We start from the raw sequence: 49,927 nt of genomic DNA, 5'->3' as shown, positions 1-49,927 counted from the left end.
AGCTACCGGCTCAAAGACCGCGACCTCGGCCGCGTCCCCGCGGCCAAGACCGACAACTAAAGATCAACAATCGGGTGGGTCACGGTTCACCCGGAACAACCGGGTCACGATTGGGCCGGGATTGACAAACGCCGCACTCCGCCAGCTCAGCAACCGCCTGATCGGCATCCTGCACGGCTGCCTGAAAACCCGCACCCTCTACGACGAGGCAACCGCCTGGTCACACCACCAACAACCCCACGCCGCTTGACACCAAAACACCTGGGGTGTCTGGCGGCTCGTCGCTTGTCGCTTACGCGGCGATCGCTGCATCGCTCCGACTCGCCTAGGGGCTCGCTGCGCGATCAGATTCTTGCTTCGCTCGAATCTGCCTTCGGTCGCGATCGCAACGCTTGAGCGACCGTTCGTGGCTGGGGAGACGGGCTGGGGTTGTTGCGGTGTGTTTTATTGCGTCCGCGAGCTGCGCTTCTCGCCTGGCGGCTCGTCGCTTGTCGCTTACGCGGCGATCGCTGCATCGCTCCGACTCGCCTAGGGGCTCGCTGCGCGATCAGATTCTTGCTTCGCTCGAATCTGCCTTCGGTCGCGATCGCGGCGGTGGGCGCCGTTCGGGGCTGGGGTGAGGGGCTGGGGTGGGTGCGAGGTGTTTATTGCAGGCGCGAGTTGCGCTCGTTGCTTGTTGCCCTGCGGTGATTGCTGGCGTTGCGCGGCGCCTGAGTGCTGTTCGGGGGGTGGGGTCGACCCCACCCCCCGGGCCTGTCAGTCTGGGGAGCTTGACGGGGTGGGGGATGGGGAGCCTGACGGGCGTGGGCTCGGGGACGCGGTGGGAGCGCTTGCCGCGCGCTGAGCGGCCGCCAGAGCGTCCCGGGCCTTCTTGATCCGGTCCCAAGCCTTGCCCATCTCGGCGTAGTTCAGCTCCTTCTGCGCCTTCTCGTACGCCGCGATCGCCGCCTCCAGCTCGTCGATCGCCTGCTGGGCCTGGCCGCTGAGCTGCGCGCCGCCCTGGCCCTGCTGCCCCTGCTGGGGCGGCGGCTGGTTGTTCTGGGGCGGTGTCGAGGACGTCTGGCCCAGCAACGCGGCCATGGCCTGGTCGAGGTTGTCACCGGAGGCGATCCGGTCGCCGAAGCGGACCAGGACCTTGCCCAGTACCGGATAGGGCTGCTGCTCCGCCCCGGCCGCCGCCATGGCGTACATCGGCTCCACGTACAGGACGCTGCCGCCGAACGGGATCGTCAGCATGTTCCCCGCCACGGTCCGGGTCTCGCCGAGCCGCAGCCGGTTCAGCTCTTCCTTGACCTTCGGATCGGTCTGGAACGAGTTCTGCACCTGGCCCGGCCCCTGCGCGGTGGAGTTCCGCGGCAGTTGCAGGATCTGGATCTGGCCGTAGTTACGGCCCGGCGTGGACCCGATCGCCATGAACGCCGCGAGGTTCGGGTTGCCCCGCGGGTTGTAGACGGTGGTCAGCGAGAAATCCTTGGTGGTGCTGCCCGGCATCTGGATGCTCTGGTAGTACGGCGGCTGCCGCCGTCCCTTGGCGCCCGGGTCCTCCGGGACCTCCCAGAAGCCCTCGCCGTTGTAGAAGGCCGCGGCGTCGGTCACGTGGTAGCGGGTGAGGATCTGCCGCTGCACCTTGAACAGGTCCTGCGGGTAGCGGAAGTGCTGCTCCAGCTCCGGCGGGATGCTGCTGCGCGGCTGCACGGTGCCCTTGAAAACCTTCATCCAGGTCTTGGCCACCGGGTCGTTCTCGTCCCACTGGTAGAGCCGGACCGCGCCGGTGTAGGCGTCCACCGTGGCCTTCACCGAGTTGCGGATGTAGTTGATCCGGTCGTTGGTCTGCCGGGCCACCGCCGAACGGGTGTCGGTGATGGTGTCGCGGGTGGCGTCCCCCAGGCTCGTCCGCTCGGAGTACGGGTAGGCGTTGGAGGTGGTGTAGCCGTCCAGGATCCACAGGATGCGGCCGTTGACCACCGCGGGGTACGGGTCGCCGTCCAGCGTGAGCCAAGGGGCGGCGCGCTGCACCCTCTCCCGCGGCTGCCGGTCGTAAAGAATCTTGGCGCCCTCGTTGATCGCGCCCGACAGCAGCAGGTTCCTGTCCTGGAACTTGGTCGCGAACAGCAGCCGGTTGAAGAACGAGTCGATCGGGACCCCGCCGTCGCCGTCGTAGGTGGTGTTCTTCTGGCCGGTCTGGCTGTTGTCGGGGTAGTCCAGCTCCTGCTGGCCCCGGCCGCCCACCACCGAGTAGGACGGGGAGCGCTCGCCGAAGTAGATCTGCGGCCGGTCCACCTTGATCTGCGAGTTCGGCGCCTGCGGCATGTCCTTGGTCACGAACTGGGGGACGTTGCCGGCGAAACGGTCGCCGTAGGCCGACACGAAGCCGTAGCCGTGGGTGTAGACCATTCGGTCCCTGATCCAGCTACGCTGCCCCGCCGGGGCGCCCGACAGCTCGCGCAGCGCCACGATCGTGTCCACGTTCTGGTCGCCGACCCGGTAGCGGTCCACGTCCAGAATGTCGGGGAAGCGGTAGAACGGGCGGATCCGCTGCAACTGCTGGAAGGTCTCGCCCACCACGTTCGGGTCCAGCAGCCGGACGCCGCCGAGCCGGTCGACCTCGGCCTGGAGCTTGGCCGGATCCGTCTCCGGACGGGCGCCGTACTCGGCGGTGACCTTCGTGTTCTGCACCCCGTAGGCGGCGCGGGTCGCATCGATGTTGCGCTGAATGAACTGACGCTCCTTGGCCAGCTCGTCCGGCTTCACCTGGAACTGCTGGATCAGCAGCGGATACACGCCACCGACCAGGATCGCCGACAGCACCAGCAGCGTGAAGCCGACACCCGGCAGCATCATGCCCCGCCGCACGATGTTGCCGAAGAACAGCGCGGCGCAGATGACCGCGATCACGGCGAGGATCGTCTTGGCGGGCAGCAGGGCGTTGATGTCGGTGTAGGACGCGCCCGTCGCCACACCCCGTTCCGAATGCACCAGGCCGTACCGGTCGAACCAGTACGCCACCGCCTTCATCAGGATGAACAGCCCCACCAGCACCGACAGGTGCGCCCGCGCCGGAGGGCTCGCCTTGTCGCCCGGCCCCTGGAGGCGCAGCCCGCCGTACAGGTAATGCACCATCAGCGCCGCCAGGATCGACAAGATCACCGTGGCGAACAGCACACCCAGAAGCAGCCGGATGAACGGGTAGGTGAAGACGTAGAACGACACGTCCTTGTGGAACTGCGGATCCTCCACGCCGAACGACGTGCGGTTCAACCAGGCCAGGAACACCGGCCACTGCCCGGCCACCGACGAACCCGTCAGCAGCCCCAGCAGGCCCAGCGCCGCGCCCGCGATCCACTTGCGGCGCGGATCGACCACAGCCCGATAGCGCTCCAGGCCCTGCTGCTCCACCGACAGCGGCCGGTACGCCGGACGCAGCCGGTAGGCGATCACCATGTTCGCCCCCACCAGCAGCGCCATCAGCGCCCCGGCCCCGAAGAACAGCAGCACCTTCGACCACAGTTCCGTGGTGTAGACAGAGGAAAAGCCGACCGAGCGATACCAGAGGAGGTTCGTCCACACCGACGTGAACAGCATGAACGCGACCAGCAGCACTGCCAGTACCACCACTACCGGTAGTACGAGACGGCTCCGTCCGGTCCCGAGCCGGCGCCCGAATGCGGGAGTCCGGAAGGTCAAGGTCCCCTCCGTTCGACAGGATCGTGCTCACCGGCCACGCCGGTGCTGTCTATGCAACTTATCTAGTTGGCCGGGGGTTCCCGCATTTCCTCTGAGGGATTGAGGGAAAGATGGTCGCGTGAGCCTTCTGGAAGAAGTCGTACAGGACCTGGAACGCCACTCCGCCCGAGAGGGCTGGGACGCCGCCCCCCGCCTGTACGCCCTGGTGCAGAGCGAAGAACTGCGCAAGGCCGAACCCGAACTGGCCGACCAGCTCGGCCTGCGGCCCGACGTTCACACCCTCGCCGCACTCGAACAACCCGCCCTCCCCGAACAGGCCGCCGTCGAAGACGCGCTGGCCGCCATCGCCTGGCCGGACACCGTCGCCGGCTGCGCCCTGGTCCTGGAACGGGTCGTCCTGCCACCCGAAGCCGAGGAGGACATCCCCGAAGACGCGGCCGAGGCCGCCGAATGGGCCGCACGCCACCCCAAACGCGAAGACGTCCGCATGGTCGTCGGCGTCCTCCGCGACGGCACCCGGCACTCCGCCCTCCGGCTCCGCCGCCACGACCTCGACGACGAAGTCCTGACCGGCCCCGACCTCGTCCCCGGCCTCGCCGACGCCCTGGCCGCCACCTTCGAACCGGATGTGCCTGCTTAGCAACCGCAAGCTGCGCTCCTCGCCTTGACGGCTCGTCGCTTGTCGTGCTTGCGGCGATCGCTGCATCGCTCCGACTCGCCTGGGGGCTCGCTGCGCGATCAGGTTCCTCGCAGGCTCGGAACCTGCCTTCGGTCGCGATCGCAACGCGTGTTTATTGGCGGTGCCTGCGGCGTCGGGCGCTGGGCGCCCTCCTTCTCCGGCACCGCGTGCGATCGCTGCATCGCTCCGACTCGCCTGGGGGCTCGCTGCGCGATCAGGTTCCTCGCAGGCTCGGAACCTGCCTTCGGTCGCGATCGCAACGCCTGGGCGCCGTTCGGGGCTGGGGTTGGGGGCTGGGGTGGGTGCGAGGGTGGTCATTTGCAGGTGCGGGCTGCGCTTCTCGCCTGGGGGCTTGTCGCTTGTTGCGGTTGCGATGATCGCTGCATCGCTTCGACTCCCCTTGGGGCTCGCTGCGCGATCAGGGATCTCGCTGGCGCTCGTCCCTGCCTTTGGGTGCGATCGCGGCGCTTGGCCGCCGTTCGGGGTTGGGGTGTTGGCTGAGGTATGGGAGAGGGGTTATCGCGGATGCGAGCTGCTTCGCTTCGACCTTGTTCTCGGGCTTGATCGTGGCGGGTGGGGTCGCGTTGGGTTGAGCCGGATGATCGGGGTAGTTGATCGGCTGCGCCCGTCCGGTCCTGTGACCGGGCGGGTAACCTTCCGGGTGAGCGAGCTGGAGGCACGCGGTGACTGACGTGATCAAGCTGGTCGGGGTGCGGGACACGCCGTTGTCGGTCGACGAGGTGTTCGCGGCGGTCGGCGACCCCGGGGCCGGGGGCATCGCGCTGTTCGCCGGGACGGTACGCGACCACGACCATGCCAGGAGCGTCAGCGCCCTGTCCTACAGTGCGCACCCCACCGTCGAACGGGAGCTGCGCGCCGTCATGGAGAAGGTCGCCGCCGACTTCCCCGTCAAGGCGCTGGCCGCCGTGCACCGGGTCGGCGACCTGGAGATCGGCGACATCGCCGTCGTCGTCGCCGCGTCCTGCCCGCACCGCGCCGAGGCGTTCGCCGCCTGCCGCCGCCTCATCGACGACCTCAAGGCCCAGGTCCCCATCTGGAAGCACCAGCGGTTCGCCGACGGCGGAGACGAATGGGTCGGCGCGTGCTGAGCCCGCGCGCCGCATAGGGTTTCCGCATGTCCCGTCGTGCCGCGACCCTCGCCGTAGCGAACGCCCTCGTCCTGGTGCTGGCCCTCGCCGGCTCCCTGATGCCGGTGCCGTACGTCGCCCTCATGCCCGGACCCACCAGCAACACGCTGGGTACCAACGACAAGGGCGAGCCGTTCATCAAGATCGAGGGGCGGCGCACCTACCAGGACGGCGGCCACCTCAACTTCACCACAGTCACCTACCGGGGCGGCCCCGGCAGCCGCATCGACCTGTTCAGCGCCCTGCAGGGCTGGCTGGACGGCGACGTCGCCATCGTCCCCGAAGAGACGATCTTCCCGAGGAACGAGACGCAGCGGCAGGTCGACGAGGAGAACACGCGGCAGATGCGCGACTCCCAGCAGAGCGCCGAGGCCGCGGCCCTGAACGAACTCGGCATCAAGGTGCCCGTCCAGGTCGTCGTCGACAGCGTCCAGAAGGGCCGGCCCGCCGACGGGCGGCTCCGCCCCGGCGACCAGATCACCGCCGTGGACGGGCAGCGCGTCAGCGACGTCACCTCCATCACCGAGCCCATGGCCCGGCGGAAGATCGGCGTCCCCGTCACCTTCACCTACAACCGGGGCGGCAAAGAGGGGAAGACCACCCTCACCACCGTCGCCGGACCCGACGGCAAGCGCCCCGTTGTCGGCATTGTCCTCACCGAGCGGTACCGATTCCCCTTCAAAATCGACATCAGCGTGGGCGACATCGGCGGCCCCAGCGCCGGCCTCATGTTCTCCCTCGCCATCGTCGACAAGCTCACCCCCGGCCCCCTCACCGGCGGCGCGTTCATCGCCGGCACCGGCACCATCACCCCCGAAGGCGAGGTCGGCCCCATCGGCGGCATCCAGCAGAAGATGATCGCCGCCCGCCGCGCCGGCGCCACCGTGTTCCTCACCCCCAAGGACAACTGTGAGGACGCCACGGAAGCCCGCCCCGACGGCCTGCGCCTCGTCCGCGCCGACAGCCTGCACAGCACCATCCAGGCCATCAACGCCCTCAAGGCCGGCAAGGGCGACGTGCCCACGTGCGACTGAAACGATTTGGCGCGCCGCCCCCGCTGCCCTTAAGGTTGACCCCATCACCGCGGGGTGGAGCAGTTCGGTAGCTCGCTGGGCTCATAACCCAGAGGTCGCAGGTTCAAATCCTGCCCCCGCTACGGGACCTGGGGTCCGTGTGGTCGGAGGCTTTGGCCTCCTTCCCCGCGGGCCCCTTTGCCGTGTTTGTCCAGGGGGGCGACCCCCTGGAACCCCCGGGGGTCCTGGGGTCTGTGTGGTCGGAGGCTTTGGCCTCCTTCCCCGCGGGCCCCTTTGCCGTGTTTGTCCAGGGGGGCGACCCCCTGGAACCCCCGGCGCGGGGGCTTCGCCCCCTTTGCGGACGCTGCGCGTCCTTTTTTGGGGGCTTCGCCCCCTTGCCCCCTCTTTGGGGGCTTCGCCCCTTGCTTCTCCGGGGGCTCTAGGTGGGGGTGGAGGGTCAGGGCCAGGTGGAGGGTCAGGCGGTCCTGGCCGTTGGTGAGGGTCAGGTTGGTCAGCTCCTCTATGCGGGCCAGGCGGTGGTAGAGGGTCTGGCGGTGGATGTTGAGGGCTTGGGCCGTCTTCTGGACGGCGCCTGCGTTGTCCAGGTACGTGCGGGCGGTACGGGTCAGGTCGGGGTTGTTGAGGAGCGCGTGGAGCTCGGGTGGGACGGCGGACCTGGCCAAGGTCTCGTCGTCCGCGCAGCGGAGCAGGCGGAGGGCGCCCAGGGACGACCAGGTGCGGGTCTCGCCGGGGGCGGCCGTGCGGGCGGCCACACGGGCTCGTAGCCAGCCCTCGCGTGTCTCCTGAAGGCTGCCGCAGGGGGCGTAGACGCCCGCTCTGGTCGCCTGCTTGCGTTCCAGGAGTAGCTGCCTGGCCCGCTCGACGACGTGCTCGACGTTGGCGGGGGACGTCACCAGGATGTGGTCGCCCTCCCAGATCGTCGTCAGGACGCTGCGGGGCAGCAGCCAGGGGTTCAGCGGCGCGCGGTCGGCGCCGCGCAGGACGGCCACGGCGAACGGTGGCGTGAGGATCTCCGACAGCTCGCTGGTCGCCTGGGCCTGGACGTCGGGCCGCGTGGTGAGGAGATCGGCGAGCTTCCAGCCGAGATCGTCCCTGTCCCGGGTCTGGCGGGCCATGAGCAGCGCGGCGCGTTCGGCGAGGGGCATGGCCTGGACGGCGAGCGCGGCGTCGATGTGGTCGTCGCCGTCCAGGAGCCACAGGTAGCCGTAGGTGACGCCGTTCCAGCGGACGGGCAGGCAGAGACGGGCCAGCAGGCCGGCGTCCGGATCGGCCGGGATGCGGACGGGGCCCGTGGCGCGGGCGATGCCGTGCCGCTCGAAGCGGACGCGGACCTCGTCGGTCGAACGGCGGTGCAGGATCGACTCGGTGCGCACCGGGTCGATGGTGCCGCCGTGCGGGGCGTGGGCGACCAGGTGGAAGTCGCGGTCCTCCAGGGTCGCCGGGGCCTTCAGCAGGTCGGCGGCGGTCTCCACCAGATCCTGCAGATCGTCGCGTTCAGACATATGTATGGCCGTTACCTGGTTGGAATGTGACGTTCGACTGTACCCGGGGTGGCGGGTGCTGTTTAGCGTGGGTTGCCGTGATCAGTCCACTGCTGCTGGCCGCCCGCAGCGAGCGGGTGCGGCGACTGGTGACCGGCCGGCCCGTGACGCGGCGGGTCGTGGACCGGTTCGTGGCCGGTGAGACCGTCGAGTCCGCGGTACGGGCCACCCGGGCACTGACCGGTGCGGGACTCGCGGTCACGCTCGACCACCTTGGCGAGGACGTGCGGGACCCGGGGCAGGCCGAGGCGACGCGCGATGCGTATCTGAGGCTCTGCGCGGAGCTGGAAAGGGCCGGTCTGAGCCAGGGCGCCGAGGCTTCGGTGAAGCTTTCGGCCCTTGGACTGCGGGTCGAGGATCGCCTGGCCCTCGACAATGCCCGGCGGATCTGTGAAGGCGCCGAACGAGCTGGAATGGCCGTCACGGTCGATATGGAAGACCACACGACGGTCGATTCGACTTTGGACATCGTCCGGGAACTGCGAACCGGCTTTCCGGGCGTGGGCGTCGCCGTCCAGGCGATGCTGCGGCGGAGCGAGGGCGACCTCCGGGACCTCGCCGGGACGCGGGTCCGGCTGGTCAAAGGGGCCTACGCGGAACCGGCGTCCGTCGCGTACCCGACGAAGGCCGAGGTCGACCGGGCATATGTGCGGGGGCTCCGGTTGTTGCTGAGAGAGCCCGGCGGATATCCGATGGTGGCCTCCCACGACCCCCGGATGATCGAGCTGGCGCTCTGGATGGCGCGGGACGCCGGACGCGAACCCGGAACCTACGAGTTCCAGATGCTCTACGGAATTCGGGGCGCCGAACAGAAGCGCCTCGCCGGGCTGGGAGAACGCATGCGCGTTTACGTGCCCTACGGCTCCGATTGGTACGGGTACTTCATGCGGCGCCTCGCCGAACGTCCCGCCAATCTCGCCTTCTTTCTTCGTTCGTTCGTTTCCCGCTGAGGAGGACCCATGGACGCCGTGAGCCGAGTGCCCGAGCCCGTCAACGAGCCGGTACGGGGATACGCGCCGGGCAGCCCCGAGCGGGCACGGCTGGAGGCCGAACTCGCCGAATTGCAGTCCACGCCGATCGAGCTGCCGATGACGATCGGCGGCGTACGGCGCATGGGCGCGGGTGAGAGGGTCGACGTGGTGCAGCCGCACCGGCGCGCGGCCGTTCTCGGCACGTTCGGGACCGCGACACAGGACGACGCGCGCGACGCGATCGACGCGGCGCTCGCCGCCGCCCCCGGATGGCGGGCCCTGCCGTTCGACGAACGCGCCGCGATCTTCCTGAGGGCCGCCGACCTGCTGGCCGGCCCCTGGCGGGAGACGCTGCTGGCCGCCACCATGCTCGGCCAGAGCAAGACCGTCCAGCAGGCCGAGATCGACAGCCCCTGCGAGCTCGTCGACTTCTGGCGGTTCAACGTCCACTACGCCCGGCGGATCCTCGCCGAACAGCCGATCAGCGGCCCCGGCGTGTGGAACCGCGCCGACTACCGGCCGCTGGAAGGGTTCGTCTACGCGATCACCCCGTTCAACTTCACCGCCATCGCCGGGAACCTGCCGACCGCGCCCGCCCTGATGGGCAACGTGGTCGTGTGGAAGCCGTCCCCCACCCAGACCTACTCCGCCGTCCTGCTCATGCGGCTGCTGGAGGAGGCCGGGCTGCCGCCCGGCGTCATCAATCTGGTGACGGGTGACGGCATCGCCGTCTCAGAGGTCGCCCTGCCCCATCGCGACCTCGCCGGGATCCACTTCACCGGCAGCACCGCGACCTTCCAGAAGCTGTGGCGGGCCGTGGGCGAGAACATCGCCGGATACCGCTCCTACCCCCGGCTGGTCGGCGAGACCGGCGGCAAGGACTTCGTGCTCGCACACCCGTCCGCCGACACCGCGGTGCTCAAGACCGCCCTGATACGAGGCGCCTTCGAGTACCAGGGACAGAAGTGCTCGGCCGCGTCCCGCGCCTACATCCCGCGTTCCCTGTGGTACGGCGGGTTCCGGGACGGGTTCATCGCCGAAGTCGAGGCGCTGACCATGGGAGACGTCACCGACCTCGGCAACTTCATGGGCGCCGTCATTGACGCCCGCGCCTTCGCCAAGAACCGCGACGCGATCCTCCGCGCCCAGAACGACCCCGCCGTGGAGATCGCCGCCGGAGGCACGTACGACGACACCGTCGGCTACTTCGTCCGCCCCACCGTGCTCGTGTCCGGCGACCCCGAGAACGACATCTTCAAGACCGAGTACTTCGGGCCCATCCTCGCCGTCCACGTCTACGACGACGACCGCTACGACGACGTCGTCGCCCAGCTCGAATCGGTGTCCGCCTACGCCCTCACCGGGGCCGTCATCGCACGGGACCGTGAGGCCATCGACCGTACGGCCGAAGCCCTCCGCTTCGCCGCCGGCAACTTCTACATCAACGACAAGCCCACCGGCGCCGTCGTCGGACAGCAGCCCTTCGGAGGCGCCCGCGCGTCCGGCACCAACGACAAGGCGGGATCCATCTTCAACCTGCTGCGCTGGACGTCGCCCCGCTCCATCAAGGAGACCTTCGTCCCGCCGACCGACCACCGCTACCCCCACATGGGCTGACCCCAACTGGTTTGCCTAACACCCCGCAGCCCCATAGAGTTGAGGCATCACCGCGGGGTGGAGCAGTTCGGTAGCTCGCTGGGCTCATAACCCAGAGGTCGCAGGTTCAAATCCTGCCCCCGCTACGGGACCTGGGGTCCGTGTGGTCGGAGGCTTCGCCTCCTTCCCCGCGGGCCCCTTCGCCGTGTTTGTCCAGGGGGGCGACCCCCTGGAACCCCCGGCGCGGGGGCTTCGCCCCCTTTGCGGACGCTGCGCGTCCTTTTTGGGGGCTTCGCCCCTTGCCCCCTTGGGGCTTCGCCCCTTGCCCCCTTTTAGGCTTGGGGTTATGAGGGGTTGGGGTGCTGGGGTTTTGGACGTTGTCGGCGTGCTTGTTTTTGTGGGGATTGGGCGGGCCTCGCATGAGGAGGCGCTGAGTTTGGCGGGGTTCGCCGGGACGGCTTGGCCGTTTCTTGTGGGGCTCGGGGTCGGGTGGGGTGTGACCCGGGCTTGGCGGGAGCCGGAAAGGGTTTGGCCCGTCGGCGTCGGGGTGTGGGTTCTGACGGTGGCTTGCGGGATGGTGCTGCGGGCGGTCTCGGGGCAGGGGACGGCGGTTGCGTTCGTGGTGGTGGCGACGGTCTTCCTTGGGGTTCTGCTCGTGGGGTGGCGTGCCCTGAACAAGCGGTTGACGTGGGTACGCGGGCACTGATGTCGTTGCGACACACTTCGGGCTTCGTGTGGAGGGACGACGATGGGACGTGCGCTACGGGACTGGCTCGACAAGCCGAAGGCCGGACGTGGCGTTCATCTGGCGGCGGACGACGGCTCCTGGGAGTTCCGTGAGTACGGGGAGCTGGCGGCGGGGGCGAGGCGTCGTGCCGCGGCGCTGATCGAGGAGGGGGTGCGGCCCGGAGACGTGGTGTGCCTCGTCCTGCCCACGGACTACACGTGCATGGAGACGTACTACGCGGTCTGGGCGGCGGGGGCGACCGTCTGCCTGATCACACCGCCGTTGTTCCAGGACGGGGACGACTATGTCGCGCACGTGGCGGCGATCCTGAGGCAGGCGCGGCCCGTGCTCGTCGTGGCTTCGGACGAGCTGGCCCCGCTGGCCGGCCGGGCGATGGAGGCGGCGGGGCTTCCCGGGGAGCCGGTGCGGCCCCGGGAGGGGGCGGTCGAGGCCGAGGTGCGGGAGGCCGGGGACCTGGCCCTGTTGCAGTTCACGTCGGGGTCGAGCGGGTCGCCGCGGGGGGTGATGGTGACCTGGGCCAATCTGGAGGCCAACATCGAGCTCATCGCTCGCACGGCCGGGTTCCAGGACGACCACTCGGTGTCGTCGTGGCTGCCGTTGTACCACGACATGGGGCTCATCGGATGCTTCATCGCGCCCATCGCGTGGCAGCTCAACCTGTGGTTGATGCGGCCCGACGCGTTCATCCGCGACCCGGCGCGGTGGGTGCGGACGTTCGAGCACGCGGTGCACACGGCGGCGCCGCCCTTCGCTTACGCGTATGTGGCGCGAAGGGTGAAGCCCGAGCAACTGGAGGGCGTCGACCTGTCCGGGTGGGAGACCGCGATCATCGGGGCGGAGCCGATCGATCCGCACGCGCTGGAGGTGTTCGCGCGGCTGACCGAGCCGTTCGGGTTCCGGCGCGAGTCGCTCAAGCCCGCGTACGGGATGGCCGAGGCCACGCTGCTGATCACGATGGACGCGGAACGGCGGAGGCCGCTGGCGGTGCGGCCCGATGCCTCGTCCCTGGGCTTCGGTGAGCCGGTACGGATCCTGTCCGAGCATGAGCTGGGGGAGGAGTCCGTGGGCGCCAAGGCGGGATGGGTCGTGGGGTGCGGGACGCCCGAGGAGGACGTCCCCCTGCTGATCGTGGACGACGAGGGGCGGGAGCTGGGAGAGGGCTTCCTCGGCGAGATCGTGGTCGGCGGGAGGTCGGCGTGCTCGGGGTATTACGCGGGGGCGGAGGGAAAGTCCACGCGGTTTGAGGGTGGCTTGGTTTACACGGGGGACGCGGGGTTCTTCTATCGGGGGCAGTTGTTCGTGCTGGGGCGGATGGGCGAGAGCATCAAGGTGCGCGGCCGGTCCGTCTACGTGGAGGACCTGGAGGCCAAGGTCGCCGAGGTGTCGGGCTTGGGCAAGGGCCGGATCGTGGTCGTGGGGGTGCCCGGTGCCGGGACGAAGGGACTGGCGCTGTTCGCGGAGACGCAGGACGCGGGGTGGGCCGGTGACGTGCGGGAGATGCTGCGGCGGCGGCTGGGGGATGACGTCGAGGTGACCATCGTCATCGGAACGGGGCTGATCCAGCGGACGTCCAGCGGCAAGCCGCGGCGCCGGTACATGTGGGAGCGGCTGCGGGCGGGCCGGATGGACGGGGCCCGGATCCTATGATCGGGTCGGTGCTGTCCCGGTTGGGCGCCACGGCCCAGAACGCGCTGGAGGTCGTGCGGTTCGGCGGCCTCGACACCGAGGACGACGCGTCTCCGTTCGAGGTCGTGGCGGAGCGGCGGAACCATCGGCTGCGGCACTACTTCCCGGGTGGGAGCGGGCCCGTGGTCGTGCTGGTGCCGCCGTTGATGGTCAGCACCGAGGTGTACGACATCTCGTCCAGGGTGAGCGCCGTCGGGGTGCTGCGCGACCTGGGCGTGGATCCCTGGGTCGTGGACTTCGGGGCGCCCGAGAGGGAGCCGGGCGGGTTGGAACGTACCCTCACCGACCATGTCCTGGCGGTCAGCGAGGCCGTCGACACCGTGCGGGAGATCACGGGACGGGACGTCCATCTCGGTGGCTACTCACAGGGCGGGATGTTCTGCTACCAGGCCGCGGCCTACCGCGGGAGCGAGGGGATCGCCTCGCTGGTGACCTTCGGCAGCCCGGCCGACACGAGTGTGGGCCTGCCGTTCGGGCTGCCCGCGTGGGTGGCCGGTGAGACGGGGCGCATCCCCGACCGGCTGCTCGGAAGCTTCGCCGTGCCCGGCTGGGTGACCCGGACGGGCTTCCAGTTGCTGAGCCCCGTGAAGTCGGTGCGGAGCCGGGTGGACTTCATCCTGCGCCTGCACGACAGGGAGCGGCTCGCGCCCCGCGAGCGGCAGCGGCGGTTCCTGGAGCGTGAGGGGTGGGTCGCCTGGCCCGGCCCGGCGCTGGCGGAGTTCGTCCGGCAGTTCGTGGCGCACAACCGGATGCTGACCGGCGGGTTCGTCATCGGCGACCGGCTGGTCACGCTGGCCGACATCACCTGCCCGGTGCTGACGTTCGTGGGCGAGGTCGACGAGATCGCCTCCCCGGACATGGTGCGCGGGATCCGTCGGGCGGCGCCCCGCGCCGAGGTGTACGAGGCGTCGCTGCGCGCCGGGCATTTCGGGCTGGTGGTCGGGACGCAGGCGGTCACCCGGACGTGGCCCATGGTGGCCGGGTGGGTGAAATTCCAGGAAGGCCAGGAGGAACTGCCCGAGGGCGTGGCTCTCGGGCAGGCGTCCGCTCCCCCTGAGGGGACGGCGCAGGTCGGGTGGCAATTGGTGGCCGGGATCGGGGCCGGCGCGGTGCGGTCGGCCGCGCGGGTGGTACGGGGATCGCGGCAACTGACCTTGGAGGCCGTCCAGAACCTGCCGCGCCTCGCCCGGCTGGAAAGGATCCAAGCCGACACGCGGATGTCGCTGGGGCTGCTTCTGGACGAGCAGGCGCGGCGCGCGCCCAGCGATGTCTTCTTCCTGTATCGGGGGCGTCCCTATACGCAGGAGGCGGCCAAGAGGCGGATCGACGCCATTGTCCGTGGGCTCATCCAGGTGGGTGTGCGGCAGGGCGACGCGGTCGGGGTGCTGATGGAGACGCGGCCGACGGCGCTGGCGCTGGTGGCGGCGCTGAGCCGGCTGGGGGCCGTGGCGGTGCTGCTGCGTCCGGACGGGGAGCCGGGCAGGGAGGCGGCCCTGGGCGAGGCCGGCCGGGTGATCGCCGACCCGGGGAACGTCGGGCGCGCCCTGGAGATCGGTGGCGTGGAGGTGCTGGCGCTCGGCGGTGCGGAGGAGGGACGTGACCTGCCCGTCTTCGACATGGAGACGATCGACCCCGACGAGGTGCCGGTGCCGGGCTGGTACGAGCCCAATCCCGGGCGTGCCGGCGACACCGCGTTTGTCCTGTTCACAGGGAGCGGAGAGCATCTGCGGGCGAACCGGGTCACCAACCGCAGGTGGGCGCTGTCGGCGTTCGGGACGGCGTCGTCGGCGTCGCTGTCCCCGTCCGACACCGTCTACAGCCTGACCCCGTTGCAGCACCCGTCCGCCCTGCTGATGAGCCTGGGCGGGGCGGTCGCGGGCGGCGCGCGGCTGGCGCTGGCCAGCGCCTACGACCCCGGGACGTTCTGGGACGAGGCGCGGCGCTACGGGATCACCGTCGCCTCCTACACCTGGACGCTGCTGCGCGACCTGGTGAACGCGCCGCCGCACCCGGGTGAGCGGCACCATCCCGTCCGGCTGTTCATCGGGTCGGGTATGCCGCGCGGCCTGTGGCGGCGGGTGGAGGAGCGGTTCGCGCCCGCGCGGGTGCTGGAGTTCTACGCCTCCACCGAGGGGGAGGCGATCTTGGTCAATGTGAGCGACCGCAAGCGCGGGTCGCTGGGCCGCCCGCTGCCGGGGAGCGCCGAGGTGCGGCTGGCCCGGTACGACCTTGAGCGCGGCCGCCTGGAGGAGGGGCCGGACGGGTTCGCGGTGGAGTGCGGCCCCGACGAGATCGGGATGCTGGTCGCGCGGGTCCGGGAGGGGGAGCGGTCCGGCAGGCCGGTGCGCGGTCTGTTCGCCCCCTCCGACGCCTGGCGGGTCACCGGCGACCTGTTCCGCCGCGACGCCGACGGCGACTTCTGGCCGGTCGGGCGGGAGGCCGAGCTGATCCGCACTGCCGAGGGGATCGTGCCGCCCGGACCGGTCCGGGACGCGCTCGGCGATCTGCCGTACGTCGACGCGGTCGCGGTCTACGGCGTCCCGTCCGGGGACGCCGAGGTGGCCGTGGCGGCGGTCAGCCTGCGCGAGGGCGGCCGGCTGAAGCCGGTCGACCTGTCGGAGGCGCTGCTGCGCGTCCGCCCGGAGCTGCGGCCCGCGCTGGTCAGGGTGGTGGACGAGATCCCCGTGACGGCCGCGGGACGGGTGCGCACCGAGCCTCTGCGGGACGAGGGCGTGCCGAAGGCGTCCGACGGCCGGGCGTACTACCGGGACCGTTCGGGCGCGTACCGGCCGCTGACGGACGGCGCGCGGCGCGGGCTCGCGGCGCCGTAGCCCCTTCATGACGCCCGGGTCACCTTACGGTGCCGCACCATTCCGATGTGTCCGGTGTGTCGTTACTCTCAGAGCGGTCGAGTGTTCAATGTCGTTCTAGGTGGGAGCACGGCATGGATACGGTCGTTCACACTGCGTACGGGAAGGTGCGCGGTTCAGTCAAAGACGGGATCCGCAGCTATCTTGGGATCCCCTACGCCGCTCCGCCTTTCGGAGCCCGCCGGTTCGCGCCGCCGGGCCCTCCCGACCCCTGGGACGGGGTGCGGGACGCCACATCGTTCGGGCCGACCGCGCCCAAGCCCGGTTACCCCTCGCCCTACAACGTGCTCCTGCCCGACCCCGAGATCCCGGGCGAGGACTGCCTCAACCTGAACATCTGGGCGCCCGAGGGAGACGGGCTCCCGGTGATGGTGTGGATCCACGGCGGCGCGTTCCGTAACGGCTCGGGTTCCGTCGCCGTCTACAACGGGGCGAACTTCGCCCGCGACGGCGTGATCTGCGTGACCATCAACTACCGGCTCGGCGTGGAGGGCTTCGCGTACCTGCCGGGCGCCGCCGCGCCCGCCAACCGCGGGCTGCGCGACCAGATCGCGGCGCTGACCTGGGTCCGCGACAACATCGCGGCGTTCGGCGGCGACCCCGGCAACGTCACCGTGTTCGGCGAGTCGGCGGGCGGGATGAGCGTCAGCGCGCTGCTGTCCCTGGACCTCGGCCTGTTCCGGCGGGCGATCGCGCAGAGCGGCGCCGGCAACGTCGCCCAGACCCCCGACGACGCGCTGCTGGTCACCAAGGAGATCGCGGCCAGGCTCGGGGTGGAGCCGACCGCCGAGGGCTTCGCCGCGCTGGACCCCGACACGATCATGCCCGTGCAGACCGCGGTGTCGCAGGAGGTGGCGGCGCTGCCCGACCCCGGCCGCTGGGGCGCGTCCACCGCCTCGACCGGGATGGCGCTGATCCCCGTGGTGGACGACGACCTGCTCGCCCGCCGTCCCGAGGAGGCCGTGGCGGACGGCGCGGGACGGGACGTGGACCTGCTGGTCGGCTACACCGCCGAGGAGTTCAGGCTGTTCCTGTTCCCGACCGGGCTGGCCGGGGCGATCACGCCGGAGCTGGTCGGGGTGTCGGCGGCCGGGCTCGGCGCGCCGCCGTCCGTGGTCGCCGCCTACCGGGCGGCGCACCCGGAGCTGACCGCCGGGGAACTGCTGGCCACGCTGATCACCGACGCGCTGTTCCGCGTCCCGGCGAACCGGCTCGCCGAGGGGCACGCCGGCCGGACCTGGATGTACGAGTTCGGCTGGCGGTCGCCGATCGACGGCCTGGGCGCCTGCCACGCGCTGGAGCTGGGTTTCGTCTTCGACAACCTGGGCGCGCCGGACACCATCGAGCTCGCGGGCGAGAACCCGCCGCAGGCACTGGCCGACGTCATGCACAAGGCGTGGGTCGACTTCGCGACCCATGGCGACCCGGGCTGGCGGGCCTTCGACCCGGACGAGCGCCCGGTCAAGGTCTTCGACGGCGGGCGGAACCCGGTCGTCTTCGACCCGCGCGGCGAGGACCGCCGCCGCTGGTGAAGCGGGCGGCCCGGCCCGCGGGGGCCGGGCCGCCCGGCGGGTCAGCTTCCCAGCCGCTTGCGTCCCTGCGCGCGCAGGCGCCGCCGCTGGCTCGGGTCGAGCGCGAAGTAGGCCAGGACGGGCAGCGCGAGCGCCCCGAGCACGATCAGGGCGGCGGTCCACCAGCCCAGGATCGAGAGCAGCAGGAACAGCGCCACTCCGCCGATGAGAACCTTGATTGGGGTCGCCATCCGTTACCTCCGTACGGCCGCTCACCCTGAGAACGATCGCGCGCGGCCGGTCGTTCCACGATATATCGCGTTCCTGGCCACGGCCAGTTCAGGATGTCCCCAAAGCGGTCAAGATTGCCAGCTAGATCCGGAGGGAGAGCTGGCCGCCGCCCAGCACCCGCAGCACCTCGGCGTGCAGCCTGCCGTTCGTGCACACGACGCTGCCGCCGTCCGGTCCGGGCACGCCCGACAGATCGGTGAACATCCCGCCGGCCTCCTCCACGATCACCTGGAGCGCGGCCAGGTCCCACAGGGACACCTCCGGCTCGGTGGAGATGTCGACGGCGCCCTCGGCCACCATCATGTGCGACCAGAAGTCGCCGAACGCCCGCGTCCGCCACACCGAGCGGGTCAGGTCCAGGAACCGGTCGAGGCGCTGCTGCTCCTCCCAGCCGCTGAGGCTGGAGAACGACAGCGAGGCGTCCGACAGCTCGGTGACCTGCGACACCTGGAGCCGGGTGGCCCGCGACAGGCTGCGGCCCGTCCAGGAGCCGCCGCCGCGCGCCGCCCACCAGCGGCGGTTCAGCGCCGGGGCCGACACCAGGCCGACCACGACCTCGTCCTCCTCCATCAGCGCGATCAGCGTGGCCCACACCGGGACGCCGCGGACGAAGTTCTTGGTGGCGTCGATCGGGTCGATGATCCAGCAGCGCTGGCTGAACCCGGTGCGGCCGTACTCCTCGCCCAGCACCGCGTCCCGCGGCCTCGCCCGCTTGAGCGTGCCGCGGATCTGCTCCTCGACGCTGCGGTCGGCATCGCTGACCGGGGTCAGGTCCGGCTTGGTCTCGATGTCGAGATCGAGCGCGCGGAAACGCCTGGTCGTGATGTCGTCGGCCCCGTCCGCCAGCACATGCGCGAGACGCAGGTCATCCGAATAGCCCGCCACGACGTGCCACGCTACCGTGATCACGCCCCGCACCGACACACTTACCGGCGCCCCACGGGGTGAGGTGTGACTTTCCCGGAAACCCCGGGCGGTCGCCCGGCGACGCCGGGTGAATGGGACCATGGTCACATGGAGCACGATCTTCCCGCGTGGGTGGCCGAGCTCACCGACCCGCGCCGGGCGCGGACCGTGGACGAGCTGGCCGACCGGCTCGTCCCCCTCGCCGAGCACGCCGTCGACGTGTCCCGCCGGATGCAGGCCCTGCTCAACGAGCTGAACGACCCGTTCAGGCAGGACGCGATGCACGGGCGGGTGGAACGGCTGAAGGAGCGGTCGGGCGAGGCGCTGGACGAGATCACCGAGGAGATCGCCGCGTCCGGCCGGGAGCGGGTCGACCGGATCTGGTCGGGCTGGCGTGAACGCGTCGCCGCCGGAGGCGCGGACGGCCCGGACGAGGACGTGCTGCGCCGGCGGCTGGACGCCGACATCGTCCCGCTGGTGACGCTTCAGGCGCAGGAGGCCGCGCGGTGCGTCGCCGCCGCCACGTCCGAGGGGCTGGGCGAGGCGGCGCGCACGCTGCTCACCAGGATCGATGAGCTGGCCAAGGTCGTCACCGAGCTGATCCACGACGTGCTGCCGCTCGCGCGGGAGGGGCTGACGCTGGCCGGGCGCATCTCGGCGCTGTCGACCCGGGCGCGGCAGGCCCCGCGCGGACCCGTCCCCGACGACCTGCGGGACGAGGGTGAGGAGACGGCGCGGGCGTTCGACGAGGCGGTGGCGCGGCTGGAGCTGGAGTGGGCCGCGCTGGGCTCCCGCGCGGCCGGTGTGCGGGCGGCGCTGCGCGGCGCGGAGGAGACGGCGTTCAGCCAGGTGACCGGCACGATGACGCGGTGTGTGGAGGAACTGGCGCCCGAGCACGTGCGGGCGCTGGACGAGGCCGAGGCGCGGGCGCGGGCCTTACTTGAGGAGATCGTCGGCGGGTGATCCCCGGGATCACGCTTTGCCGACCGACTGCGGGAACCGGAAGAGTGACCGCGGGTCGTAGGCCGCCTTGACCTTGGTGAGCCGGTCGAGGTTGGCGCCGTAGTAGGCGCGGCTCCAGCCTCGCAGGTCCGGGTCCATGTAGTTGACGTAGGCGGCGCCGCCCAGATGCGGCTCCATCGCGCTGTGCGTGGCGCGCAGCCAGCCGAGGTCGTTTCCGCCCGCGTTGTACTGGACGGAGAACAGCGCGCGCCGATGCGGGAACGCGGTGTCGCCAGGGCCGACGCGCGCGATCGCGCCGCCCATCGCGTCCATGAGCACCGCCCGTCCGGGCACGCCGTTGCCCCGCGTGAACCGCGCGACCAGCGCGGCGATCGCGGTGCCGGACAACGGCCGGTACGCCATGTGCGACTTGCCCGCGTAGTCGGTGCGGGGGAACCGGCCCTCGGGACGCTGCCCGGGAAGGTCTCCCCGGGCATGGCATGCGGCGGTGGACTGCCCGGCGCAGCCTCCCGCCGCCTTCATCGCGTCCAGGTACGGGCGGCTCCGCGCGTCCCGTGCGAACGGCTCGGAGCCGACGGCCGCGACCAGGGCGCTCAGGTCCGGGTCGGCGGGCGCCACGCCGATGACCTCCACCGTGGGCGTGCCGGCCCCGGGTGCGGTGCTGAGCTGGAGACTGGTCCACACCTCGTCCGGCGCGGACGGTGCCCAGCGCTGCCAGCCGCCGATCACCGCGGCCGCCCGTGCCCACGGCCACCGCAGCGAGAACGAGGTCAGGTCGGTGGCGCGGTGGGTGCGGAAGGCGAACTCCACGGCCACGCCGAAGTTGCCGCCCCCGCCGCCCCGGCACGCCCAGAACAGGTCGGGGTCGCGGTCGGCGTCGCACGTCCGCGCCTTGCCGTCGACCGTGACGACCGTGACCGACTGCAAGACATCGCAGGTCAGGCCGTGAAGCCGGGAGAGCGGGCCCAGACCGCCGCCCAGCGTCAGCCCGGCCACGCCCACGGTCGGGCACGTGCCCGCGGGGACGCCGCCGCCCTGGAGCGCCAGCCGGTCGTACAGGTCGATGAGCCGGGCGCCCGCACCGACCACCGCGCGTCCCCCGTCCGCCCGGACGGCGTTCATCGGCGACACGTCGATGACCAGGCCGGTGCCGGTGGACCAGCCCGCGTAGTTGTGGCCGCCGCACCGCACCGCCACCGGCAGCCGCATCCGCGTCGCGAACCCGAGACATTCGGCCACGTCGTCCGGCCCGTCGCAGTAGGCGACGCCCGCCGGGCGGACGCCGTCGAAACGGGGGATGTACAACCGCCTGGCCTGGTCGTACGCGGCGTCACCCGGCCTGATCAGCCGCCCCTCCAGGCCCCGGGCCAGGGCGTTCCAGTCGGCCGGCCCGGTGGCCGCGGGCAGAGCGGAGACCGGGCCGCCGCGCCCCGCGGACGAGGGACGGGACGTGTCCGAGCACCCGGCCGTTCCGCCCGCCGCCATCGCCGCGCCCGCCGTACCGAGGGCCTTCTTCAGGAACGCGCGTCGATGCACCCGGACATTCTTACTCCATCTCCCCGCCTTCGAGGCTGGAAAGCAGACGCCGCAGGGAGTCGAGCCTGGCCCTGTCGGCGTGCCCCTCGGCCACCCACTCGTCCAGGCCGCATCCCTCCTGGAGGTGGTCGCAGTGCGGCGGGCACCGCTCGGCGGCGCCCCGCGCCAGGTCGTCGAACGCCTCGACCACCCGCGCGGGCTCGACATGGGCGAGGCCGAAGCTGCGCACGCCCGGGGTGTCGATGATCCAGCCGTCCCCGCCGGGCAGCTCCAGCGCGATCGCCGACGAGGAGGTGTGCCTGCCGCGGCCGGTGACCGCGTTGACCTGGCTCACCGCGCGCTCGGCCTCCGGTACGAGGGCGTTCACCAGGGTCGACTTGCCCACGCCCGAGTGCCCGACCATGACGCTCGTGCGTCCGGCCAGATGCCCGCGCAGCTCCTGGAGGTCGCCGCCGCGCCGCGTCACCACGTACGGGACGCCCAGCGGCGCGTACACCGCGAGCAGCTCGTCGGGACGGGCGAGGTCGGCCTTGGTGAGGCACAGCAGCGGGTCCATGCCCGTGTCGTACGCCGCGACCAGCGTGCGGTCGATCAGCCGCGGTCTCGGCTCGGGGTCGGCCAGCGCCGTCACGATCACGAGCTGGTCGGCGTTGGCCACGATCACCCGTTCGAACGGGTCGGTGTCGTCGGCGGTGCGGCGCAGCGCGGAGGCGCGCGGCTCCACCCGTACGATCCTGGCCAGCGTGTCGGGATCGCCGGAGGTGTCCCCGACCAGCGCGACCCGGTCGCCCACCACCACGCCCTTGCGGCCCAGCTCGCGGGCCCGCATCGCGGTCACCGTGCGCGTCCCGCCCTCCGCCTCCTCGACCAGGACGCGGTAACGGCCCCGGTCCACGGCGGTCACGAACCCGCCGACCGCGTCCTCGTGCGCGGGACGGCGGCGGGTGCGCGGGCGCGACCCGCGGCGCCCGGGCCGTACCCGGACGTCGTCCTCGTCGTAGTCCCTTACGCGGCGCGGCGGCAGCGTCAGCCCCTTCCCCCAGGCCCCGGCGGCTCCGGTGACGCCGTCGAGAGCATGCCGCTCCACAGGCCGGTGAAACCCGGGAGCGTCTTGCCGACGGTGGCGACATTCTCGACCTCCACGCCGGGAACGGCCAGCCCCAGCACGGCGGCGGCCATCACCATGCGGTGGTCGTCGTAGGTCCGGACCAGGCCGCCGCTCAGCGGGCGCGGCCGGATCTCCAGCCCGTCCGGCAGCTCCGTGACATCCCCGCCCAGCCCGTTGATTTCCCGGGCCAGCGCCGCCAGCCGGTCGGTCTCGTGCCCGCGCAGGTGCGCGATCCCGGTCAGCCGGGACGGGGTCTCCGCCAGCGCCGCCAGCGCCGCCAGCACGGGGGTCAGCTCCCCGACCTCGTGCAGGTCGGCCTCCAGCCCGCGTACCGTCCCGGTGCCGCGGACGGTCAGGCCGTCAGGGCCGAGGCTCACCTGCGCGCCCATCGCGGCCAGCAGCCCGCGCAGCGCGTCGCCCGGCTGCGTGGTGTCCTCGGGCCAGCCGGGGACCGTGACCCGCCCGCCGGTCACCAGCGCGGCCCCCAGGAACTGCGCCGCGTTGGACAGGTCCGGCTCGATGACCAGGTCGCGCGCCCGGATCGGTCCGGGCGCCACCTGCCACACGTTCTCCCCGGTCTCGACGGTCACGCCGCACTCGCGCAGCATCGCGACCGTCATGGCCAGATGCGGCGCCGACGGCACCGGCGGGCCCTCGTGCCGCACCTCCACGCCCTTGGCGAAGCGGGGCGCGGCCAGCAGCAGCCCCGACACGAGCTGCGAGGACCCGGACGCGTCGATCGTCACCGTGCCGCCCGCCACCGCGCCCGTGCCGCGCACCGTGAACGGCAGCGCGTCCCGTCCCTGGTCGTCGATGACCACGCCCAGATCCCGCAGCGCGCCGATGATCGGGCCCATCGGGCGTTCCCTGGCCCGGGGGTCGCCGTCGATGTCGACCGGGCCTTTGGCCAGCGCCGCCACCGGGGGGAAGAACCGCATCACCGTGCCGGCCAGGCCCACGTCCACCTGCGCGGGGCCGGTGAGCGGGCGCGGCATCACCCGCCAGTCACCGGAGGGCTCCTCGACGATCCCGACCCCGATGCCGCGCAGCGCGTCGGCCATCAGCAGCGTGTCGCGGCTGCGCAGCGGGCGGACGACCGTCCCCGGGCCGGTGGCCAGCGCCGCCAGGACCAGCGCGCGGTTGGTCATCGACTTGGAGCCGGGCAGCTCGACGGTGGCGTCCACCGGGGCGTCCGCGACCGGAGCGGACCAGTGAGTCGAGGGCATGCCGCCAGGCTATCGGGCGGACGGGGGCGGAACGCGGATCACAAGGGGCATCAGAGGGGAATGGTGAGCAGCCTGTTGCCGGTTCCCTCGATCACGACCTCGAACCTGTCGATCCGGTCGCGCGGGATCGCCGTCCCGCCATGGGTGATCAGCGGCGCCTGGGAGCCGGGCACGCCGTACCCCTTGGGCGGCACGGCCCAGCCGGTGACCACCGACCGCTCCCCGGTGGTGGACACCGCCTCCAGGCGGCACCGCAGCGGCCCGCGCACCCCGCGCAGCTCCAGGCCGACATGGGTGCCCCAGCCCTTGCTCTCCAGCCCCACGACGCCGGACGCGCCGGTCACGCCGTCGGACGCCGAATGCCGCTCACCCCAGATGACCAGGGCCTGGGCGGGTCCGTGCTGGTCGTGGCCGGGCTCGGGCGTCTCCGAGCCGCCGATCGCCGAGCCGAGGGTGACCCCGGCCGCCAGCAGCACGGTCGCGGCGGCGGCACCGATCACGTACGTGCCGCGGCGGGCGCGGCGCGCGGCCTGCCTGCGCCGCCGCATCAGCTCGATGACCTGGCCGGGCGGCTCGTCCTCCCGCCCGCCCGGCCCTGGGGCGGCCGGTGCCGCGAGAGGCCCTGGGACCGGTGCGCGGGGCGTTGCCGCCTGCGGGTCCTCGACGGCGTCGGTGAAGTCCTTGATGCCCGCCAGCGCGTGGGCCGTCCCGGTCATCTCGCGCAGCTCCGCGGCGCACGACGCGCACCCGCGCAGATGGTCCTCGAAGGCCCTGCGGTCGTCCTCTTCGAGCAGGCCAAGGGCGTAGGCGCCGACATCGGTGTGCTCGACCTGCGACGTCATGCCGTCACCCCTCTCTCCTCCAACGCGACCCGCAAGGCGCGCAACGCGTAGTAGACCCGGGACTTCACCGTACCGACCGGGATGCCCAGGACCTCGGCGGCCTGGTTGACCGTCCGGTCGCGCAGCACCGTCTCGGTCAGCACCTCCCGGTGCGGGGCCGACAGGGCGCGCAGCGCGTCGGCGACCACCACCTTGCGCAGCAGCCCGTCCATCTCGTCCGCCATGGGAAGGTTCTCCAGCGCCGCGTCGCCCACTTCCGGCGGCCGGACCTCGCGGGACCGCCGATGGTCGATGACGATACGGCGGGAGACGGTCGCGAGCCAGGGCATCAGCGAGGCCGACGTGGCGTCCAGCCGGTCGGCGCTGCGCCAGGCACGGATCATGGTCTCCTGGACGACGTCCTCGGCCCACTGCCGGTCCCCGGCCGTCAGCCGCAGCACGAAGGCGAGCAGGGGACGGTGGTACTCGCGGTACAGCTCGCCGATGAGCCGTTCGTCGTCGGTCTCGGACGCCGGCCGGGGGCGGCGGATCAGGCTCCGCAGCCCGCCGGCCGCGCGCCCGGCCGTTCCTGGTGCTGCCATGGCCGGGCGTCTCCATGGGTCGGGGGGTTCCCGGATGGCCGGGTAAGCCCTGGGGATGACGGGGCGGTCAGCAGGCAGTACGGACCCGATCCGGGCCCGGTTCAATCCTCTTGAGGCTTTGTTAAGGCTCTCTTTGGAAACCCTGCGGCGGGTGCGTCCCGTGCGACGGGTGATCCCAGGACGGCCGGATCAGTGGGTGAGCGCCTTGGCCGCCTGGCGGCCGCGTTCCCTGGCCATGGACGCGGCCTTCATCCCGGTGGCGGACGCCTTCGTCCCCGCCGGGCCGGCGACCTTGGCGATCCGGGCGACCGAGGCCATGCCGGACATCCGCCCGCGGCGCTTCCCGCGTCCGGACAAGGCCATCGTGTTCATGCCGCCCTTCATGCGGGGGAGCCCCCCACCCTTGCTCCGGCCGCCGGCCTTTCTCATGGCGGCCCGCCGGCCGATGCCGGCGGCCTTCGCCATGATGAGGACCTTGCCGACCTTCACGGCCCCGCCCATCCCGGCGGTCCTGCCCTTGCCCGCCGCCTTGGCCGCCTTGACGGCGGCGCGCGAGGCGATCGCGGAGCCCGGCGTGCCATGGCGGCGGGCCTTCCGGAAACGGCGGGCGGCCTCGCGGCGGACGTTCCTGAGCTCGGCGGCCCGCTCCCGGCGCATGGCCCGGGTCTCGGCGGCGGCCCTGGTCCGCGCCTCCTTGACGGCCCGCCGCATGTCGGCGGTGCGGGCCGCGCGGCGCGGCTCGGTCGCGACCATCAGCAGAGCGCCCAGCAGGCTCGCGTTCTTCAGCAGGTGCGAGCGCTCGTTGTCCCGCCGCTCGGGGTCGTCCTCGGTCCAGAAGCGGTGCTCGGTGGCCACCGCCGGCACGAGCTGCGCCGCGAGCATCAGGGAGGTCAACCGGCCGAACCGGCCGGTCAGCAGCAGCATCCCGGTGCCCAGGCTGATCGCGCCCTCGATGCGCACCAGGGTCTCGGGGTCCTTGGGCAGCCACTCCACCCGGTCGGCGACCGGCTTGACGGCGGGCCCCACCCGCTCGGCGCGGCGGCCCGGGTCGCGGAGGGTTTCCAGCCCGGTGATGATGTACGGCGCCGCCACGAGGGGGCGGGCCAGGGTCGTGATGGGTCGCATGCGGGCTACATGCCCATCGCTTTTCATGTCAAGCACCGCAGGGCGCGGCCTGGAACCGCGCGATCCGCCGTGGGGCGGCGGCTTCGGCGGCGAAGGGGCAGGATGGAGGCATGTGCGGTCGATACGCCACGGCCAGGGCGCGCCAGGAACTGCTCGACGAGTTCCAGGTGCAGCTCGACGCCGTCGAGAATGATCTGCAGCCCGACTACAACGTCGCCCCGACCAAGCAGGTGCCCGCGGTCCTCACCCGCGTCCCGAAGGACGCCAAGGACCAGGCGGGCGAGTCGGCTGGGGAGGAGGAGGCGGTCCGCCAGTTGCGGACGCTGCGCTGGGGACTGGTGCCGTCCTGGGCCAAGGACCTCTCTATCGGCAGCCGGATGATCAATGCCCGGATGGAGACGGTGCACGAGAAGGCGTCGTTCCGCCGCGCCTTCGCCAAGCGCCGCTGCCTGCTGCCCGCCGACGGCTACTTCGAGTGGTACACGGTCCAGGACCAGGGGGACGGGCCGGCCGCCGATCCGGACCAGAAGGGCGGCAAGGGCGGCAAGGGCAGGAAGAAGCCGCAGAAGCAGCCCTTCTTCATCCGTCCCAAGGACGGCGGGGTGATGGCCATGGCCGGGCTGTACGAGCTGTGGAAGGACCCCGAGACCGGCGAGTGGGTCTGGACCTGCACCGTGATCACCACCGACGCCCCGGACGACCTGGGCAGGATCCATGACCGGATGCCGATGATCGTGGAACGGGAGCGCTGGGACGCCTGGCTGGACCCTGCCCTCACCGACACCGAGACGGTGCGCGGCCTGCTGGTGCCCGCGATGGCCGGGACGATGGACGCCTATCCGGTATCCAAGGCGGTCAACAACGTGAGAAACAACGGGCCAGAACTCATAAAACCCTCGACAAACGGGGATAGTTCCGGCAACCATTCCGACACCCTGTTCTGACCGCCGGTCCTTCCGGTGGCCGGACGGCGAGGCCCCCTTGCCCGGGGCGTACCGGAAGGAGTTCCGGCACCGTGGACACCGCCACCGCCCGCGTCAGGCTTGAGGCCATGCTCGCCGACCTGGACCGTTCGATCGCGATCCTCAAGGGCGAGCATCCCGGGCGCGAGCACTCCGCGGCGGACGCCGGGGCCGGCCTCACCGAGGGCGACCGTGTGGAGGCGGCGCTGAGCTCCCTCCAGCGCCACAGGGCGGCGGTGGACGCGGCGCTGGCCAGGATCGCCGCGGGCACCTACGGCCGGTGCCTGGGCTGCGGCAAGCCGGTGCCCGAAGGCCGCCTGGAGGCCCGCCCCGACGCCGCGCGCTGCGTGACCTGCCAGGCCAAGTACGACAGGGCCATGAGGTGAGCGGCTCAGGCCGGGCGGCGGGCGCTGGCCAGCAGATGGACCCCCAGTGAGTCGTCGTTCATCGGCGCGCTCAGCTCGGTCCGCACGAGTCTCGGCAGGGCGCGGGGAGAGGCCGTCAGGACATGCTCCACGGTGGACGGTGACAGGACGGTGCGGGGGCGGATCCACTCGACCTCCAGACCGGCCTCCGTCAGCAGCTCGCGGAGCTGGTCGGCCCAGAAGCAGCGGGTGATGGTGCCGTCCGGCCAGGGGACGAGGAGCACCTCGGCGCTCGGCACGTCCGACAGGTGCGCCCAGTAGTTCTGCTCGGCCAGCAGCGCCATGCCGAGGGTCAGCGAGTCCACCGACAGCAGCACCCGGCCTCCCGGCCGCAGCACCCGGGCGATCTCGGCGACCGCGGCCTCGGTCACCAGGTGCCGGGACAGCACCCGGTTCTCGGCGATGACCGCGTCGATCGAGGCGTCGGTCAGGAAGCGCAGGGACCCCGAATCGGCGATCACGCGGCGGCGGTTCGTCCCACGGGTCTCGGCGGCATCGGCCGCCCCGCCCCCAGCAGCGGGCCGCGCGGGGGGCGGTCCGTAGCCTGCGGGAAGGACCTTGCCGATGGCGGCCGGGCTTGTGCCGTTGGCCTGGGCTCCGTTCCCGGCCTTCCCGTCGGGGGCGAGGGCGGTGGGGCGATGGCGGCCCAAATGAGGGTCCACGACCTCGATCACGCGGTGCCCGGCCGCCGCGGCCTGGGCGCCGCTGCGGACCGTCCCGCCCGCCAGGTCGAGGACGCGCGAGGGACGCCGCGGCAGCCAGCGGGCGAGCTGTGCCGCGGCGACCGCCCAGTAGAACCTCCAGTAGAGCGCAAGGGAGCCGTCGTCGCCCGGGGTGTCCCGCAGGCTGGCGACGGAGGGCTCGGGAGGTCGCGCCGGCACGAGCAACGGTTGCTCCTGTTCTCGCCGTGTATCTCACTTCTTCCCCCTTGGAGGCTGGACATCACCCTCCGTGCAGTTCGGGATGAGATGACCTTCGTTCCGGCGCCGGGAATCGAACGGACCCCGCCGGTGTTGCACCGTCTCGTATAGCCCGCGCGGCGCGCACCTGAACACCCTGACCGCTCCGAACCACGAACCACCCCGAACCGACAAGGGGGGACGGGGTTCGCGGCCACGAAGGTGATGGCCGGGCCGGCGCGCGGCACGAGAACACTCGCTCCAGCGGAGGTGCGACCACATGACCTCGTCCGTCGCCTTGCCCGATCAGCGGGGGCTCGCGTCGCCGTCGCGCGGCGATGGCGCGCGGCCCGGCGGCGTGATGAGGAGCCGCGGCCCGATATCGTCTGTGAGGTACGGCGCCGACGGCGCCGCCACAGCCGAGGAGGTGGGTCAGGTACCGAGCACCACGGAGACCGTGGAGCAGCGCCAGGAGCGCTTCCAGCGCGACGTGCTCCCGTTCTTGGACCAGCTGTACTCGGCCGCGTTGCGGATGACCCGCAACCCGGCGGACGCGGAGGATCTCGTCCAGGAGACCTTCGCCAAGGCGTTCGCGTCCTTCCACCAGTTCAAGGAGGGCACGAACCTGAAGGCGTGGCTCTACCGGATCCTGACCAACACCTTCATCAACTCCTACCGCAAGCGCCAGCGGCAGCCGCAGCAGGCGGCCACCGAGGAGATCGAGGACTGGCAGCTCGCGCGCGCGGAGTCGCACACCTCCAGCGGCCTGAAGTCGGCCGAGGCCGAGGCGCTGGAGCACCTGCCCGACACCGATGTGAAGCGCGCCCTGCAGGACCTGCCCGAGGAGTTCCGGATCGCGGTGTACCTCGCCGACGTCGAGGGCTTCGCCTACAAGGAGATCGCCGAGATCATGGGGACGCCGATCGGGACAGTGATGTCGCGTTTGCACCGCGGGCGGCGGCAGCTTCGCGGCATGCTTGAGGACTACGCCCGGGAGCGCGGCCTGTCCCGGGCGACCGGGAAGGGTGAGTGAGCCATGAGCTGTGGCGACCACCACGAGACGCCGTGTGAGGAAGTCCTGGCCCGCGTCTACACGTATCTGGACGGCGAGCTGGACCAGGGCGGTTGCGGCGAGGTGCGGCAGCACCTGGAGGAGTGCGGCCCCTGCCTGCGCGAGTACGACCTCGAAGAGGCCGTGAAGAAGCTGGTGGGCAAGAGCTGCGGCTCCGAACCGGTACCCGAGGACCTGCGCGCCAAGGTACTGGGGAAGATCGAGCAGATCTGCGGCGAGATCAAGTCGGCCGAGGCGGCGGGCCGGTCCTCCGGCCAGCTCTGACGGCCGCGCGTCCGGCCCCGGCCGGGTCCGGTCCCTCGGCGCGCCCGCGTGCCCGCGGGGCGTCGGTATCGTGCTGTGCGTGCGCGTTCTCGTGACCGGCGCGGCCGGCTTCATCGGATCCCATCTCGCCGACCGGCTGATCGCCGACGGTCACGAGGTGATCGGGCTGGACGACCTGTCCTCGGGCGCCAACCTCCGTCCCGGCGTGGAGCTCTGGCGGATGGACGTGGCCGACCCCGCGCTGAGGGAGCGGGTCGCCGCGCGTCCGCCCGAGGTGATCTGCCATCTGGCGGCCCAGGTCAGCGTGCGCGCCAGCGTCGCGGACCCGCTGGGCGACGCCCGCACCAATGTGATCGGCACCGTGAACGTCCTGGAGGCGGCGCGCGCCGCGGGCACCCGCAAGGTCGTCTTCACCTCCAGTTGCGCCGTCTATGGCGTCCCCGACGCGCTGCCCGTCCCGGCCGAGGCCGAGCTGCGCCCCGCCTCGCCGTACGCGGCGTCCAAGGTCACCGGCGAGGTCTACACCCGCGCCTACCACGCGCTGCACGGCCTGGACTTCACCATCCTGACGCTGGCCAACGTGTACGGGCCGCGGCAGACCCCGGACGGCGAGGCGGGCGTCATCTCGATCTTCACCGACGCGCTGCTGGCCGGGCGCCCCACCCGCGTCTTCGGGGACGGCAAGCAGACCCGCGACTACGTCTACGTCCTGGACGTGGTGGACGCCTTCGCCCGCGCCACCGGCGAGCGCGGCGGGGGCGGCCGGTACAACGTCGGCACCGGGCTCCAGACCACCGACCGCGACCTGCACACCCTGGTCGCCGCGGCCGCCGGGGCACCGGACGAGCCCGACTTCGCCCCGCCCCGCCTCGGCGACCTGCCCGCGATGGCGGTCGACCCGTCCACCACGGCCGCCGACCTCGGCTGGACGCCCCGCACGGCGCTGCCCGAGGGACTGGCCGAGACCGTGGCCTGGGCACGCGAGCGCGCGGCGCGCTCCTGAGCCGGGCGTCCGGGCCGTTCCGCCACGTTCACCCCTGGTGGTGATCGGTTCACGCTTTGCTCACGATTCTCCGCATGCCTGTGTGGCCTGTGCAGCTCGCGTTAGTCTTGTGCCGATTCGACGACGGGAACAGCAGGCGTGCCCGGATCCGGCGGCGGTCCGGCGGCCGGTGTTGAGACCCCCGGCGACGGCAATGGGGACGTCGACTCCCGGAGGGGGCGGCATGCGCGGACTACCTCTCGCTGCCTGGGCGTACATCTGCGGCGTGGTCGCACTGGCGGCCGGGCTCATCGCGACGGCGTCCTACGAGGGGCTGGAATGGCGCACCCTCGCCGTCCTGGCCGTGCTCTTCCTCATCTGCGACTCGGCGCCCGCCCTCCTCAGCGTCGAGCGCGCCCGGGTCTCGCTGAGCTTCGCCGCCAGCCTGGCCACGGTGGTGCTGCTCGGCCCGGCCGGCGCCGCGCTGCTCGGGGTCTGCGCCATCGTCACGGGGCAGCGGCTGTTCGCGCCGGTCAAGCGGCTGTTCAACGGCGCGCAGTTCGCGCTGTGCGGGTACGCGTCCGGCGTGGTCTTCCAGGCGCTCGGCGGGCAGCGGTTCGAGCCGGGGCAGGCCCGCTGGGTCGAGCACGTGATCGGCCCGTTCCTCGGCGCCCTGGTCACCTTCGTCCTGGTCAACCTGCTGCTGGTGGCCGGGGTGCTGCTGCTGAGCCGGCAGGCGTCGGTGCGCGAGCTGCTGACCGCCAGCGGGCAGCTCGCCTTCGGATGCCTGGGGTACGGCATGTTCGGCCTGCTGATCGCCGGCCTGTGGTCCCGGGTCGGGATCGGCCCGTTCGCGGCGGTGCTGGTGTTGCTGCCGTTGTTCATCGCGCGGTGGGCGTTCGAGCAGACGCGGGCGCAGCGGCAGGCGCACGCGGCGACGCTGGCGGCGTTGTGCCAGGCGGTGGAGACCAAGGACTACTACACGCGTGGTCATTCGGAGCGGGTGTCGCGCGGGTCGGTGATGATCGCGCAGGAGATCGGGATGCGGTCGGACCGGGTGGAGGCGATCCGGTACGCGGGGATGCTGCACGATGTGGGCAAGCTCGGCGTCCCGACCAAGGTCCTGCAGAAGACCGGGGCGCTCACCGAGGAGGAGTTCGCCGCGATCCAGCTGCACCCGATGCGGGGCCTGGACATCGTGCGGGACATCGGCTTCCTGGACGAGGCGCTGGCCGGGATCATGCACCACCACGAGAAGATGAACGGCCGCGGCTACCCGATGGGGCTGGCCGGTGACGAGATCCCCGAGTTCGCCCGCGTCATCTCGGTGGCGGACGCGTTCGACTCGATGACCTCGACCCGTTCGTACCGGGCGGCCCGCACCGTGGAGGAGGCCGTCCAGGAGCTGCGCCGCGGCGCGGGCGACCACTTCGACCCCGCCATCGTGGACGCGTTCCTGCGCGCGCTCGAACGCGACGGCTGGGATCCGCCCCAGCCCGTCGTGCTGCCCGAGGACGACATCGTGGAGACCACCCAGCAGGACCACGACGACTTCAGCGCGCCGCTCCGCGTCGCCGGGAGCGGCGGCGCCAGTGGGAACGCCGGTGGGAACGGAAACGGCGGCGGCGCCGGAACGAAGGTCGCCAGCAGCCACCCGGCGGGCACCGACCCGGCGGGTGCGGCAGGGGATGTCGCCGGTGGCGGCGCCCGCCGCTAGCCGCCGCCGTCCAGGAAGATGGAGCCGATGAGCACCCAGATGCGCACCCAGGAGCGCGCCGCCTGGCGGACCATCGACTCCGGCCAGCTCATGCTGATCGCCACCGCCGGGCTCGTGGTGATCGTCGCGATCACGCAGGTGGCGGCGGTGGGCCTTGAGCAGGCCGAGGTCGCCGTGGTGTTCGGCGTGCTGATCGCGCTGGGCGAGCTGTTCCGGATGGTGATGCCCGGCAACCGGGAGGTCGCGCCGATCGCCAGCGCGGGCGGGATCGGCTACGCGCTGCTGGTCGGGATCGGGCCGGAGGGGGCGCCGCCCGACGCGCCGCTCGGCGTCGCCCCGGCCGTGCATTCCCCGTTGCAGGTGGTGGCGGTGACCGCCGTCGGCACGCTGGTCGGCTCGCTGCCCCATGTCGCGGTGGGCCGCACCCCCCGGCTGGACGCCATGGCCCGCCGGCTGTTCACGGTCACCGCCGTGGCGCTGTGCTTCCGGCCGCTGCTGTCGCTGCGGCTGCACTGGCAGGTGCTGCTCGCGATGATGGGCGTCGTGGTGATCATCGCCTGTGCCTGCGAGGTGATGATCGCCGCGCTGATCCGGGCGGAGGCGGTACGGGCGCGGTTCGGTATCGCGATGCGGGACGAGATCAAGGCCAAGGCGGCGCTGTGCGCGGCCACCAGCGCGACCGCCATGCTGATCGCGGTGGCGACCACGGTGATGGGCCCGGCCGCGCTGCTGGTGTTCACGGCGCCGATCCTGGTCACCCAGTTCGCGTTCCGCCGCTATGCCGGGGTGCGCGCGACCTATCTGCAGACCGTGCGGGCGCTGTCGCGGGTCACCGAGGTCGGCGGGTACGTGGAGACCGGGCATTCCCGGCGTGTCTCCCGGCTGTCGGTGGCGATGGGCCGGGAGCTGGGCATGTCCGAGGAGGAGCTGCTGCATCTGGAGTACGCGGCGCTCATGCACGACATCGGGCAGTTGTCGCTGGGCGATCCCATCCCCGGCGGCGCCACCGTGCTGGCCTCGCCCGCCGAGCAGCGCCGCATCGCCGAGCTGGGCGCCGAGGTCATCAGGCAGACCGGCGTGCTCGACCATGTCGCCCGGATCGTGGAGCGGTCCTCGCATCCGTACCGGGTCGAGCAGTCCACGCAGCCGCAGGCCGCGCCCGGCGACGGCGTCGGCGACGCGTCCGGCTCCCTCCATCCCGCCGACGCGCCGGAGCGGCGCCCCCAGGCGCCGCCGCTGGCCAGCAGGATCATCAAGGTGGCCAACGCCTACGACGACCTGGTCGGCGACTCCGGTGACCGCGACCGGGGCGCCGCCGTCCTGGAACGGCTGCGGCTCGACTCGGCCGCCGAGTACGACCCCGCCGTGGTCGAGGCGCTCAGCCGCGTCGTCGACCGCCGTCCCCGGCTGTAGGGGCCGGTGGCCCCGCGACCGCCGGGGGGCTAGTCTCTGCCCGAGTGCGCGGGCGCGGGCCCGCCAGGGGACGAAGGAGTGTGCGGTCGTTGCACGAATCCGTGCTCGTGGCCAACCGCGGTGAGATCGCCAGCCGGATCATTCGTACCGTCCGCGGCCTGGGGCTGAAGGCCATCGCGGTGTACTCGGAGGCCGACGCGGGGCTGCCGTTCGTCGCCGAGGCCGACGAGGCGATCCTGATCGGCCCCGCCCGGGCCGCCTCCAGCTACCTCGACATCCCCCGGATCATGGAGGCGGCGCGGCGCACCAACGCCCGCGCCGTCCACCCCGGGTACGGGTTCCTGGCGGAGAACGCCGGGTTCGCGCGCCGGGTGATGGAGGCGGGGCTGGCCTGGATCGGGCCGCCGCCGGACGCGATCGAGCGGATGGGCGACAAGATCAACGCCCGTAACCTGATGGCGGAGGCGGGTGTCCCGGTCGCGCCCGGCGTCACCGACCCCGTCCCGGACGCCGACGCCGCCGTGGCCGAGGCCGCGCGCATCGGCTACCCGATCATGGTGAAGGCCGCCGGAGGCGGGGGCGGCATCGGCATGGCCGTCGCCCGCGATGAACCCGCCCTCCGCCAGGCGTACGAGACCGCGCGGACCACCTCGGCGCGCTTCTTCGGGGGTTCGGGGAAGCGGGCCGACATCCTGCTGGAACGGTTCGTGGAGGGCGCGCGGCACGTCGAGGTGCAGATCCTCGGCCTGGCCGACGGCACGGTGCTCGCGCTGGGCGAGCGCGACTGCTCGGTGCAGCGCCGCCACCAGAAGGTCGTGGAGGAGACCCCGTCCCCGGGCATCACGCCGGAGCTGCGCGCCCGGATGATGGAGGCGGCGGTGCGCGCGGGGGAGGCGGTCGGCTACCGCGGCGCCGGGACGGTCGAGTGCCTGGTCGACCCGGCCGCGCAGGACTTCTTCTTCCTGGAGATGAACACCCGGCTGCAGGTGGAGCATCCGGTCACCGAGCTGGTCACCGGGATCGACCTGGTGGAGCAGCAGCTACGGATCGCCGCCGGCGAGCCGCCCTCGTTCGGCGAGCCGCCCGGCGGCGCGGTGGCCGTCCGTGGGCACGCGATCGAGCTGCGGGTGTACGCCGAGGACCCCGTGACCTTCATGCCGTCCCCGGGCGAGATCAAGGTCTGGGAGGAGCCGGTCGGCGACGGCATCCGCATCGACGCGGGCTACGCCGAGGGCACCACCGTCACGCCGTACTACGACCCGATGCTGGCGAAGCTGTGCGTGCACGCCGGCGACCGTCCCGCCGCGCTGGAGCGGGCGCGGGTGGCCGTGGCCGCGTTCCGGATCGAGGGGATCAACACCAACCTGCCGTTCCTCGCCGAACTGCTTGAGCACCCCGAGTTCGTGGACGGCTCGTACGACACCGGCATCGTCGGCCGCATGCGCCCGTGAACCGGGCCGCTCCAAGGGCGGCTGGTAAGCAGGGGTAGTCTGCCCGCCGTGGAGAGGTACTGTGACCGCTGCGGGAAGCCCGCAGAGGAAGGCGAACACGAGAAGTGCCGCGAGGCGCGGCTGATGGAACCGCCGCGCTACTGCGCGCGCTGCCGCCGCCGGATGGTGGTGCAGGTGACCCCGATGGGCTGGACGGCGCGCTGCTCCGAGCACGGCGTGCTCAGCTCGGCCTGACGCCGTCCCCCGCGGGCCTCAGGTCCAGGACGTAGGTGAGCAGGTTCACACCCTCGACCGGGCTCCAGTCGAGCTCCGGGGTCCGCGTGAACCCCATCCGCTCGTACAGCCGCTGGGCGACGCGCATGTTCGGCTGCGTCGACAGCCGCAGCGCGACCAGCCCCGCCCGCCGCGCCCGGTCGGCGCACTCCTGGACGAGCGCCCGCCCGACACCGTTCCCGCGGCTGGACTCCTGGACGACCAGCATGCGGAACTCGCCCTCGTCCGGTGCCGCCAGCTCGGCGTACGGGCTGTCCGGCGGCGCGTACGCGACGGCCCCCGCGATCTCCCCGTCCACCTCGGCGACCAGCAGCTCCGCCTTGGCCGCGCGGTCGGCGGCGTCGGCCAGCGTGTGCAGGTAGGCGGACCCGGGCGGGATCAGACCGCCCCGCGTGTACACCTCGACCGTCAGCTCGCCGATCCGCGCGTACTCGTCGGGGCGTGCCAGGCGGACGGTGACGTGCCGCTCAGACACCGGTGGTGCTGCGCGGGTAGGCGACATCGGGATCGGTCACCACGTTGACCAGGTACGGGACGCCGGAGTCGAAGGCGCGGCGCAGCGCCGGGCCGATCCGGTCCGGCTCGGTGACCAGTTCACCGGCCCCGCCCAGCGCCCGCACGACCTCGTCGTAGCGGCAGCCGGGTCGCAGGTCGGCCGCGACGTCGTATCCGTAGAGCATCCGCATCGGATGTTTCTCCAACCCCCAGGCTCCGTTGTTGCCCACGACCATCACCACGGGTAGGCCGTGCCGTACCAGGGTATCCGCATCCATCAGGGAGAATCCGGCGGCTCCGTCCCCGAGCAGCAGCACGACCTGCGAGGACGGGCGGGCCAGCCGGGCCGCCGCCGCGTACCCGGGACCGGTGCCCAGGCACCCGTACGGGCCGGGGTCCAGCCAGCCGCCGGGGCGCCGCGGCTCGACGTACTTGCCCGCGTACGAGACGAAGTCGCCGCCGTCCCCGATGACCACGGCGTCGTCGTCCAGCACCTTGGCCAGTTCCCCGTACACGCGCATCGGATGGATGGGGTCGGCGTCGGAGGCCAGCAGGGCGGCGTCGTCCGCGATCGCCGTCCTGGCCACGTCGTGGAGCCCGGCCGCCCAGTCGGCGTGGGACCTGGGGGCGACCCCGGCCTTGTACGCCGCCGTCACAAGCCCGGTGAACACCTCGGAGAGGTCACCCGATGCCGACCCGGCGAGCGGCACGTGGGCGGCGATCTGAGACGGGGCGTCGGCGAGGTGCACCACCTTGGCCTGCTCGCCCGTCCCGCTCCCGAACGTTCCGTACCCGAGCCGGAAGTCCAGCGGGGTGCCCGCGACGATCACCAGGTCGGCACGGGCGAACGCGCGCCCCCGGGCGCGGGTCACCAGCAGTTCGTGACCGGCGGGCAGGATGCCCCGGCCCTGCCCGTTGGCCACCACGGGCAGGGCGAACTCCTCGGCGAACGCGCGGGCGGCCTCGTCGGCGCGGTCCATCCAGACGTCCGACCCGAGGACCAGCACGGGACGCCGCGCCCCGGCCAGCAGCGCCGCGATCCCGTCGAGCGCGTCCGGGTCGGGCGACTCCCGCGTCGGCGGCCTCGGTTCCGGTACGGCGCCGGCGGGCGGGCCGAACAGGTCCTCCATGTGAGCGTCCAGGAAGACCGGGCCCCGGTGCGGCGTCGTGGCGACGGCGAAGGCCCGCTCCACGTCCGACGCCAGCGTCTCCGGCCCGGACGCGGTCAGCGCGGCCTTGGTGATCGGCGCGACCAGCGGGGGATGGTCCAGTTCCTGGAGCGCGCCCGACCCCCACCGCCCGCGCGGCGCGCGCCCGCCGAGCACCACGACGGGCGATCCGTTGAAATGCGCCGTCGCGATGCCGCTCACCCCGTTGGTGACGCCGGGCCCGGCCGTCAGCACCGCCAGTCCCGGTCCCCGCGTCAGCCGCGCGGTCGCCTCCGCCGCGAACACCGCCGTCTGCTCGTGCCGCACGTCGAGGATCCTGGGCCGGGGCGCGGCGCCGCCGTCCCCGTCGAGCGCCGCGTCGTAGATCGGGAAGACATGCCCGCCGGAGAGGGTGAACATCGTGTCCACGCCGTGGCGGCGGACCACCGAGATGACCGTGTCGCCGCCGTGCCGAGGCTCCATGTGCGAAAGGTAACAACCAGGTCAGGTCTTGGCGACGTCCTGGCATGTCCTTTCTTCGGGGAGCAGGGGCCGCAGCCGTACCGAGTACACCCTGCCACCGCTGCGCCAGCGATGGTCCGCACTCGCCGTCGCGATGTGCTTGACGACGGTGTCCCTGTCCTCGCCGGTGACCACCGTGCAGAGGCCGCCCGCCGCCCGTTCGCCCCGCCCGAGCGGCCGGTCCAGCGGCCAGTCGGAGACGGGCTGGCCGGGTCGTGCCGGGCTGTCCCCGGCGATGACGGCCATGCGCGGCGCCCGGTACGGCCGCGCCGGCGCGGCCTGGTCGGTGGGTGGCCACGCCTCCGGGTCCAGCCGCTTCCAGAACCGCACCGCCGGGGCGGCCGGCAGGCTTTCCGGCTCGACGACCCGCGTACGGGCCTGCCCGAAGGTGATCTGCAGGATCATCGCGTCCGCGACCTGGTCGGACCCGATGGTCCGCGGCCGGTCCAGGCCCGCCGCTCGCGCCTCCTGGAGGAGGCGGCGCATCGCCGCGGGTGTCAGCCGGTATTCGCGGGCGGCCCACTCGGCGGCGCGCCGCGGCTTCGCGATGGCGCGTCCGTCCCGGTACAGCGAGAACTCCGGCAGGCTGCCCGGCGGGCCGAGACCCGCGAAACCGGCGGTCATCCGCCAGCGCAGCACCGGCCCCCTGCCGCCTCCGGAAGCCTGATCCGCGGGAGCGGTCGTTCGGGCGCCTCCCGGCTCCTCGTCCCGCGCCCGCTCCTGTCCCTGGCCGCTGCACGCGACCAGAAGACAGGCCCCGGCGAGCGCGGCGACGACCCCCCGATCGATCACACCTCTGAAGGGTACGGATGGACCGGCCATGGGACTTGGACGCCACGCACCCCGCCCCGGTTCCGTCCAAAATGGCACGGTCAAAGCTGTGGGATCCTGCTGGGCCACGGCGCAAGGGCCCGCGCTAGGGTTTGCGCTCGTGAGCGTGCTCGTGGTGACCGGGACCTGCACCGGCGTCGGGAAGACGATCGTCACCGCGGCGCTGGCCGCGCTCGCGGCGGCGCGCGGAACCGGCGTCGCGGTCGTCAAACCCGGCCAGACCGGGGTGGGCCCGGACGAGCCCGGCGACCTCGACGAGGTGCGGCGGCTGGCCGGAATCGACGACCTGCACGAGTTCGCCCGCTTCCCCGACCCGCTGTCGCCCGCGGCGGCGGCACGCCGGGCGGGGCTCCCGCCGCCGCGGCTCGCGGACGCGGCCGACCGCATCCGGGACCTGAGCCGCACCCGGGGGCTCGTCCTGGTGGAGGGAGCCGGGGGCCTGCTGGTCCGGTACGACGACGAGGGCACGACCCTCGCCGACCTGGCCCGCTGGATCGGCGCCCCGGCGGTCGTGGTGGCCCGTCCCGACCTGGGCACCCTGAACCACACGGCGCTCACCCTGGAGGCGATGGCGCACCGGGGCGTCCAGCTCGCCGGTGTGGTGCTGGGGGAGTGGCCGGAAGAGCCTGGCCTGGCGATGCGCAGCAACATCCGCGACCTGGAGACGATCGCCGCCCGTCCCCTGGCCGGCGCGATGCCCGCGGGCGCGGGCGCCCTTGACCCCGCCGAGTTCCTGCTGGCCGCGCACCGCGCGCTGGCACCCCCGTTCGGCGGCTCGTTCGACCCCGCCGCGTTCCGCGACGCGCACGGTGTCCTACCGTGAGGCATCACCGCAGAGAAGGAGGACCAGTGAGCGACATCCTCGACGTGGCCAGGCAGCAGGTGCTCGAGGGCGGGAAGGGCCTGTCCGAGGCACAGGTGCTGGAGTGCCTGACGCTGCCGGACGACAGGCTTGAGGATCTGCTCGCGCTCGCCCACGAGGTCCGCATGCGCTGGTGCGGCCCGGAGGTCGAGGTGGAGGGCATCGTCTCCCTCAAGACGGGCGGCTGCCCCGAGGACTGCCACTTCTGCTCGCAGTCGGGCCAGTTCACCTCTCCCGTGCGCGCGGTCTGGCTGAACATCCCCGAACTGGTCGAGGCCGCAAAGGAGACCGCCAAGACCGGCGCCACCGAGTTCTGCATCGTCGCCGCCGTCCGCGGCCCCGACGAACGCCTGATGTCCCAGGTCCGCGAGGGCGTCGCGGCCATCAACGCCGCCGTCGAGATCAACATCGCCTGCTCCCTCGGCATGCTCACCCAGGACCAGGTGGACGAGCTGGCCGCCCTCGGCGTGCACCGCTACAACCACAACCTGGAGACGGCCCGCTCCCACTTCCCCAATGTGGTCACCACCCACACCTGGGAGGAGCGCTGGGACACCCTCCGCATGGTCAAGGACGCCGGGATGGAGGTGTGCTGCGGCGGCATCATCGGCATGGGCGAGACCGTCGAGCAGCGCGCCGAGTTCGCCGCCCAGTTGGCCGCCCTCGACCCCGACGAGGTCCCGCTGAACTTCCTGGCGCCCCGCCCCGGAACCCCGTTCGCCGACCGCCCCCTGGTCGAGGGCACCGAGGCCCTCAAGACCATCGCCGCGTTCCGCCTGGCCCTGCCCCGCACCATCCTCCGCTACGCCGGAGGCCGCGAACTCACCCTCGGCGACCTCGGCACCCGCGACGGCATGCTGGGCGGCATCAACGCCATCATCGTCGGCAACTACCTGACCACCCTGGGCCGCCCCGCCGAACAGGACCTGGCCCTCCTGACCGACCTCCACATGCCCATCAAGGCCCTCTCCAAGACCCTGTAGGGCGCTGGACCGCCCCTGCGCTCGGCGGCCGGACCGGCGGGATCGGCCGCGAGAGCACCGATGATCACGCGACGGGAGCCATCCGCTCGGCGATGATCCGTTTGGTGAGGCGGATGATGAGCTTGGGGTCGGCGTCCTCGGGCCAGGACACGTCGATGACGCTCTCTCCGGGTTCCTCGTCTTCGGGAACGTCGATCTCGATCTCGGCCTCGCCGGGGAGGAACAGATGCTCGCGGATCTCCTCGATCGTCATCGTCTCGGGGGGCTTGGGGAACAGCACGCCTCTGATAATGATCCAGTCCTGCTCGACCGTTGCCAGCAGGGAGGCCGAAGGTTCCTGTGGAGTCGTCACAGCCACCAGGGCTCCCACTCAGTCGTCTCGATCTCGATGTCGAACGGCTCGGGGAGGTGCAGCGTCTCGCCGAACTCCCACGACTCCTTGTGCAGGTAGGCCCCCGCTCCCCGGTCGGGGATGGAGTAGAGCGTCGTTTTCGCGGCCTTGGGCGATCGGTCGACAAGGAGGTAGTAGGGAATCTCTATGGCGGCGTACCCGTTCCACTTGGTACGACGTTGCTTCCTCGCCCGCCGGTGGGCTGTGGTCGGCGGCCGGTCGCGTCCTGCCCCGCCGGGCGAGGTGACCTCGACCGCCATCTCGATCTCGTCAGGCATGAGTCCGCGAACAGCGGCCTTCCTGGCGGCCGTCCGCATCTCCTTGAGGAGCACGACGAGATCGGGAATGTACTGGTCTTCGACCGACTCCTGGCGCAGGCTGACGACCTGCAGACAGGTCCAGGCGAATTGGGGATCCCCCACGGAGGCCCGTGCGAACGCGTCGGAGATGTCCTGCAGGATGCACGCATGTGGAACGGTCGGTGTTGGTGACACGACGTATTTGCCCCCGATGATCTCGTTGTTCACTCCGTCCGGGATCTCGAGGAGGTCCACCAGCGCGCCGCTCTTCCAGAGGTCGTACAGTGACCCGTCCGTGCCGTGGCTTGCTTCTATGAGTTCTGAAGTGACTGCTTGTGTCACGTTCCGTGACCTTTCCCTCACGATCGGCTCCCATCATCGTAGGGAACGCCCGCACCCAGCGTAGGCAGATCATTCGAACTTGTGGTCGAAGACCGTCCCGTCGCAGGTCAGTTGCGGCGGAGGCGGGTGATGAACTTGTAGCGGTCGCCGCGGTAGAGGGACTGGGCCCATTCGACGGGCTGGCCCGTGGTGTCGAAGGCGTGCCTGGACAGCAGGAGAAGCGGGAGGCCGACGTCCACGGAGAGCAACTGGGCGTCGTGGGGAGTGGCCAGGACCGTCTCGATCGTCTCCTCGGCCTCGGTGAGGTGGACGTCGTAGGCCGTGGCGAGGGTCTCGTAGAGGGAGCGGTGGCGGGGGAGCTCGCGGCGCAGGCCGGGGAAGCGGCGGGCGGGGAGGTGGGAGGTGTCGATCGACATGGCCTCGCCGTCGGCGAGGCGGAGCCGGTGGATGCGCAGGACGCGTCCGCCGGGACGGATGCGGAGCAGGGTCGCCAGGCGCTCGTCCGCGCTGACGTAGCCGATCTCCAGGATGCGGGTCTCGGGACGCAGGCCGTGGTGGCGCATGTCCTCGGTGTAGGAGACGAGCTGGAGTTCCTGGGCGACCTTGGGTTTGGCGACGAAGGTGCCCTTGCCCTGGATGCGCTGGAGGCGTCCCTCGACCACCAGTTCGGCCAGTGCCTGCCGCACGGTGGTGCGGGAGGTCTCGTACTTCTCGGCCAGTGCGCGTTCAGGGGGCAGCGGGCTGCCGGGCGGAAGCTGCTGGATCAGCTCGACCAGCAGTTCCTTGAGTTTGTAGTACTTCGGAATGCGTGGTGCCTGGGCCGAGTGGTGCTTGCCGATGTCGCTCAATGGCGCGCGCTCGTACCCACCCCCGTGGCGGGGCCCGCCCCTGACCTCCGTCACGGTCTCTCCTCACGTTCACTATCAGTTGTTCCCCGATGTTAACCGTGCAGACTACGGGCGGTAGAGCCCGGCCACCTCGGTCAGGGCGGCCCGGAGGGTCGTGAGGTCCGCCTCGCCGAGGGTGGCGCGGGCGGTGAGGCGCAGGCAGGCGCGGCCTTCGGGGACGGAGGGCGGGCGGAAGCAGCCGACGCGGACGCCGTGCTCGGCGCAGACCTCGGCGGCCTTGACGGCGGCGTCGGGCTCGCCGAGGACGACGGGGACGACCGCGGCGGCGGGGGCCGCGGTGGTCTCCAGGCCGAGCCCGGCGGCGATGGCGGCCATCCGGCGCGCGCGGTCGCGGGCGCGGGCGGGCAGGCCCGGCTCGGCGTCCAGGACGTCGAGGGCGGCGAGCGCCGCGGCGGCGGCGGGCGGGTTCAGCCCGGTGTCGAAGATGAACGGGCGGCCGGTGTCGACCAGCGTCTCGATCACCTCGGGGGCGCCCAGCACCGCGCCGCCCTGCGCGCCCAGCGACTTGGACAGGGTGAGGGTCAGGACGACGTCCGGCTCCCCGGCGAGCCCGGCGGCGTGCGCCGAGCCCTGGCCGCGGTCGCCGACGACGCCGAGCGCGTGCGCCTCGTCCACGACCAGCATCGCGCCGTGCGCGCGGACGACGCGGTGCAGGTCCGCGAGAGGCGCCTCGTCGCCGTCCACGGAGAACACCGCGTCGGTGACGACGAGGGCGTGCTCCTCGTCCCGGTCGGCGAGGGCCCGCTCGACGGCGGCGACGTCCCGGTGCGGGACGATCACGACCCGGGCCCGGGACAGCCGGCAGGCGTCCACGATCGAGGCGTGGTTGGTCCGGTCGGAGATCACCAGATGGCCGGGCCCGGCCAGGCCCGTCACCGCGCCGAGGTTGGCCAGGTACCCGGACGAGAACACCAGCCCGGCGGCCGATCCGGTGAAGGCGGCCAGCCGGCGGTCCAGTTCGGCGTGGAGGTGGGTGGTGCCGGTGACCAGCCGCGATCCGGTGGAGCCCGTCCCGTACTCACGGGCGGCCCGGGCCGCGGCCTCGGCCGGCCTGGGGTCGCGGGACAGGCCGAGGTAGTCGTTGGACGCCAGGTCGATCAGCCCGTCGTGGTCGCCGGAACGGGGACGCAGCCGGCGCCGCAGCCCGGCCCGTTCGCGCCGTTCGGCCGCCGACCGGAGGCGCGCCAGGGGATCCGTGGACGGCACAGGATCGGTCATGCGGGCATCCTGCCAGGTGGGGTGGGCGGGTGTGCCGGGCGGGTCCGGGTCTCGGCGACAATGGACGTGTGCCCACGCTGAGCGATCTGGTAGGCGACCGCACCGATCTGACCGACGCGGATCTGGAGTGGCTGCACGCCCTGGTGTCGGACTGGCAGTTGCTGGCCGACCTGTCGTTCGCCGATCTGCTGCTGTGGGTGCCGCTGCGGTCGCCGGGCGAGGCCGATGGGCAGGGCGCCGCGGGCGGCTGGGTGGCGATCGCGCAGATGCGGCCCACGACCGGCCCGACCGCCTACCCGGAGGACCTGGTGGGCAAGGTCGTCCCCAAGGGCCGCCGGGGGCTGATCGACGTGGCGTGGCGGGAACGGCGGATCGTCCGGGAGGGCGACCCCGAGTGGGGCAGCGGCATCCCCGTCCGGGAGGAGTCGATCCCGGTACGGCGCGGAGCGAAGCTGCTCGGGGTGATCCAGCGCAGCACCAACCTCAGCTCGGCCAGGACGCCGAGCCGACTGGAGCTCACCTATTTGCAGAGCGCCAGCGACCTGGCCCAGATGATCGCCGAGGGCCGGTTCCCGTTCGCCGGTCAGGAGCCGAACCTGGTCCGCTCGCCGCGGGTCGGGGACGGCCTGATCCGGCTGGACCGGGCGGGCCGGGTCACCTACGCCAGCCCGAACGCGCAGTCCGCATACCGGCGCCTGGGGTTCCCCGCCGACCTGGTGGGGGAGTCGCTGGGCGCGGTGACCACCGAGCTGTGCGACACCGGGGAGCCGATGGAGGAGGCGCTGACCGCCGTCCTGAGCGGCAAGGCGCCCCGCGAGGTCGAGGTGGAGGCGCGCGGGTCGGTGATGCAGCTCCGCACGATCCCGCTGGTGGTCGGCGCCACCCGGATCGGCGCGATCGTGCTGTGCCGGGACGTCACCGAGCTGCGGTGGCGCGACCGGGAGCTGATGACCAAGGACGCCACCATCCGGGAGATCCATCACCGGGTGAAGAACAACCTCCAGACGGTGGCCGCGCTGCTGCGGTTGCAGGCCAGGCGGCTCCAGATCCCGGAGGGCCGGATGGCGCTGGACGAGGCGGTGCGCAGGGTCGGGTCGATCGCGATCGTGCACGAGACGCTGTCGCACACCCCGGACGAGCTGATCGACTTCGATGACATCGCGGACCGTGTGATCACCATGGCGGGCGAGGTGTCCACGCCGGAGACCAGGGTGACGCCCAAGCGCACCGGCAACTTCGGCGTGCTGCCCGCGGAGGTCGCCACGCCGCTGGCGATGGCGCTGACCGAGCTGCTGCAGAACGCCCTGGAGCACGGGCTGGCCAACCGGTTCGGGACGCTGGAGGTGCTGGCCGACCGGTACGAGGCGGAGGGCGGGTCCCAGGACGGCTCTGAGGAAGGCACCGAGAACGGCGGCCGGGCGAAGGCGAAGGGCGAGGCGTCGCGGCTGGAGGTGGTGGTGGCCGACGACGGGGTGGGGCTGCCGCCCGACTTCGACGTCGAGAGCACCGACAGCCTGGGACTTCAGATCGTGCGCACGCTGATCGTGGGGGAGCTGGGCGGGCGGCTGGACTTCCGGCGGCGGCCCTCGGGCGGCACCGAGGTCATCGTGGACGTCCCGCTCGACCTTGGCCGGCGCCGTCCTGGTCCGCCTCGTCCCTGATCGCCAGTGGACGGGCGGGCGCGGCCGGGGCCGGCCGGGGTCGGTCGGGGTCGGTCGGGAAGACGGCCGGGGGCTGACGGTCAGGAGGGGGTGGCGGTTCCGAGGTTGGCGGCGCGGGCGCGGTTGCGGGACGCGCGGCGCCTGAGGGCACGGCGCTCGTCCTCGCCCATGCCGCCCCAGACGCCCGAGTCCTGGCCGGACTCCAGCGCCCACATCAGGCAGGCGTCGGTCACGTCGCAGCGGCGGCAGACCTGCTTGGCCTCCTCGATCTGCAGGAGCGCGGGGCCGGTGTTCCCGATCGGGAAGAACAGTTCGGGATCCACGTCACGGCAGGCTGCGCGGTGGCGCCAGTCCATGCGGTCCACTCCTTCGTCAGCGTGGAGGTGGTCGGCTCCACTTGTGAACTGGTTCACATGTCTCCGCCACCCCGGGGGCCCGTGGGTTCAGGGGCTGTGGGGTGGACGTCGGCGCGGCGCGGCGATCAGGAGGCGGATCGTCGGAGCTTCCTGTCAGCGCACGCGTTTTGAGCGTGTCAAAACGGCGCGGGCCGACGCAAGACCTGCGAGAAACGTTTCTCAAAGGATGAGTGTCGTATGTGTCACATCAGCGGGTCGGCGGTGTTGCTTTCCCGTTAAACCAGGCGCCGTTCGGACTCATATGACGATCCGTATCGCCTCGGGCACCGATCGGAACGTGATCGCGCGCTGCTCGCCCAGATAGTCGCCGTCCAGTTGGAACGCCATCGGCCGGTCCGACCGGATGGTGACCTCCGTCGCGTCGTGCACGTTCAGGACCTTGGACCCGCGGACGGGGCGATGCCGCGCGGTGAGCATCCCGGCCAGCGCGCCCAGCACGGGCGGCAGCCGCAGCGACCGTATCGCGAACGCGTCCAGGCCGGCGCCGAACCGCGCCCGCGGGTTCGGATTCACCGGCAAGGGGCCGAGGAAAGTCCATGGCGCGGTATTGCTGACGAAGGCGAGAAAGAGCCCGGAAATCGGGGGCCTTCCCGGCAGTTCCAGGGTGAGGGCGGGATGCCGCCTGTCGGTTCCCGAGAAGAAATGCCGGAGCGCCGTCCGCACGTACAGGGAAGGGCGCGCGGCGGCCCCGGCCCGCCGGCGCCGTTCCACCTCCCGCACGACCTCGGCGTCCAGCCCGACCCCCGCGTTGAACGTGAAGTACCGGGGGGTGCCGCCGTCATGGGTCGCCGTGCCGAGGCCGATCGTGCGGCCACGGCCCGCGCGCAGCGCCTCCAGGACCGCGCGGGTGGCGCGGACCGGGTCGTTGGGCAGGCCCAGGGCGCGGGCGAAGACGTTGGCGCTGCCGCACGGCAGGACCGCCAGCGCGGGCAGGTCGGGCGACGGGCCCTTGGCCAGCAGCCCGTTCACGACCTCGTTGACCGTGCCGTCGCCGCCGATCGCCATCACGACGTCGTAGTTCTCCGCCACCGCCCGGCTCGCCAGTTCGGTGGCATGGTCGCGGTGGGCCGTCTCGGCCACGTCCGCTTCGAGGTCGCCCGAGACGGCCCGGACGAGGAGGTCGCGGGCCCGCCGGGAGGTGGAGGTCGCCTTGGGGTTGGCGATGAGCATGGCGCGCACGGCGCCAGGGTATCCATCACCCTCCGTGCCCTGCGTTTTCGGTGTCCGGGCCGCGTGCCGGGACCGGACGGCGGCGAGTAGTGTTCTGGACGTGCCCAAGCGTCCCTTTACCGTGAACGCCGCCGCCGCGCTCGAGGCCCTGGAAGGCGCCGCCGCGATCGTGATCGGCCTCATCGTGGCCTGGGAAGTGATCAGAGGCGAGGCGGTGGACGCGGCCAGCGCGGTCGGCGTGACGGTGCTCGCGCTGGCCGGTGGCGCGGGGATGCTCGCCTGCGCGCGGGGCCTGCTGCGCGCCGACTCCTGGAGCCGCGCGCCGACGGTGATCACCCAGTTGTTCGCGTTGCCGATCGCCTGGACGCTGTGGCAGAGCGAGCAGTACGGGTACGGGATCCCGCTGGGCCTGGTCGCCGCGTCGGCCCTGATCCTGGTGCTCAGCCCGCCCAGTACGGCCTGGCTCGTCCAGCGCGCCCGGGACGAGGACGGGCAGGACGATAACGGGCAGGACGGGGACGACGAGGATGGCCGGACCGAGGACAGGTCCTCGCAGGGCGGGGACAGGCAGGGCTCCGAACCCCGCTCGTGATCACCCGTTGATCATTCGTCCGCGGTCAGGCCGTCGCGGAGCTGCGCGAGCGTCCGCGCCAGCAGGCGGGACACGTGCATCTGGGAGATCCCCAGCTCCGCCGCGATCTGGGATTGCGTCATGTTGCCGAAGAACCGCAGCAGCAGGATCTTCTTCTCCCGCGCCGGCAGCTTCTCCAGCAGCGGCTTGAGGGACTCGCGGTACTCCACGCCCTCCAGCGACTCGTCCACCATGCCCAGCGAGTCCGCCACGGCGGGGGCGTCCTCGTCGCCGGAGTCGGGGGCGTCCAGCGAGACCGTGGAGTAGGCGTTGGCCGACTCCAGGCCCTCCAGCACCTCCTCCTCGCTCATCTGGAGGTGCGCGGCCAGCTCGCTGACCGTGGGCGCGCGGCCCTCCCGCTGCGCGAGGTCGCTGATCGCCTTGGTCAGGGAGAGCTTGAGCTCCTGGAGCCGGCGCGGCACGCGCACCGCCCAGCCCTTGTCACGGAAATGCCGTTTGATCTCGCCGACGATCGTGGGCGTGGCGTAGGTGGAGAACTCCACGCCGCGGTCCAGGTCGAACCGGTCGATCGACTTGATGAGCCCGATGGTGGCGACCTGGATCAGGTCGTCCAGCCACTCGCCCCGGTTACGGAACCGGCGTGCCAGGTACTCCACCAGCGGCAGGTGCAGCTCCACGAGCTGGTCGCGGATGCGCTGGCGCTCCGGGTCGCCCTCCGGCAGCGTGGCCAGGCGCTCGAACAGGGCGCGGGCGCGGGCCCTGTCGGGCACCGCGGCCTCGGGACGCTCGCTCCCGGTCTCGCCCTCTACCGTCGTCTTCTCCGTCACGAGGCCCCCGCTGTGGTGCCGCGGCGCTTCTGCAACGTCACGGTGACCCTGTCGTCCGGGCCGACCTGTGCGTCCACCTCGCCGGCCAGCGACGAGAGCACCGTCCAGGCGAAGGTGTCGCGGCTGGGCACGGCGCCGTTGACGGTCAGGACCGACACGGCGATCCGCATCGCCTCGCCGGTCAGCTCGAATTCGCAGGTGAGATCGGTACCGGGCACCGCCTGGGCGAGCAGCATCGCGCACGCCTCGTCGACCGCGATGCGCAGATCCTCGATCTCGTCCAGCGTGAAGTCCAGCCGGGCGGCGAGCCCCGCCGTCGCGGTTCTCAGCACCGACAGGTAGGCGCCTGCGGCGGGCAGCTTCACCGTCACCACATCGCGCACGGACAACTTCGTACCGGCCGGGATGGCCGCGGTCTCCTCGGTCACGTCACTCCCTCGCAGGATTGGTCCCGCTGCCTTTGAAACTACCGCCTGGGGAGCCGTCCCGGAGACTCCGGCGCGCTGTGTTTATTCGGGTCGCCTGCGGCGTCGGGCGTTGACCGCCCTCCTTCTTCGGCGACCCGTGCGATCGCCGGCATCGCTTCGAACTCGCCTTGACGGCTCGCTCCGCGATCAGTTCCTCGCAGGCTCGGACCTGCCTTCGGACTGGGCCAGCTTGGTTAGGGCTTGGGTGGTTAGGCGGTAGGTGGTCCACTCACTCTGGGGGTGGGCGCCTAGGGACTCGTAGAAGTCGATGGAGGGCTTGTTCCAGTTGAGGACGGCCCATTCGACCCGGCCGTAGCCTCGGTCGACGGCGATCCTGGCCAGTTCCGTGAGGAGTGCCTTGCCGTAGCCGTTGCCGCGTACGGCGGGGTCCACGTAGAGGTCTTCGAGGTAGATGCCGTGGCGGCCCAGCCAGGTGGAGTACGACAGGAACCAGAGCGCGAAGCCCACGACCTTCCCCTCGTGCTCGGCCACGTGCGCGAAGACTCTGGGTGAGGGCCCGAAGAGGCTGGCGCGGAGGTCGTCCTCGGTGGCCTGCACCTCGTGCAGGGCCCGCTCGTAGTCGGCCAGGTCGCGGATCAGGCGCAGGAGGGAGGGAACGTCGTCGATGGTGGCAGGGCGGATCATGCCGCCAGGCTAGCCGCGGGCCGGGACCCGGTGAGACGGCGAAGGGCCCGCCGTTCGGGCGGGCCCGTGTCCGATGAGGCGTGTGAGGCGTGTTCAGCCCTGCTTGGTCTCCCAGAAGATCCGGTCGATCTCGGCGATCTGGGCGAGCAGCTCCTCCGCCACCTTCACGTCCATGCTGGACTTGGTGCCGCCACCGCCGCCGGCCAGCTTGGTGGCCTTGTTGAACAGCTCGTGGAGCTGCGGGTACTTCTCGAAGTGCGGCGGCTTGAAGTAGTCGGTCCACAGCACCCACAGGTGCTCCTTGACCAGCTCCGAGCGCTGCTCCTTGATCAGGATGGCCCGCGTGCGGAACACCGGGTCCTCGTTGGCGGCGTACTTCTCGCAGATCGCCTTGACCGACTCCGCCTCGATGCGCGCCTGAGCCGGGTCGTAGACGCCGCATGGCAGGTCGCAGTGGGCGGAAACGGTGGTCTTCGGGCGCAGAAGGTTGACGAGCACCTGCGTTCCCCTTCCCTTGTTTCGGATCATGCTCAAGTCCATGACATTACTCTTGTGGCCCCGGGGCCGCGTGGTGGGGCGCTCGGTAATCGGGCCTAGGACCACCCCCCCTGCACTACTTCACCGATCGGGGACGAGGTATGCCGCT

General features: G+C 72.0%; 48 protein-coding genes, 2 tRNA genes and 1 pseudogene (1 of these 51 only partly in view). 27 read left to right on the top strand and 24 right to left on the bottom strand.

Going from position 1 to position 49,927, the window contains the following annotated elements; translation table 11 throughout:
• Positions 1 to 250, top strand: a pseudogene (locus QSK21_RS14705) (hypothetical protein); the annotation flags it as partial.
• 506 nt (positions 251 to 756) lie between these two features.
• On the opposite strand, the gene QSK21_RS14700 reads toward QSK21_RS14705, so the two are convergent.
• A complete protein-coding gene (locus tag QSK21_RS14700) occupies positions 757 to 3,615 on the bottom strand; it encodes a UPF0182 family membrane protein (RefSeq protein ID WP_352231282.1) in 2,859 nt (952 codons plus the stop codon).
• A gap of 187 nt (positions 3,616 to 3,802) precedes the next feature.
• Between QSK21_RS14700 and QSK21_RS14695 the strand changes: the two genes are divergently transcribed.
• From QSK21_RS14695 to QSK21_RS14680, 4 genes are all read left to right on the top strand, one after another.
• Complete coding sequence (locus QSK21_RS14695) at positions 3,803 to 4,324, top strand: PPA1309 family protein (protein WP_285696257.1); 522 nt, start codon at positions 3,803 to 3,805, stop codon at positions 4,322 to 4,324.
• A gap of 731 nt (positions 4,325 to 5,055) precedes the next feature.
• A complete protein-coding gene (locus QSK21_RS14690) occupies positions 5,056 to 5,472 on the top strand; it encodes a molybdenum cofactor biosynthesis protein MoaE (RefSeq protein ID WP_285696278.1) in 417 nt (138 codons plus the stop codon).
• A 26-nt stretch (positions 5,473 to 5,498) separates the two neighbouring features.
• Complete coding sequence (locus QSK21_RS14685) at positions 5,499 to 6,545, top strand: YlbL family protein (protein WP_285696256.1); 1,047 nt, start codon at positions 5,499 to 5,501, stop codon at positions 6,543 to 6,545.
• A 48-nt stretch (positions 6,546 to 6,593) separates the two neighbouring features.
• Positions 6,594 to 6,667 (top strand) — tRNA-Met (locus tag QSK21_RS14680).
• Here the strand turns inward: QSK21_RS14680 and QSK21_RS14675 are convergent.
• On the bottom strand, positions 6,665 to 8,047 hold the full coding sequence (locus tag QSK21_RS14675; RefSeq protein ID WP_285696255.1) for a PucR family transcriptional regulator: 1,383 nt from the start codon (positions 8,045 to 8,047) through the stop codon (positions 6,665 to 6,667). The genes QSK21_RS14680 and QSK21_RS14675 overlap by 3 nt on opposite strands.
• 77 nt (positions 8,048 to 8,124) lie before the next feature.
• Between QSK21_RS14675 and QSK21_RS14670 the strand changes: the two genes are divergently transcribed.
• The 7 genes from QSK21_RS14670 (at position 8,125) to QSK21_RS14645 (ending at position 17,489) form a co-directional block, all read left to right on the top strand.
• Positions 8,125 to 9,036: a proline dehydrogenase family protein gene (locus QSK21_RS14670; RefSeq protein ID WP_502871564.1), complete on the top strand. Its 912-nt coding sequence runs from the start codon at positions 8,125 to 8,127 to the stop codon at positions 9,034 to 9,036.
• A 9-nt stretch (positions 9,037 to 9,045) separates the two neighbouring features.
• Positions 9,046 to 10,674, top strand: coding sequence for an L-glutamate gamma-semialdehyde dehydrogenase (gene pruA / locus QSK21_RS14665; protein WP_285696253.1), 1,629 nt, complete (start codon positions 9,046 to 9,048; stop codon positions 10,672 to 10,674).
• A 51-nt stretch (positions 10,675 to 10,725) separates the two neighbouring features.
• A tRNA-Met gene (locus QSK21_RS14660) sits at positions 10,726 to 10,799 on the top strand.
• Positions 10,800 to 10,999: 200 nt separating this feature from the next.
• Positions 11,000 to 11,359, top strand: coding sequence for a DUF3054 domain-containing protein (locus QSK21_RS36120; protein ID WP_352231281.1), 360 nt, complete (start codon positions 11,000 to 11,002; stop codon positions 11,357 to 11,359).
• Between the two features lie 42 nt (positions 11,360 to 11,401).
• Positions 11,402 to 13,048 carry an AMP-binding protein gene (locus QSK21_RS14655; protein ID WP_285696252.1) on the top strand — a complete coding sequence of 549 codons (1,647 nt, stop codon included), beginning with the start codon at positions 11,402 to 11,404 and terminating at the stop codon, positions 13,046 to 13,048.
• Positions 13,049 to 13,056: 8 nt separating this feature from the next.
• Positions 13,057 to 15,918, top strand: coding sequence for an AMP-binding protein (locus QSK21_RS14650; RefSeq protein WP_285696251.1), 2,862 nt, complete (start codon positions 13,057 to 13,059; stop codon positions 15,916 to 15,918).
• A 113-nt stretch (positions 15,919 to 16,031) separates the two neighbouring features.
• Positions 16,032 to 17,489, top strand: coding sequence for a carboxylesterase/lipase family protein (locus QSK21_RS14645; protein WP_285696250.1), 1,458 nt, complete (start codon positions 16,032 to 16,034; stop codon positions 17,487 to 17,489).
• A gap of 41 nt (positions 17,490 to 17,530) precedes the next feature.
• Here the strand turns inward: QSK21_RS14645 and QSK21_RS14640 are convergent, their stop codons facing one another.
• Both QSK21_RS14640 and hisN read right to left on the bottom strand, forming a co-directional pair.
• Positions 17,531 to 17,719, bottom strand: coding sequence for a tail-anchor membrane protein (locus QSK21_RS14640; RefSeq protein WP_285696249.1), 189 nt, complete (start codon positions 17,717 to 17,719; stop codon positions 17,531 to 17,533).
• Positions 17,720 to 17,840: 121 nt separating this feature from the next.
• Complete coding sequence (gene hisN / locus QSK21_RS14635; protein WP_285696277.1) at positions 17,841 to 18,644, bottom strand: histidinol-phosphatase; 804 nt, start codon at positions 18,642 to 18,644, stop codon at positions 17,841 to 17,843.
• A gap of 129 nt (positions 18,645 to 18,773) precedes the next feature.
• Here hisN and QSK21_RS14630 point away from each other — a divergent pair, with 129 nt between their 5' ends.
• Positions 18,774 to 19,628, top strand: coding sequence for a coiled-coil domain-containing protein (locus QSK21_RS14630; RefSeq protein ID WP_285696248.1), 855 nt, complete (start codon positions 18,774 to 18,776; stop codon positions 19,626 to 19,628).
• Between the two features lie 9 nt (positions 19,629 to 19,637).
• Here QSK21_RS14630 and QSK21_RS14625 read toward each other — a convergent pair whose 3' ends face one another.
• The 6 genes from QSK21_RS14625 to QSK21_RS14600 all read right to left on the bottom strand — a co-directional run bounded on the left by QSK21_RS14625 (position 19,638) and on the right by QSK21_RS14600 (position 26,046).
• Positions 19,638 to 21,164 (bottom strand): FAD-binding oxidoreductase, encoded by a 1,527-nt coding sequence (locus QSK21_RS14625; protein WP_285696247.1) that lies wholly within the window; start codon positions 21,162 to 21,164, stop codon positions 19,638 to 19,640.
• Positions 21,165 to 21,174: 10 nt separating this feature from the next.
• Positions 21,175 to 22,188 carry a ribosome small subunit-dependent GTPase A gene (rsgA, locus tag QSK21_RS14620; RefSeq protein ID WP_502871563.1) on the bottom strand — a complete coding sequence of 338 codons (1,014 nt, stop codon included), beginning with the start codon at positions 22,186 to 22,188 and terminating at the stop codon, positions 21,175 to 21,177.
• A 2-nt stretch (positions 22,189 to 22,190) separates the two neighbouring features.
• Positions 22,191 to 23,498, bottom strand: coding sequence for a 3-phosphoshikimate 1-carboxyvinyltransferase (gene aroA, locus QSK21_RS14615; RefSeq protein ID WP_285696246.1), 1,308 nt, complete (start codon positions 23,496 to 23,498; stop codon positions 22,191 to 22,193).
• 50 nt (positions 23,499 to 23,548) lie between these two features.
• Positions 23,549 to 24,340 carry an anti-sigma factor family protein gene (locus QSK21_RS14610; RefSeq protein WP_285696245.1) on the bottom strand — a complete coding sequence of 264 codons (792 nt, stop codon included), beginning with the start codon at positions 24,338 to 24,340 and terminating at the stop codon, positions 23,549 to 23,551.
• Complete coding sequence (locus QSK21_RS14605) at positions 24,337 to 24,921, bottom strand: sigma-70 family RNA polymerase sigma factor (RefSeq protein WP_285696244.1); 585 nt, start codon at positions 24,919 to 24,921, stop codon at positions 24,337 to 24,339. Before QSK21_RS14605 ends, QSK21_RS14610 begins: the two co-directional genes overlap by 4 nt.
• 189 nt (positions 24,922 to 25,110) lie before the next feature.
• Entirely contained in the window at positions 25,111 to 26,046 is a 936-nt protein-coding gene (locus tag QSK21_RS14600; RefSeq protein ID WP_285696243.1) for a DoxX family protein, read from the bottom strand.
• A gap of 110 nt (positions 26,047 to 26,156) precedes the next feature.
• Here QSK21_RS14600 and QSK21_RS14595 point away from each other — a divergent pair, with 110 nt between their 5' ends.
• On the top strand, positions 26,157 to 26,990 hold the full coding sequence (locus QSK21_RS14595; protein WP_285696242.1) for an SOS response-associated peptidase: 834 nt from the start codon (positions 26,157 to 26,159) through the stop codon (positions 26,988 to 26,990).
• 71 nt (positions 26,991 to 27,061) lie between these two features.
• On the top strand, positions 27,062 to 27,394 hold the full coding sequence (locus QSK21_RS14590) for a TraR/DksA family transcriptional regulator (RefSeq protein WP_285696241.1): 333 nt from the start codon (positions 27,062 to 27,064) through the stop codon (positions 27,392 to 27,394).
• 5 nt (positions 27,395 to 27,399) lie between these two features.
• Here QSK21_RS14590 and QSK21_RS14585 read toward each other — a convergent pair whose 3' ends face one another.
• On the bottom strand, positions 27,400 to 28,314 hold the full coding sequence (locus tag QSK21_RS14585; protein WP_285696240.1) for a class I SAM-dependent methyltransferase: 915 nt from the start codon (positions 28,312 to 28,314) through the stop codon (positions 27,400 to 27,402).
• Between the two features lie 445 nt (positions 28,315 to 28,759).
• Here QSK21_RS14585 and QSK21_RS14580 point away from each other — a divergent pair, with 445 nt between their 5' ends.
• The 7 genes from QSK21_RS14580 (at position 28,760) to bsaP (ending at position 35,465) form a co-directional block, all read left to right on the top strand.
• The gene (locus QSK21_RS14580; protein ID WP_285696275.1) at positions 28,760 to 29,365 is read left to right on the top strand and encodes a sigma-70 family RNA polymerase sigma factor; all 606 of its coding nucleotides are present in this window, start codon (positions 28,760 to 28,762) and stop codon (positions 29,363 to 29,365) included.
• A gap of 3 nt (positions 29,366 to 29,368) precedes the next feature.
• Complete coding sequence (gene rsrA / locus QSK21_RS14575; protein ID WP_285696239.1) at positions 29,369 to 29,668, top strand: mycothiol system anti-sigma-R factor; 300 nt, start codon at positions 29,369 to 29,371, stop codon at positions 29,666 to 29,668.
• Between the two features lie 79 nt (positions 29,669 to 29,747).
• Positions 29,748 to 30,671, top strand: coding sequence for an NAD-dependent epimerase/dehydratase family protein (locus tag QSK21_RS14570; RefSeq protein WP_285696238.1), 924 nt, complete (start codon positions 29,748 to 29,750; stop codon positions 30,669 to 30,671).
• Between the two features lie 223 nt (positions 30,672 to 30,894).
• Complete coding sequence (locus QSK21_RS14565; RefSeq protein WP_285696237.1) at positions 30,895 to 32,367, top strand: HD-GYP domain-containing protein; 1,473 nt, start codon at positions 30,895 to 30,897, stop codon at positions 32,365 to 32,367.
• A gap of 27 nt (positions 32,368 to 32,394) precedes the next feature.
• Positions 32,395 to 33,780: an HD-GYP domain-containing protein gene (locus tag QSK21_RS14560; protein ID WP_285696235.1), complete on the top strand. Its 1,386-nt coding sequence runs from the start codon at positions 32,395 to 32,397 to the stop codon at positions 33,778 to 33,780.
• A gap of 89 nt (positions 33,781 to 33,869) precedes the next feature.
• Positions 33,870 to 35,231, top strand: a complete 1,362-nt coding sequence (locus tag QSK21_RS14555; protein ID WP_285696233.1) for an acetyl-CoA carboxylase biotin carboxylase subunit — start codon at positions 33,870 to 33,872, stop codon at positions 35,229 to 35,231.
• Positions 35,232 to 35,279: 48 nt separating this feature from the next.
• Positions 35,280 to 35,465: a biotin synthase auxiliary protein BsaP gene (bsaP, locus tag QSK21_RS14550; RefSeq protein WP_285696232.1), complete on the top strand. Its 186-nt coding sequence runs from the start codon at positions 35,280 to 35,282 to the stop codon at positions 35,463 to 35,465.
• Here bsaP and QSK21_RS14545 read toward each other — a convergent pair.
• From QSK21_RS14545 to QSK21_RS14535, 3 genes are read right to left on the bottom strand one after another with little or no spacing between them, the layout of a single operon-like run.
• Positions 35,452 to 35,979 (bottom strand): GNAT family N-acetyltransferase, encoded by a 528-nt coding sequence (locus QSK21_RS14545; RefSeq protein WP_285696231.1) that lies wholly within the window; start codon positions 35,977 to 35,979, stop codon positions 35,452 to 35,454. The two genes, bsaP and QSK21_RS14545, sit on opposite strands and share 14 nt — an antisense overlap.
• A complete protein-coding gene (locus tag QSK21_RS14540; RefSeq protein WP_285696230.1) occupies positions 35,972 to 37,630 on the bottom strand; it encodes an acetolactate synthase in 1,659 nt (552 codons plus the stop codon). Before QSK21_RS14540 ends, QSK21_RS14545 begins: the two co-directional genes overlap by 8 nt.
• 21 nt (positions 37,631 to 37,651) lie before the next feature.
• Positions 37,652 to 38,461: a hypothetical protein gene (locus QSK21_RS14535; protein WP_285696229.1), complete on the bottom strand. Its 810-nt coding sequence runs from the start codon at positions 38,459 to 38,461 to the stop codon at positions 37,652 to 37,654.
• Positions 38,462 to 38,600: 139 nt separating this feature from the next.
• Here QSK21_RS14535 and bioD point away from each other — a divergent pair, with 139 nt between their 5' ends.
• Positions 38,601 to 39,323: a dethiobiotin synthase gene (gene bioD / locus QSK21_RS14530; protein WP_285696227.1), complete on the top strand. Its 723-nt coding sequence runs from the start codon at positions 38,601 to 38,603 to the stop codon at positions 39,321 to 39,323.
• Between the two features lie 26 nt (positions 39,324 to 39,349).
• Entirely contained in the window at positions 39,350 to 40,345 is a 996-nt protein-coding gene (gene bioB / locus QSK21_RS14525) for a biotin synthase BioB (protein WP_285696225.1), read from the top strand.
• Between the two features lie 64 nt (positions 40,346 to 40,409).
• Here bioB and QSK21_RS14520 read toward each other — a convergent pair whose 3' ends face one another.
• The 4 genes from QSK21_RS14520 to QSK21_RS14505 form a co-directional block, all read right to left on the bottom strand.
• The gene (locus QSK21_RS14520; RefSeq protein ID WP_285696224.1) at positions 40,410 to 40,697 is read right to left on the bottom strand and encodes a hypothetical protein; all 288 of its coding nucleotides are present in this window, start codon (positions 40,695 to 40,697) and stop codon (positions 40,410 to 40,412) included.
• Positions 40,694 to 41,377 carry a Uma2 family endonuclease gene (locus tag QSK21_RS14515; RefSeq protein WP_285696223.1) on the bottom strand — a complete coding sequence of 228 codons (684 nt, stop codon included), beginning with the start codon at positions 41,375 to 41,377 and terminating at the stop codon, positions 40,694 to 40,696. Before QSK21_RS14515 ends, QSK21_RS14520 begins: the two co-directional genes overlap by 4 nt.
• A gap of 107 nt (positions 41,378 to 41,484) precedes the next feature.
• Positions 41,485 to 42,225, bottom strand: a complete 741-nt coding sequence (locus QSK21_RS14510; protein ID WP_285696274.1) for a GntR family transcriptional regulator — start codon at positions 42,223 to 42,225, stop codon at positions 41,485 to 41,487.
• Positions 42,226 to 42,330: 105 nt separating this feature from the next.
• Positions 42,331 to 43,503, bottom strand: coding sequence for an 8-amino-7-oxononanoate synthase (locus QSK21_RS14505; protein WP_285696222.1), 1,173 nt, complete (start codon positions 43,501 to 43,503; stop codon positions 42,331 to 42,333).
• Between the two features lie 68 nt (positions 43,504 to 43,571).
• On the opposite strand from QSK21_RS14505, the gene QSK21_RS14500 reads away from it, so the two are divergent.
• A complete protein-coding gene (locus tag QSK21_RS14500) occupies positions 43,572 to 45,164 on the top strand; it encodes a sensor histidine kinase (protein ID WP_285696220.1) in 1,593 nt (530 codons plus the stop codon).
• 80 nt (positions 45,165 to 45,244) lie between these two features.
• Here QSK21_RS14500 and QSK21_RS14495 read toward each other — a convergent pair whose 3' ends face one another.
• Positions 45,245 to 45,520, bottom strand: coding sequence for a WhiB family transcriptional regulator (locus QSK21_RS14495; RefSeq protein WP_285696219.1), 276 nt, complete (start codon positions 45,518 to 45,520; stop codon positions 45,245 to 45,247).
• A gap of 297 nt (positions 45,521 to 45,817) precedes the next feature.
• Positions 45,818 to 46,759: a diacylglycerol/lipid kinase family protein gene (locus QSK21_RS14490; protein ID WP_285696217.1), complete on the bottom strand. Its 942-nt coding sequence runs from the start codon at positions 46,757 to 46,759 to the stop codon at positions 45,818 to 45,820.
• Positions 46,760 to 46,850: 91 nt separating this feature from the next.
• On the opposite strand from QSK21_RS14490, the gene QSK21_RS14485 reads away from it, so the two are divergent.
• Positions 46,851 to 47,342, top strand: a complete 492-nt coding sequence (locus tag QSK21_RS14485) for a hypothetical protein (protein WP_285696216.1) — start codon at positions 46,851 to 46,853, stop codon at positions 47,340 to 47,342.
• 11 nt (positions 47,343 to 47,353) lie between these two features.
• Here the strand turns inward: QSK21_RS14485 and QSK21_RS14480 are convergent, their stop codons facing one another.
• The 4 genes from QSK21_RS14480 to sodN all read right to left on the bottom strand — a co-directional run bounded on the left by QSK21_RS14480 (position 47,354) and on the right by sodN (position 49,779).
• Entirely contained in the window at positions 47,354 to 48,112 is a 759-nt protein-coding gene (locus tag QSK21_RS14480; protein ID WP_285696273.1) for an RNA polymerase sigma factor SigF, read from the bottom strand.
• A gap of 53 nt (positions 48,113 to 48,165) precedes the next feature.
• On the bottom strand, positions 48,166 to 48,597 hold the full coding sequence (locus QSK21_RS14475) for an ATP-binding protein (RefSeq protein WP_285696215.1): 432 nt from the start codon (positions 48,595 to 48,597) through the stop codon (positions 48,166 to 48,168).
• A 186-nt stretch (positions 48,598 to 48,783) separates the two neighbouring features.
• Positions 48,784 to 49,281, bottom strand: coding sequence for a GNAT family N-acetyltransferase (locus QSK21_RS14470; RefSeq protein ID WP_285696214.1), 498 nt, complete (start codon positions 49,279 to 49,281; stop codon positions 48,784 to 48,786).
• Between the two features lie 93 nt (positions 49,282 to 49,374).
• Complete coding sequence (sodN, locus tag QSK21_RS14465) at positions 49,375 to 49,779, bottom strand: superoxide dismutase, Ni (RefSeq protein WP_352231283.1); 405 nt, start codon at positions 49,777 to 49,779, stop codon at positions 49,375 to 49,377.
• Positions 49,780 to 49,919: 140 nt separating this feature from the next.
• On the opposite strand from sodN, the gene sodX reads away from it, so the two are divergent.
• Positions 49,920 to 49,927, top strand: the 5' portion of a protein-coding gene (gene sodX, locus QSK21_RS14460) for a nickel-type superoxide dismutase maturation protease (RefSeq protein ID WP_285696212.1). The gene runs 334 nt beyond the window's last position; 8 of the gene's 342 nt are visible here — the first part of the coding sequence; it begins with the start codon at positions 49,920 to 49,922; its stop codon lies off the right edge, out of view.

This window comes from Actinomadura sp. NBRC 104412 (assembly GCF_030269515.1).
GTDB lineage: Bacteria > Actinomycetota > Actinomycetes > Streptosporangiales > Streptosporangiaceae > Spirillospora.
This window is presented reverse-complemented; position numbering and strand designations above follow the sequence as displayed.

Coding starts and splice junctions, on each gene's coding strand:
- QSK21_RS14630 (WP_285696248.1), top strand. CDS start 18,774: ATGGAGCACGATCTTCCCGCGTGGGTGGCCGAGCTCACCGACCCGCGC.
- QSK21_RS14495 (WP_285696219.1), bottom strand. CDS start 45,520: ATGGACTGGCGCCACCGCGCAGCCTGCCGTGACGTGGATCCCGAACTG.
- rsrA (WP_285696239.1), top strand. CDS start 29,369: ATGAGCTGTGGCGACCACCACGAGACGCCGTGTGAGGAAGTCCTGGCC.
- QSK21_RS14560 (WP_285696235.1), top strand. CDS start 32,395: ATGAGCACCCAGATGCGCACCCAGGAGCGCGCCGCCTGGCGGACCATC.
- QSK21_RS14605 (WP_285696244.1), bottom strand. CDS start 24,921: ATGGCAGCACCAGGAACGGCCGGGCGCGCGGCCGGCGGGCTGCGGAGC.
- QSK21_RS36120 (WP_352231281.1), top strand. CDS start 11,000: ATGAGGGGTTGGGGTGCTGGGGTTTTGGACGTTGTCGGCGTGCTTGTT.
- QSK21_RS14640 (WP_285696249.1), bottom strand. CDS start 17,719: ATGGCGACCCCAATCAAGGTTCTCATCGGCGGAGTGGCGCTGTTCCTG.
- QSK21_RS14600 (WP_285696243.1), bottom strand. CDS start 26,046: ATGCGACCCATCACGACCCTGGCCCGCCCCCTCGTGGCGGCGCCGTAC.
- QSK21_RS14645 (WP_285696250.1), top strand. CDS start 16,032: ATGGATACGGTCGTTCACACTGCGTACGGGAAGGTGCGCGGTTCAGTC.
- QSK21_RS14565 (WP_285696237.1), top strand. CDS start 30,895: ATGCGCGGACTACCTCTCGCTGCCTGGGCGTACATCTGCGGCGTGGTC.
- pruA (WP_285696253.1), top strand. CDS start 9,046: ATGGACGCCGTGAGCCGAGTGCCCGAGCCCGTCAACGAGCCGGTACGG.
- QSK21_RS14655 (WP_285696252.1), top strand. CDS start 11,402: ATGGGACGTGCGCTACGGGACTGGCTCGACAAGCCGAAGGCCGGACGT.
- QSK21_RS14675 (WP_285696255.1), bottom strand. CDS start 8,047: ATGTCTGAACGCGACGATCTGCAGGATCTGGTGGAGACCGCCGCCGAC.
- QSK21_RS14610 (WP_285696245.1), bottom strand. CDS start 24,340: ATGACGTCGCAGGTCGAGCACACCGATGTCGGCGCCTACGCCCTTGGC.
- QSK21_RS14685 (WP_285696256.1), top strand. CDS start 5,499: ATGTCCCGTCGTGCCGCGACCCTCGCCGTAGCGAACGCCCTCGTCCTG.
- aroA (WP_285696246.1), bottom strand. CDS start 23,498: ATGCCCTCGACTCACTGGTCCGCTCCGGTCGCGGACGCCCCGGTGGAC.
- QSK21_RS14595 (WP_285696242.1), top strand. CDS start 26,157: ATGTGCGGTCGATACGCCACGGCCAGGGCGCGCCAGGAACTGCTCGAC.
- QSK21_RS14505 (WP_285696222.1), bottom strand. CDS start 43,503: ATGACCGATCCTGTGCCGTCCACGGATCCCCTGGCGCGCCTCCGGTCG.
- QSK21_RS14470 (WP_285696214.1), bottom strand. CDS start 49,281: ATGATCCGCCCTGCCACCATCGACGACGTTCCCTCCCTCCTGCGCCTG.
- QSK21_RS14540 (WP_285696230.1), bottom strand. CDS start 37,630: ATGGAGCCTCGGCACGGCGGCGACACGGTCATCTCGGTGGTCCGCCGC.